This window comes from Shewanella woodyi ATCC 51908 (assembly GCF_000019525.1).
In the GTDB taxonomy this organism is placed as follows: Bacteria; Pseudomonadota; Gammaproteobacteria; order Enterobacterales; family Shewanellaceae; genus Shewanella; species Shewanella woodyi.
Map to the genome: position 1 here is coordinate 3,921,666 of NC_010506.1, position 57,671 is coordinate 3,979,336.

The 57,671-nt window shown below is 44.9% G+C and carries 56 protein-coding genes, 1 pseudogene and 1 riboswitch (2 of these 58 cut by a window edge); of the genes and pseudogenes, 22 read left to right on the forward strand and 35 right to left on the reverse strand.

The annotated features are described in order from the left end of the window. The 13 genes and pseudogenes from SWOO_RS16455 to SWOO_RS16510 all read right to left on the reverse strand — a co-directional run. Positions 1-1,363 carry the 5' portion of a S9 family peptidase gene (locus tag SWOO_RS16455; RefSeq protein ID WP_012325800.1) on the reverse strand. The gene continues 665 nt to the left of window position 1, outside the view, so 1,363 of the gene's 2,028 nt are visible here — the first part of the coding sequence; its start codon is at positions 1,361-1,363; its stop codon lies beyond the left edge, outside the window. A 65-nt stretch (positions 1,364-1,428) separates the two neighbouring features. Next, positions 1,429-1,689, reverse strand: a complete 261-nt coding sequence (locus tag SWOO_RS16460; RefSeq protein ID WP_012325801.1) for a hypothetical protein — start codon at positions 1,687-1,689, stop codon at positions 1,429-1,431. A 293-nt stretch (positions 1,690-1,982) separates the two neighbouring features. After that, a pseudogene (locus SWOO_RS26280) lies at positions 1,983-2,093 on the reverse strand (short chain dehydrogenase); the annotation flags it as partial. Positions 2,094-2,119: 26 nt separating this feature from the next. Continuing rightward, positions 2,120-2,878 carry an SDR family oxidoreductase gene (locus tag SWOO_RS16465; protein ID WP_012325802.1) on the reverse strand — a complete coding sequence of 253 codons (759 nt, stop codon included), beginning with the start codon at positions 2,876-2,878 and terminating at the stop codon, positions 2,120-2,122. Positions 2,879-2,882: 4 nt separating this feature from the next. Continuing rightward, a complete protein-coding gene (gene mmsB / locus SWOO_RS16470; protein WP_012325803.1) occupies positions 2,883-3,800 on the reverse strand; it encodes a 3-hydroxyisobutyrate dehydrogenase in 918 nt (305 codons plus the stop codon). Positions 3,801-3,856: 56 nt separating this feature from the next. Further along, complete coding sequence (locus SWOO_RS16475) at positions 3,857-5,002, reverse strand: enoyl-CoA hydratase/isomerase family protein (protein WP_012325804.1); 1,146 nt, start codon at positions 5,000-5,002, stop codon at positions 3,857-3,859. Between the two features lie 30 nt (positions 5,003-5,032). Beyond that, complete coding sequence (locus tag SWOO_RS16480) at positions 5,033-5,806, reverse strand: enoyl-CoA hydratase (RefSeq protein ID WP_012325805.1); 774 nt, start codon at positions 5,804-5,806, stop codon at positions 5,033-5,035. Positions 5,807-5,896: 90 nt separating this feature from the next. Further along, on the reverse strand, positions 5,897-7,054 hold the full coding sequence (locus SWOO_RS16485) for an acyl-CoA dehydrogenase family protein (RefSeq protein WP_012325806.1): 1,158 nt from the start codon (positions 7,052-7,054) through the stop codon (positions 5,897-5,899). Between the two features lie 140 nt (positions 7,055-7,194). Next, entirely contained in the window at positions 7,195-8,700 is a 1,506-nt protein-coding gene (locus SWOO_RS16490) for a CoA-acylating methylmalonate-semialdehyde dehydrogenase (protein WP_012325807.1), read from the reverse strand. An 85-nt stretch (positions 8,701-8,785) separates the two neighbouring features. Further along, on the reverse strand, positions 8,786-9,976 hold the full coding sequence (locus SWOO_RS16495; protein ID WP_041417725.1) for a thiolase family protein: 1,191 nt from the start codon (positions 9,974-9,976) through the stop codon (positions 8,786-8,788). Positions 9,977-10,449: 473 nt separating this feature from the next. Beyond that, on the reverse strand, positions 10,450-10,779 hold the full coding sequence (locus SWOO_RS16500) for a hypothetical protein (RefSeq protein ID WP_012325809.1): 330 nt from the start codon (positions 10,777-10,779) through the stop codon (positions 10,450-10,452). A 168-nt stretch (positions 10,780-10,947) separates the two neighbouring features. Next, positions 10,948-11,892 (reverse strand): homoserine O-acetyltransferase MetA, encoded by a 945-nt coding sequence (gene metA / locus SWOO_RS16505; RefSeq protein WP_012325810.1) that lies wholly within the window; start codon positions 11,890-11,892, stop codon positions 10,948-10,950. Positions 11,893-11,969: 77 nt separating this feature from the next. Continuing rightward, complete coding sequence (locus SWOO_RS16510) at positions 11,970-12,401, reverse strand: YbaY family lipoprotein (protein ID WP_012325811.1); 432 nt, start codon at positions 12,399-12,401, stop codon at positions 11,970-11,972. A gap of 194 nt (positions 12,402-12,595) precedes the next feature. Here SWOO_RS16510 and SWOO_RS16515 point away from each other — a divergent pair, with 194 nt between their 5' ends. Continuing rightward, complete coding sequence (locus SWOO_RS16515; protein ID WP_012325812.1) at positions 12,596-13,363, forward strand: SDR family NAD(P)-dependent oxidoreductase; 768 nt, start codon at positions 12,596-12,598, stop codon at positions 13,361-13,363. 91 nt (positions 13,364-13,454) lie between these two features. Here the strand turns inward: SWOO_RS16515 and ompW are convergent, their stop codons facing one another. The 5 genes from ompW to SWOO_RS16540 all read right to left on the reverse strand — a co-directional run bounded on the left by ompW (position 13,455) and on the right by SWOO_RS16540 (position 17,469). Further along, positions 13,455-14,099 carry an outer membrane protein OmpW gene (gene ompW / locus SWOO_RS16520; protein ID WP_012325813.1) on the reverse strand — a complete coding sequence of 215 codons (645 nt, stop codon included), beginning with the start codon at positions 14,097-14,099 and terminating at the stop codon, positions 13,455-13,457. A 401-nt stretch (positions 14,100-14,500) separates the two neighbouring features. Next, on the reverse strand, positions 14,501-15,070 hold the full coding sequence (locus SWOO_RS16525) for a nucleotidyltransferase family protein (protein WP_012325814.1): 570 nt from the start codon (positions 15,068-15,070) through the stop codon (positions 14,501-14,503). Between the two features lie 56 nt (positions 15,071-15,126). Further along, positions 15,127-15,522: a YbaY family lipoprotein gene (locus SWOO_RS16530; RefSeq protein WP_012325815.1), complete on the reverse strand. Its 396-nt coding sequence runs from the start codon at positions 15,520-15,522 to the stop codon at positions 15,127-15,129. 41 nt (positions 15,523-15,563) lie between these two features. Further along, positions 15,564-16,430, reverse strand: coding sequence for an acyl-CoA thioesterase II (tesB, locus tag SWOO_RS16535; protein WP_012325816.1), 867 nt, complete (start codon positions 16,428-16,430; stop codon positions 15,564-15,566). A 118-nt stretch (positions 16,431-16,548) separates the two neighbouring features. Beyond that, complete coding sequence (locus tag SWOO_RS16540; RefSeq protein ID WP_012325817.1) at positions 16,549-17,469, reverse strand: SDR family NAD(P)-dependent oxidoreductase; 921 nt, start codon at positions 17,467-17,469, stop codon at positions 16,549-16,551. Between the two features lie 577 nt (positions 17,470-18,046). Between SWOO_RS16540 and SWOO_RS16545 the strand changes: the two genes are divergently transcribed. Together SWOO_RS16545 and SWOO_RS16550 are read left to right on the forward strand one after the other, a co-directional pair. Continuing rightward, positions 18,047-18,919, forward strand: a complete 873-nt coding sequence (locus tag SWOO_RS16545; protein WP_012325818.1) for a 1,4-dihydroxy-2-naphthoate polyprenyltransferase — start codon at positions 18,047-18,049, stop codon at positions 18,917-18,919. 90 nt (positions 18,920-19,009) lie between these two features. Continuing rightward, on the forward strand, positions 19,010-19,261 hold the full coding sequence (locus SWOO_RS16550; RefSeq protein WP_012325819.1) for a DUF3624 domain-containing protein: 252 nt from the start codon (positions 19,010-19,012) through the stop codon (positions 19,259-19,261). Between the two features lie 10 nt (positions 19,262-19,271). Here the strand turns inward: SWOO_RS16550 and SWOO_RS16555 are convergent, their stop codons facing one another. From SWOO_RS16555 to SWOO_RS26450, 4 genes are all read right to left on the reverse strand, one after another. Then, entirely contained in the window at positions 19,272-19,679 is a 408-nt protein-coding gene (locus SWOO_RS16555) for a VOC family protein (protein WP_012325820.1), read from the reverse strand. A 51-nt stretch (positions 19,680-19,730) separates the two neighbouring features. Beyond that, on the reverse strand, positions 19,731-20,567 hold the full coding sequence (locus SWOO_RS16560) for a class I SAM-dependent methyltransferase (RefSeq protein WP_012325821.1): 837 nt from the start codon (positions 20,565-20,567) through the stop codon (positions 19,731-19,733). A gap of 76 nt (positions 20,568-20,643) precedes the next feature. Beyond that, the gene (locus SWOO_RS26025) at positions 20,644-20,814 is read right to left on the reverse strand and encodes a hypothetical protein (protein ID WP_195742806.1); all 171 of its coding nucleotides are present in this window, start codon (positions 20,812-20,814) and stop codon (positions 20,644-20,646) included. Positions 20,815-20,874: 60 nt separating this feature from the next. Next, a complete protein-coding gene (locus tag SWOO_RS26450) occupies positions 20,875-21,201 on the reverse strand; it encodes a type II secretion system protein (protein WP_012325823.1) in 327 nt (108 codons plus the stop codon). Positions 21,202-21,395: 194 nt separating this feature from the next. Here SWOO_RS26450 and SWOO_RS16570 point away from each other — a divergent pair, with 194 nt between their 5' ends. Further along, positions 21,396-23,669, forward strand: a complete 2,274-nt coding sequence (locus SWOO_RS16570; RefSeq protein ID WP_012325824.1) for a peptidase U32 family protein — start codon at positions 21,396-21,398, stop codon at positions 23,667-23,669. A gap of 103 nt (positions 23,670-23,772) precedes the next feature. Next, positions 23,773-24,435 (forward strand): glutathione S-transferase, encoded by a 663-nt coding sequence (locus tag SWOO_RS16575; RefSeq protein ID WP_012325825.1) that lies wholly within the window; start codon positions 23,773-23,775, stop codon positions 24,433-24,435. Positions 24,436-24,489: 54 nt separating this feature from the next. Here the strand turns inward: SWOO_RS16575 and gndA are convergent, their stop codons facing one another. Further along, positions 24,490-26,043 carry an NADP-dependent phosphogluconate dehydrogenase gene (gene gndA / locus SWOO_RS16580; RefSeq protein WP_012325826.1) on the reverse strand — a complete coding sequence of 518 codons (1,554 nt, stop codon included), beginning with the start codon at positions 26,041-26,043 and terminating at the stop codon, positions 24,490-24,492. 339 nt (positions 26,044-26,382) lie between these two features. After that, a complete protein-coding gene (locus SWOO_RS16585; RefSeq protein ID WP_012325827.1) occupies positions 26,383-28,305 on the reverse strand; it encodes a propionyl-CoA synthetase in 1,923 nt (640 codons plus the stop codon). 226 nt (positions 28,306-28,531) lie between these two features. Between SWOO_RS16585 and SWOO_RS16590 the strand changes: the two genes are divergently transcribed. The 9 genes from SWOO_RS16590 to SWOO_RS16630 all read left to right on the forward strand — a co-directional run bounded on the left by SWOO_RS16590 (position 28,532) and on the right by SWOO_RS16630 (position 38,099). Further along, positions 28,532-28,930 carry a MerR family transcriptional regulator gene (locus SWOO_RS16590; RefSeq protein WP_012325828.1) on the forward strand — a complete coding sequence of 133 codons (399 nt, stop codon included), beginning with the start codon at positions 28,532-28,534 and terminating at the stop codon, positions 28,928-28,930. 78 nt (positions 28,931-29,008) lie between these two features. Beyond that, complete coding sequence (locus SWOO_RS16595) at positions 29,009-30,178, forward strand: isovaleryl-CoA dehydrogenase (RefSeq protein ID WP_012325829.1); 1,170 nt, start codon at positions 29,009-29,011, stop codon at positions 30,176-30,178. Between the two features lie 95 nt (positions 30,179-30,273). Further along, a complete protein-coding gene (locus SWOO_RS16600; protein WP_012325830.1) occupies positions 30,274-31,881 on the forward strand; it encodes a carboxyl transferase domain-containing protein in 1,608 nt (535 codons plus the stop codon). A 91-nt stretch (positions 31,882-31,972) separates the two neighbouring features. Continuing rightward, positions 31,973-32,797: an enoyl-CoA hydratase-related protein gene (locus SWOO_RS16605; RefSeq protein WP_041418219.1), complete on the forward strand. Its 825-nt coding sequence runs from the start codon at positions 31,973-31,975 to the stop codon at positions 32,795-32,797. Between the two features lies 1 nt (position 32,798). Continuing rightward, positions 32,799-34,928 (forward strand): acetyl/propionyl/methylcrotonyl-CoA carboxylase subunit alpha, encoded by a 2,130-nt coding sequence (locus SWOO_RS16610; RefSeq protein ID WP_012325832.1) that lies wholly within the window; start codon positions 32,799-32,801, stop codon positions 34,926-34,928. 2 nt (positions 34,929-34,930) lie between these two features. Beyond that, positions 34,931-35,821, forward strand: a complete 891-nt coding sequence (locus SWOO_RS16615; protein ID WP_012325833.1) for a hydroxymethylglutaryl-CoA lyase — start codon at positions 34,931-34,933, stop codon at positions 35,819-35,821. A gap of 77 nt (positions 35,822-35,898) precedes the next feature. Next, positions 35,899-36,603, forward strand: coding sequence for a CoA transferase subunit A (locus SWOO_RS16620; protein ID WP_012325834.1), 705 nt, complete (start codon positions 35,899-35,901; stop codon positions 36,601-36,603). A 13-nt stretch (positions 36,604-36,616) separates the two neighbouring features. Beyond that, positions 36,617-37,273, forward strand: coding sequence for a CoA transferase subunit B (locus SWOO_RS16625; protein WP_012325835.1), 657 nt, complete (start codon positions 36,617-36,619; stop codon positions 37,271-37,273). Positions 37,274-37,535: 262 nt separating this feature from the next. Further along, positions 37,536-38,099, forward strand: coding sequence for a prepilin-type N-terminal cleavage/methylation domain-containing protein (locus SWOO_RS16630; protein ID WP_012325836.1), 564 nt, complete (start codon positions 37,536-37,538; stop codon positions 38,097-38,099). Here SWOO_RS16630 and SWOO_RS16635 read toward each other — a convergent pair. Then, entirely contained in the window at positions 38,096-38,578 is a 483-nt protein-coding gene (locus SWOO_RS16635; RefSeq protein ID WP_012325837.1) for a peroxiredoxin family protein, read from the reverse strand. The two genes, SWOO_RS16630 and SWOO_RS16635, sit on opposite strands and share 4 nt — an antisense overlap. 155 nt (positions 38,579-38,733) lie before the next feature. Here SWOO_RS16635 and SWOO_RS16640 point away from each other — a divergent pair, with 155 nt between their 5' ends. Beyond that, positions 38,734-39,171, forward strand: a complete 438-nt coding sequence (locus SWOO_RS16640; protein WP_012325838.1) for a hypothetical protein — start codon at positions 38,734-38,736, stop codon at positions 39,169-39,171. 140 nt (positions 39,172-39,311) lie between these two features. Here SWOO_RS16640 and SWOO_RS16645 read toward each other — a convergent pair whose 3' ends face one another. From SWOO_RS16645 to SWOO_RS16660, 4 genes are all read right to left on the reverse strand, one after another. Further along, positions 39,312-39,890 carry a thymidine kinase gene (locus tag SWOO_RS16645; RefSeq protein ID WP_012325839.1) on the reverse strand — a complete coding sequence of 193 codons (579 nt, stop codon included), beginning with the start codon at positions 39,888-39,890 and terminating at the stop codon, positions 39,312-39,314. A gap of 113 nt (positions 39,891-40,003) precedes the next feature. Next, complete coding sequence (locus SWOO_RS16650) at positions 40,004-41,578, reverse strand: Na+/H+ antiporter NhaC family protein (protein ID WP_012325840.1); 1,575 nt, start codon at positions 41,576-41,578, stop codon at positions 40,004-40,006. Between the two features lie 106 nt (positions 41,579-41,684). Next, positions 41,685-41,904: riboswitch (Lysine riboswitch) on the reverse strand. A 165-nt stretch (positions 41,905-42,069) separates the two neighbouring features. Beyond that, positions 42,070-42,993 (reverse strand): electron transfer flavoprotein subunit alpha/FixB family protein, encoded by a 924-nt coding sequence (locus tag SWOO_RS16655; protein WP_012325841.1) that lies wholly within the window; start codon positions 42,991-42,993, stop codon positions 42,070-42,072. Further along, positions 42,993-43,742 carry an electron transfer flavoprotein subunit beta/FixA family protein gene (locus SWOO_RS16660; RefSeq protein ID WP_012325842.1) on the reverse strand — a complete coding sequence of 250 codons (750 nt, stop codon included), beginning with the start codon at positions 43,740-43,742 and terminating at the stop codon, positions 42,993-42,995. Before SWOO_RS16660 ends, SWOO_RS16655 begins: the two co-directional genes overlap by 1 nt. 314 nt (positions 43,743-44,056) lie before the next feature. Here SWOO_RS16660 and SWOO_RS16665 point away from each other — a divergent pair, with 314 nt between their 5' ends. The 7 genes from SWOO_RS16665 to SWOO_RS16695 all read left to right on the forward strand — a co-directional run bounded on the left by SWOO_RS16665 (position 44,057) and on the right by SWOO_RS16695 (position 54,158). Further along, on the forward strand, positions 44,057-44,452 hold the full coding sequence (locus tag SWOO_RS16665; protein WP_012325843.1) for an H-NS histone family protein: 396 nt from the start codon (positions 44,057-44,059) through the stop codon (positions 44,450-44,452). Positions 44,453-44,616: 164 nt separating this feature from the next. After that, positions 44,617-47,682, forward strand: a complete 3,066-nt coding sequence (locus SWOO_RS16670; RefSeq protein WP_012325844.1) for an amidohydrolase family protein — start codon at positions 44,617-44,619, stop codon at positions 47,680-47,682. After that, positions 47,682-48,989: an amidohydrolase family protein gene (locus SWOO_RS16675; RefSeq protein ID WP_012325845.1), complete on the forward strand. Its 1,308-nt coding sequence runs from the start codon at positions 47,682-47,684 to the stop codon at positions 48,987-48,989. The genes SWOO_RS16670 and SWOO_RS16675 overlap by 1 nt, the downstream gene beginning before the upstream one ends. A 374-nt stretch (positions 48,990-49,363) precedes the next feature. Next, positions 49,364-49,747: an Rcs stress response system protein RcsF gene (gene rcsF, locus SWOO_RS16680; RefSeq protein ID WP_012325846.1), complete on the forward strand. Its 384-nt coding sequence runs from the start codon at positions 49,364-49,366 to the stop codon at positions 49,745-49,747. Between the two features lie 23 nt (positions 49,748-49,770). Next, positions 49,771-50,493 carry a tRNA (N6-threonylcarbamoyladenosine(37)-N6)-methyltransferase TrmO gene (tsaA, locus tag SWOO_RS16685; RefSeq protein ID WP_012325847.1) on the forward strand — a complete coding sequence of 241 codons (723 nt, stop codon included), beginning with the start codon at positions 49,771-49,773 and terminating at the stop codon, positions 50,491-50,493. A 59-nt stretch (positions 50,494-50,552) separates the two neighbouring features. Next, positions 50,553-51,119 carry an acyltransferase gene (locus SWOO_RS16690; RefSeq protein ID WP_195742978.1) on the forward strand — a complete coding sequence of 189 codons (567 nt, stop codon included), beginning with the start codon at positions 50,553-50,555 and terminating at the stop codon, positions 51,117-51,119. Between the two features lie 564 nt (positions 51,120-51,683). Further along, positions 51,684-54,158 (forward strand): alpha/beta hydrolase family protein, encoded by a 2,475-nt coding sequence (locus SWOO_RS16695; protein ID WP_012325849.1) that lies wholly within the window; start codon positions 51,684-51,686, stop codon positions 54,156-54,158. Positions 54,159-54,381: 223 nt separating this feature from the next. On the opposite strand, the gene SWOO_RS16700 is transcribed toward SWOO_RS16695, so the two are convergent. The 6 genes from SWOO_RS16700 to SWOO_RS16725 form a co-directional block, all read right to left on the reverse strand. Then, a complete protein-coding gene (locus SWOO_RS16700; protein ID WP_012325850.1) occupies positions 54,382-54,819 on the reverse strand; it encodes a hypothetical protein in 438 nt (145 codons plus the stop codon). A 42-nt stretch (positions 54,820-54,861) separates the two neighbouring features. Beyond that, positions 54,862-55,116 carry a hypothetical protein gene (locus tag SWOO_RS16705; RefSeq protein ID WP_012325851.1) on the reverse strand — a complete coding sequence of 85 codons (255 nt, stop codon included), beginning with the start codon at positions 55,114-55,116 and terminating at the stop codon, positions 54,862-54,864. Between the two features lie 95 nt (positions 55,117-55,211). Continuing rightward, a complete protein-coding gene (locus SWOO_RS16710; protein ID WP_012325852.1) occupies positions 55,212-55,694 on the reverse strand; it encodes a L,D-transpeptidase family protein in 483 nt (160 codons plus the stop codon). Between the two features lie 129 nt (positions 55,695-55,823). Next, positions 55,824-56,612 carry a trypsin-like serine protease gene (locus SWOO_RS16715; RefSeq protein ID WP_012325853.1) on the reverse strand — a complete coding sequence of 263 codons (789 nt, stop codon included), beginning with the start codon at positions 56,610-56,612 and terminating at the stop codon, positions 55,824-55,826. A gap of 162 nt (positions 56,613-56,774) precedes the next feature. Beyond that, positions 56,775-57,182: a hypothetical protein gene (locus SWOO_RS16720; RefSeq protein ID WP_041417732.1), complete on the reverse strand. Its 408-nt coding sequence runs from the start codon at positions 57,180-57,182 to the stop codon at positions 56,775-56,777. A gap of 75 nt (positions 57,183-57,257) precedes the next feature. Beyond that, on the reverse strand, positions 57,258-57,671 hold the final stretch of the coding sequence (locus SWOO_RS16725) for a DEAD/DEAH box helicase family protein (protein WP_229377245.1). It continues 2,259 nt past the right edge of the window; only the last 414 of its 2,673 coding nucleotides appear in the window; the start codon falls outside the window, past its right edge — the gene reads right to left on this strand; the stop codon is at positions 57,258-57,260.

Here is a 57,671-nt window from a genome sequence, read left to right on the forward strand (position 1 = left end):
CACGGCGAAATGCCAAGCTGGCCTTGGAAGTTGGGCCACTATGCAGCATGACTAATAGAGGGGGACGAGTATCATTTGGCGCTGTAAAAGCAGGATTTTTAGGTCCATAAAAGTAACCATAAACAAGCTCTCCATTGCCAGAATCAAAACTGATACTCTCGGCCCTTGAGATAAAATTAGGGTTAAATGCGGGTAAATTAGGTGCATAAATAAGCTCGATCCCACGGCCATTTACTTTATATATCCCTTTCTCCGGCGTTATCTTATCACCGACAAAGTAGATCCCATCCTCCCCTGAAACTAATTGAGATATCTCACCAAAATCAACTGCGATGGACTCCTTATTCCCTGTATCTAGATAGATCCGGATCAGTGACACTTCACCATTACGCTGATAACTGGCAATAATTGTATTGGACGTCTCAAAGGCATAATTATGATTTCCAAGCTTCCAGTCTGGCACCGCAAACTCAGCGTCGAGATCCAGTACATGCTCAACTTTACCGTTTGCCCCAACTCGGTATAGGTTCCACCAATTATTAAAGTCGGCAACAAAATAGAGTTGCCCATCGGGGCTATACAGAGGCTGAGTGATCGCCCCCTCCATCTCTGTAATAAGTCGTTTAGGCTGATGGACGCCCCCTTTAGGGTCTAGATTGCCCACCCAAAGCTCAGTATTATCCCATGGCATATTAGGATGTTGCCAGGCAATCCACGCAAGCTGAGTATGATCAGGAGAAACTCGAGGAGAGGAGTAAAAATCAGCGCCTGATATCATCTCCTCACCTTCACCGGCAAAGTTTAAATTAAGCGCAACCAGACTTGTTTTTGGCTCACCACTGCCACGATGATCCTCTCTGACACAGATAATGCGGGAACCTTTAGGGTAAGCGACACAGTCAGCATGGCGTGTCCCCGGAGCCGTAAGCGGCACAGGAGCTTGATTAGGGGCAATTCTATATAACAGTTGATCATCAGCCTTAGAGACAAACAGACTCTGACCAATACCGAGAAAAGGTGAACCTCCATACTCATTCACCTTAGATCTAACATCAAAATCAGCACTGACCACATCGAAAACAGCATGTTCGCCATCTAAGCGTTTGATCCCGACCTTTCCACCAAGGTGAGCTTGAGACTGAATAAAGTAGATCCCGCCGTTAACACTCTGCAGCTCACCAAACTCATCGGAGGGCGTAGAGACATCTTCAGCAGTAATGGGAGAGCGCCAACTAGCATAAACCGCCACCTCACGACCACTTTTTTTGTCGATTTCATGTTTAGGAGCGGGTTGCTCACAACCTGCTATTAACAAAGAGGCAAGCCCGCAGAGAAGGGCAAACATTAACTTAGGGAACTTCATAACTCTCTCCTACTCACCTTCTCTTGCGTTCCACTCTCCCACTGACAACCTATGCAAATAGGATATTATTTCTTTCTGAAGAACTGACGCTTAAACCAATAGATCACAGACACCTGTCTATGCAGAGGTAATCCAAAAAAGATACATATCCAAGGAGACAGTAAGCCGTACCAAGGGATAACCGATGTGTTATGGCCATTAAACAGAAGGAAAAAAAAGCCGCCGTAGATAACTACAACCCCAGAGACACCAACTGATAGTAGTAAAAACTTAGTGATTTTTTCTAGCCAAGCCATCTTTCCCATCACAACAGACTTAAATTCCATTCAAGGTTAATATTAACAAGCCACTTTTGCCATCTATGAGAGGATATGAACGAAAGGCAAAAGCAGAAAACGGGCTATCACAACATCAACTCAATTTAACTGATTAATTTAAGGTATCTAGCTGTTTCAAGGCACATCACACTTTATGTGATCATTATCACCTAAGTGAAGATAAATACCAATCAGTATAGGTAAGTGATCGACTCAGCAGTTTTGAAAAACCAATTCAAAGCGAGGGATTGATAATAAAAAACGGGCCTAAGCCCGCTTTTCTTATCCTCCAAGAGAGTTCCCTAGATGCGGATCCCGCCATCGATCTCAAATACACGACCATTAACATAGTCATTTTCGATGATGAACTTGACCGTCGATGAGATCTCACTCAGCTGACCTAATCTTCCTACTTAAATAGATACCATCTTTTCTCTTGTTAAATACGGATCCCGCCATCGATCTCGAATACGCGGCCATTAACATAGTCATTTTCGATGATGAACTTGACCGTTGATGAGATCTCACGCGGCTGGCCTAAACGACCAACCGGAACCATCTTCTCCATACGCTCAAGAGCTTCAGGCTTCATCGCTGCTGTCATCTCAGTCTCGATAACACCCGGCGCTACAGCTGCGCTGCGAATATTATATCGAGCTAACTCTTTCGCCCAACCTACAGACATCGCAGCCACACCAGCTTTTGAAGCAGAGTAGTTTGTCTGACCTACATTACCTGCTTTAGCAAGGCTGGAGATATTAATGATCACTCCCTCCTGCTCAGATTCAATCATGGCAGCCGCCGCTTCACGGCCACAAAGGAAAGAGCCTGTTAGGTTAACGTTAATCACAGCCTGGAACTGTTCAAATGACATGCGACTCGTCACTTTCCCCTCTTTGGCTTTCACTAACATACCGTCATACAAGATGCCCGCGTTGTTAATCAGCACATTAACTTTGCCGAAATCTTCCATAATGAAACCAAAGCCAGCCATTACGTCCTCTTCATCGGTAATGTCAAAAGCGTAACCTTGGACCTCTGTTCTATCACCGATATCGGCGCAAGCTCGTTCAAGCTTCTCTTGATCCACATCGATAAGCGCCAACTTAGCACCCGCTTCAGCCAAATCCAGCGCCATCGCTAAACCCAGTCCGCCAGCACCACCTGTGATGACAACAACCTTATCTTTTAAATCCATCGAGTTACCCTTTATCTTTAATCTGTTGAGAATTAGTAAACTGCTCAAAAATACTGGAAAAATCTCGTGTACCATTACCTTGTCTGGCATGGTTCACATATAAACTGCGTGCTAAGGCTCCCATAGGTGTACTGGAGTTTGACTGCAGTGCAGCCTCTTGGGAAAGACCTAAATCCTTCACCATCAAATCCACCATAAAGCCGCCTTGATAACCATTAGATGAGGGCACAGTTGGCATCACATCTGGACAGGGATTATATTTATCTAATGTCCAATTGCCCCCGCTGCTGACCTTCATGATCTCAGACAAGACCTTAGGGTCAAGTCCATGATCGATACCCATCTGCAGTGACTCGCTTGTTCCAACCATCAAGACTGAAAGCAGCATATTATTGCATATTTTAGCAATTTGGCCTGCCCCAGCGCCACCAGCATGTAAAATATTGGCGCCCATGTTGCTAAGCACAGCTTTCGCCTGGTCAAACGCTTTATCAGTACCGCCACAGATAAAGGTCAACGTACCCGCAGCAGCTCCCGCCGTGCCACCAGATACTGGCGCATCGACAAAATCTAGCCCCTTCTCAGCTGCCGACTTAGCGACAGTTTGTGCACTCATCGCATCTATGGTTGAGCAGTCTATCAGTAAGCTGCCCTGTGCAACCACATCAATCAAACCTTTATTGGTATCGTCACCAAGGTATAGCGAGCGAACATGCTTGCCCGCTGGTAACATAGTGATCACCACATCAGCTCCCGCTGCCGCACCGCAAGCACTGCTTGATGAGATAGCTCCTAAGTCCGTTAGCGATTTCATCGCTTGAGGGACAAGGTCGAATACACGTACCGTTAATCCAGCTTTAACCAAATTGGCAGCCATGGGGGCTCCCATATGCCCTAACCCAATAAATGCGACACTAGTCATCTCATGTTCCTTATTCTGTACCGTTAACTGTATCTGTTACCCAGCCAATCTTTTATTTACATCTCTTTTAAGGGATGGTTATCCGTCTGCCATGGCGAGCAGGTCATCTTCTCTATCAAATCTTGCGGGACATCAGCCACGCTTTGATAGCGCCAATTTGGCATTCTGTCTTTATCGATAAGTAGCGCCCTGACCCCTTCAGAGAAATCTCCAATGGCGCAGCAATTAACACTCAACCCCAGTTCAAACTTAAATACATCGGTCAAACTCAAATCCGTACCCAGCAGTGCTTGTCGATAGATTAAATGCCAGCTAATAGGACTGCCCGATAGTAAAGTTTTGATGGGGCGAGCCAACCAGGTATCGCTAAAGTCTGAATGACTCACGCGCTCAATAATTTCGCTTAAACTACCAGACATCAGCTCAGCTATCTCAGCCTGTTTTTCGGCAAGTTGCGAACCGGGTATGGATATAGCCACGCGCTGCTCAAGCAGGTTAAGCTCCTGACTCAAAAGCTCGTGGTTCGCATCATTATCACCACTCCATGAAAGCGTCGCCAAATGATCTAACATAGGCTCTTTGTCATCACTGTTGAGATAGTGATTACCTATATTCACAAATTTAGCATCGCCAGCATTCATGTTGTAGGCGGTCAAACCAAGAAACAGTCCTGTATCACCTGGCATACGATTTAAGAAGTAGCTGCCGCCAACATCAGGATATAAGCCGATAGTCACCTCGGGCATTGCAATACGTGAACGCTCAGTTAAGACTCGGTGACTGGCTCCCGCCATCAAACCTAGACCACCGCCCATAACTATGCCATCTCCCCACACCATCACGGGTTTAGGGAAACTGTGCAACAGATAGTCGAGTTGATACTCATTTTCAAAAAACTCCACGGCATCTTGAGTTAACTCGCCAGGAGTCATCATAGAGGCGTGATAGATAGCACGTACATCGCCACCAGCACAAAAGCCTTTATCACCTGCACCATCGAGCATCACAAGGGCAATATCATCATCTTCTCGCCACGCTTTAAGCTGCGCAGTCATGGCATAGACCATCTCAAGATTCAACGAGTTAATAGCCTTTTCAACATTGAGGGTTACCACACCAATCTGCTTACCTGAGACAGTACCTAGCGTCTGAAAAACAACGCTATTATTGTTCGCTATTGGCTTATCAGTTTGAGTCGTCATTGAGTATCCATCCTGTTAACAATCTGCTATTTATCCGTTTTTCCAGTTAGCGCTACGCTTATCTAAGAAAGCGTTCACCCCTTCGGCTTGATCTTCAGTGTCAAACAGCCCCACAAACAGCTCCCGCTCTAAAGGCAAGGCTAAGGTTCTTGGCATGGTGCGGCCAGCTTGAATAAGCTGCTTACAAACAGTGACGCTGCTTGGACTTTGGTTAGCCACTTTTTCAGCCAGTGCAATGGCGGCATCCAGAGACTTGCCAGTTTCCACCACCTCTTCCACTAAGCCTAGAGCCTCAGCTTTGTCAGCTTTAACGCGCTCACCGCATAAGATCATCCGCTTAGCCCAGCCCTCTCCCACCAATGCAGTGAGGTTCTGTGTGCCTCCAGCACATGGAAGCAGGCCCACAGATGCTTCAGGCAGCGCCATCACAGCTTGGGCTTCGGCAATACGAATATCACAAGCCAGTGCCACTTCAAGACCGCCACCCATGGCGTAGCCATTAATAGCTGCTATCGATACACCGCGAAACTGACTTAATGCCTCGAACGCTTCACCAAAGTACTTAGCCATTGAAGCTGCAACGCCTTTGTCACCATCGGCAAACAACTTAAGATCTGCCCCAGCAGAGAAAAACTTCTCCCCTTCGCCAGTAATTACCAGCGCGTAGATATCTTTATTACTGTTAAGCTCAAGCACCTTATGTTTCAAGGCTTGTAAACTCGTATCCGTCCAGGTATTTGCTGGTGGATTACTCATGGTCAGTATTGCAGTGTGACCCTCGATACGCTCAACTATTCCAGTCATCAATTCGTTCCTTGTAAACTTAATTCTTTTAAATCGCTAACGTTCTCTAATGCACTTTTGCTATTAATTAGAGACTCACAACAGATCAATCTAAAGGATTGCACCAGCCTCTTCATTCAATAAACGGCGGGCGATAATAAGACGCATGATCTCATTGGTTCCCTCTAAAATCTGGTGCACGCGCACATCACGTACGTGGCGCTCAAGAGGATACTCACGAATATAACCATAGCCGCCATGAAGCTGCAGGGCCGCATCACAGACCTGAAAACCGATATCGGTCGCGAATCGTTTCGCCATGGCGCAGTAGGCTGTGGCCTCAGGATCTTGCTGATCGAGTTTAAATGCAGCTAAACGCACCAACTGTCTTGCCGCCACAAGCTCAGTCGCCATATCCGCTAGCTTAAACTGCAGCGCCTGAAAAGCCGCAATAGGCTTACCAAACTGTTTACGTTCAGTCATATATTGAGTTGCACGTTCGAGAGCTGCTTGAGCCGTACCGATTGAACAAGTAGCAATATTGATGCGACCGCCATCGAGCCCCTTCATCGCAAACGTAAACCCTTGACCCTCTTCCCCCAGCAGATTAGCGACTGGCACACGCACCTCAGTAAAGGTGATTTCACGTGTTGGCTGTGCATTCCAGCCCATCTTATCTTCCGCTTTACCATAGGTGATGCCATCGGCATCGGCTGGCACGGCAATAGCGGAGATCCCTTTCGGTCCCGCTTCGCCTGTGCGGCACATCACCACGAGTAGCTCAGTAGCGCCTGCTCCAGAGATAAACATCTTGGCGCCAGAGATGACATACTCATCCCCCTCCCTTACGGCTTTAGTTTTTAGCGAAGCGGCATCACTGCCAGCGCCCGCTTCTGTTAAACAGTAAGAAGCAAGCTTTTCGCCAGTCGTCAAAGATTCAGACCATTGAGCTCTTAAGGTTTCAGAGCCAAAACTGGTGAGCATCCAGGTCGCCATGTTGTGAATGGTTAACATGGCAGTGGTGGCTGTACAGCCCATGGAGAGCTGCTCAAAAATAATGGATGAATCGAGACGACTTAGGCCCATTCCACCTTCACTTTCTGGAGAGTAAAGTGAGCAGAAACCAAGTTCACCGGCACGCTGGATCACATCTTTAGGAAAATGATGTTCTTCGTCCCATTTAGCCGCAAACGGGGCTAACTCTTCACTTGAAAACTGCTGAGCTAAATCGGCAAACTGACGTTGGTCGTCATTCAGATTAAAATCCATCTGAGATCTCCTTTGACACTTTATTGGGCACCTTAAGTAACGATAGGTGCCCTTCATTTTTATTGTGTCGTTTGTTTAATAGGGTATGTAGTGTCTGTTTTTTTAACGCTGTTACTTCACAGCTTTTACTTCAAATCTCTTTACTTAAGATCAATGGTCATATTTGGTGCAGCATGCTCAGCTGTAGATATCTGAGACTCAAACCAGCGAGAGGTAATGGTTTTCGTTTCCGTATAGAAGCGCACCGCTTGCTTGCCATAGGCATGTTGATCGCCATAGAAGCTGCCTTTCCAACCGGTAAAGGAGAAAAATGGCAATGGCACAGGAATAGGCACATTGATCCCTACCTGACCCACTTCGATCTCATGTTGGTATTTACGTGCAGCGGCGCCACTGGCAGTGAAAATTGAAGTACCGTTACCATAAGGGCTGTTATTAACCACCTCAATCGCCTCTTCAAGAGTTTCTGACTCCATACAACACAGTACAGGCCCGAAGATCTCCTCTTTATAGATGCTCATCTCAGTGGTGACCTTAGTAAACATGGTTGGCCCAACCCAGTTACCCGCTTCATAACCTTCAACAGTAAAGTCAGAGCCATCGAGTAGGCACTCAGCCCCTTCCGACTTACCTTGCTCAATCAATGATAAGACTCGCGCCTTAGCCGCTGGGCTGATAACTGGGCCATAGGCCGCCTCTTTATCATCCCAAAGTCCAGGCTTAACTTTAGCGATCGCCTCTTTCAGTTCAGGGATCCACTCTTTAGCCGCGCCAACAAAAATAGCCACTGAGAGCGCCATACAGCGTTGACCTGCTGCGCCAACTGACGCGCCAACTAAATTGTTAATCACTTGCTGTTTGTTCGCATCAGGCATAATAACGCAGTGGTTCTTTGCACCAGCAAATGCCTGCACTCGTTTTAAGTTATCAGTACCTGTTTTATAGATATATTGGCCGACACCCACAGAACCAACAAAAGAGATAGCCTTAATATCTTGATGATTAAGCAGCACATCTACCGCAACCTTGTCACCATGAATAAGCTGCAACACGCCTTTAGGTGCTCCCGCCTCTTCAAACAACTCCACAAGACGTTGTGGCGTCATAGGGTCTTGCTCAGAAGGCTTAAGCACAAAGGTGTTACCACAAGCGATAGCCAGCGGGAACATCCACAGCGGGATCATCGCGGGGAAATTAAAGGGGGTAATGCCCGCGCACACACCAAGAGGTTGAGTGTAGCTGTAGGTGTCAATGCTGCGAGCCACATTTTCAACCGTCTCACCCATCATTAAGGTCGCAATATTACAAGCATGCTCAGCGACTTCAATGCCGCGCCATACATCACCTTTGGCATCATCAAATGTCTTACCTGTCTCTTGAGCCAGAATCGTTGCCAACTCATCGTGATGAGCTTTCAGTAGATGTTGGTAATTAAACATCACACGGGCACGCTCCGATACAGGTACCTCTTTCCAGCTTTTAAACGCCAACTTTGCACTGGCAATGGCGGTTTCAACTTCAGAAACTGTCGCCGCATTAACCACTGCAATGCTCTGATTATTTGCCGGATTAGTTACAGATATCTTCTGCTTTCCCTGACCTTCAATAAACTGGCCATCGATATAGTGTTTCACCTGAGTTGTCATATTGCTTCCCATTTGAGCTAGTTGGTACTGAGTAAGGTACGATTTTTGTTATATTATGCTTAGCTCAGTTATCTTGTTGATTTCTTTAAATCTCTATCGCCATTGCCGTCGATTCGCCGCCACCAATACACAGCGATGCAACACCACGCTTTAAACCACGAGCATGGAGTGCATGAATAAGCGTGACTAATACGCGAGCACCAGAGCAACCAATCGGATGACCCAGCGCACAAGCACCACCATTGACATTCACTTTATCTGCATCGATTGAAAGCTCAGAGATGGCAAGCATGGTCACCATGGCAAAGGCTTCGTTGATCTCAAATAGATCTACATCATCGACACTCCAGTTCACCTTCTCAAACAGCTTATTCATCGCGCCCACTGGCGCTGTGGTGAACATGGATGGCTCCTGTGCGTGGGTAGTGTGTCCCTTAATCGTCGCAAGAACAGGTAAGCCAAGCACATTTGCTTGTTGAGCCGTCATCAACATCAGAGCCGCAGCTCCGTCAGAGATTGAGCTTGAGTTGGCCGCAGTGATGGTGCCATCTTTAGTGAAAGCTGGACGTAGAGTTGGAATTTTGTCTGGACGGGCATTGCCTGGCTGCTCATCAATCTCAACGATAGTGTCACCACGGCGACTTTCTACTGTCACAGGGGTTATCTCATCGTTAAAGGCGCCAGTTTCAATCGCTTTATTGGCTTTCTCGAGTGAGCTTAGTGAAAAGGCATCCATCTGTTCACGGGTAAGTTTAAAATCATCAGCCGTCTTTTGAGCAAATGTGCCCATTGCGCCGCCAGTGTAAGCATCTTCTAGGCCATCGAGGAACATATGATCCATCACCTTGCCATGACCCATACGCATACCGCCACGGGCTTTATCTAGCAAGTAAGGTGCTTGACTCATGCTCTCCATACCACCAGCAACAACGATACCAGCACTGCCCGCTTTAATAAGGTCGTGTGCTAGCATCACAGTCTTCATGCCTGAGCCACACACCTTATTGACAGTCGTTGCACCAACTGACAGCGGCAGTCCCGCCCCCAATGTTGCTTGACGAGCTGGCGCTTGACCAAGGCCCGCTGGAAGCACACACCCCATCAACACTTCATCGACAGCATCAACAGAAACACCAGTTTGTGTTATCAAACCTTTAATGGCTGTGGCCGCCAGTTTTGGAGATGGAACCGTCGACAATGCGCCTTGAAAGCCTCCCATAGGGGTTCGCTTGGCGGCTACAATCACGATCTCTTGACTCAATTGCTCAGTACTCATTTTCCACTCCATCTTGGTTGTCTCACCCCAAGCCAATAACCTTAGTCTTGACTAAATTATTTAGCTTGAAATAATAATCTCTATTCAAATAATAGCACTGTGACGTTTACGCGAACGTAAAGCAAGTGTCGTATCTTAAAGATCTACCAAAGTATTAGTGTGCAGATGTCACTCAAGATTTACAGCCTTAGAGTTAAAAGAAGAATAAGCGAGCTAAAAAGCGCCTGGTTCGGTACTAGAAATTGAGTATAAGTAAAGTGACGCTAAATCGAGTTAAGCTAACAGTGGATCAACTCTCATCACTGCACTCGACCTTGGGTAAGGAGCAGAGCTTAAATAATTAAAAGTGGGTAGCTAGATTGGTTTTGATATTAAACTAAATGAAAGGAACCAATCGAGCTTGCTCAACATTGGCCATATAGTTAAAGCTGGGGGCGACTACGCACAGCCTATCCTTAATGAGTTAATGGTTGTTATCGGCCAATAACTATTGGTGCTATGAATACAAAAACTGCTATCAAATGCCCACTAATTAACAGACGCCTTAGCAAGTTACCTTTTCTTGATAGTTTATCACCCTTAAGTAACCTGTAATCAGCCTTTAATATATAAACCATAAACTTATAAGAATTACTGATGGTGTTGTTTTTGACAAGTTGAATATTTCCCAGTTCAAGCCAAATTTGTGGGTGTTCTGACTTCAAGAGGTTTAAAACACTTTTAGCTTCCATCAAATACCATACAGCCAAAGGAAACATCGAAAGACAGAGTATTGGCCAAACTGCGGTAATCAACTCACTCAAACTTTTCCATCCTTAGAAATATAAAGCTAAATCATATCCAATACATATGGAGCTAATTTCAAGCTAAAAAATGAAATCAGCCTTCCAAAGAAGGCTGATAAAAACCACGAATAAACTCACTGAATCACTTACAAAGTGAAAGTAGATGATTTAAGTTGAACACTCAACTTATTGCTTATTCTCCCAGGGAGTGATGCCACTCATGTCATCCAGATTATAGGGGGTTAGCTGGTAAACATAATAGTTGAGCCAGTTACTGACCAATAGGCTGCCGTGGCCATGCCAACGTGCGACAGGCTCCTTCTCAGGGTTATCATCTCTAAAGTAGTTTTGTGGCACATCAGGGTTGAGTCCCTGCTCTAGATCTCTGTGGTACTCATCTTTTAGCGTTGATTTTTGATATTCAGGATGGCCCATCACAAACAGATTACGATTATTCCGGCTCAGCACCATATATGCCCCTGCTGTATCGGATTCAGTGAGCACTTGTAGTTCTGGATGCGCTTTAAGCTGCTCAAGACTCATCTCGGCAAAGCGAGAGTGTGGTGCTAAAAATTCATCATCAAACCCCCTAAGAAGAGGAAAATGCTGAGTGGTACGGCGATGAACAAAAACCCCCGAGCGTTTCTGCTCAAGTAAGTTACGGTTTAAGCCGTAAAGGTGAAACAGCGCAGCATGAGCGGCCCAGCACAGAAACAAGACTGAGGTGACATGCTGCTGTGACCAATCGATGATCTCTCGAATATGATCCCAGTAGCTCACCTCTTCAAACTCAATCTGACCTAAAGGTGCGCCAGTAATGATCAAGCCATCATAATTTTTCTGCCTCACCGCTTCAAAATCACGATAGAAGTTATTCATATGATCAATGGAGGTGTGCTTCGACTCCTTGTCATGGATCCTAAGCAGATCAACATCCACCTGAAGCGGCGTGTTTCCCAATAATCTCAATAACTGAGTTTCTGTCTCAATCTTATTCGGCATCAAGTTCAAGATAAGCACCTTCATAGGACGAATATCTTGATTGGCTGCCCGAGTTTCAGACATCACAAAAATATTTTCAGACTCTAAGATCTCTGCCGCTGGCAGATCGTCGGGAATTTTAACTGGCATACTGCGCCTCTTAAATTCGTTAAACTCTGTCGAATCTTCCATTAACCAAGTTACAAGTTCAGCGCCTATTAAATTCGCTAATGGCCAACTTTCTGAACTAGCACTGACATGGGCTCACTCGACCCTAAATCTATCTGATAAGCTTGCGTGTTGATGAACATCAATTTGCCATTTAGGCTGATATTAGCACCCACAGCATAGGTATTACCCTGTTCAAACTGGTCGCGATTGATCACGAACTGAAATGGCGCGGGTGTCGTGACATTGTCTCGCTCTATTTCGGCAATCACAACAGCAGGAGCATCCATCAGGGATACATCCTTAATCTGCACCGTTAGCACCGCTTCTTGGGGAAGTGCTATTCGCTCTTTAAACCAAACCTCTCCCTGGATCTCGACACCAGCATTAGGTGTTGCACACCCAGTTAGCATCCCAGCAGAGATAACCCCTACCATCATCAATCGCGCTCCTAACGCAATGGATGAAACCGACTTAAACCACTTTTTCATACGCTATACTCCCTCATCATACATCAAGACTTCTGGATGTCTATATGTCCACAGTTAAAATTCAACAAAAATGTTACTTCAGTTTTTCGTTCAAGAAGAAAGCCTAAGCATACTCCACACTTCCAGCCCTTGCTGCTTGTCCTTATTAAGATATCTCCCTATCATAAGCTACCCTTTACAAGTCGAATAGCCTAATGACACAAGCCACAGCCATTATCGTGGGCGCAAGCTCCCTTCTGAGTCGTGAAATTATAAAACAACTCTCAGAACAGGGTGTTGAACTTGCCCTGCTTGCGCAAGATCCTGACTCACTTGAGGAGTTTGCAAAAAGCTTGCCTAGCCCAGTGCAGATTTTTCCGCTCAATATCTCTGAGCCCTCCTCTATTATCTCGACCATAGAAAATGCGTGGCAGGCTGTCGGTGGCGCTCATCTGGTTTTAGTCAATACTGGACTCAACAGCTACAGTGCAGACCTTCCATGGTTGCCGGAACAAGATATCATCACAGTGAATGTTCAGGGCTTTGCCGCTATCTGCAACACCAGCTTTCGTTTATTTAAAACCCAAGGGTATGGCCAACTTGCCGCCATTAACTCCATAGCAGGCTTACGTGGTGGACCGAGTGTCGCTTACCATGCCTCTAAAGCCTTCGCGACCAACTACCTCGAAGGTTTGAGCATGCATGCCCAAAGGTTAAAACTGCCCATTACAATCACAGATCTTCAGTTAGGTTTGCTTGATAAAGCTGCCATGCAGCAAAACAGGTTATGGCTGTCACCACCAAATGAGGTCGCAAGCCAGATAATTAAGGCGATGAAAGCGGGAAAGCGTAAGGTTTATGTCACTAAGCGTTGGCGTTTAGTCGCTTGGCTCACCAAGCTGCTACCTGAGTTTGTCTATAACACTCGCCACTGGCGAACTAAAGCTGAGCGTAAGGCTGCCAAAGCACAAGGGAAAAAATAGTTTCGAGTTTCGAAAAAAGCAAAATAAAAAAGGAGCGATAAGCTCCTTTTTTAGTAATAGTCTATACCTGTAACATCAGTGACACTTTGATTTAGAAAGTGTAACCAACACTCACCATATAAACCCATGGGTCGATATCAGTTTGAATCGTTACTGGTGCATCGCCTAAATTAAATTTCACGTCAGTATCAATCTGTGCATACCAAACCGATGCGTTGACAAGCCAGTTCTTATTAACTTGGTAATCGATACCCACTTGAGCGGCAAGACCCCATGAGTTAGACAAGCTTAAATCCGTTAACGCACCATCCAGGTCATTAGTGAATTCGTTGTCGAAGAAGTTGGTGAAGTTAACACCGGCGCCAATATAGGGACGCAGTTTAGAATTAGCAGAGCCGAAATAGTATTGAGCAACTAAAGTTGGTGGCAGTTGCTTAGTTTCTGCGATCTTACCAACACCAGCTAGAGACACATCGTGGCTAAATGGTGTTGCAGCCAACAGCTCGATACCTATGTTATCAGTTAACATATAACCGAAGTTCAAGCCTAACTGAGTGTTGTTACTCACCTGAAACTCGCCGAAAGTCGCAACCTGCTCGCTTGACTCATTAGGTGCAACCACAACCGCACCAGCACGAACGATAATGTCACCCGCTTGGTGAGCAGCAACAGAAGAGGCAAAACCAGCAGAAAGTAGGGCGGCAACTAGACCAGAAACGATATTTTTTTTCATCATACTACTCCATCAATACAACACGAAATGTCGTTATTATTATCAAATTCCTTACAATTGCGTGCATCCTGCCAGATGGCGGGCGGTAATTTATTGATCCAAATCAATAAATACACTCACTACCCACTTATAGATACCCATACTTGATCGAACTCACACTTTTAAAAGATGCATGTTAGATGTCACTTTATTTTTAGTGAGCGACGTCATAATTTTCAGTATTTTGCCAAATAGCTATCATCAATATTCAAAAAAGCTGAATTAACTTTTTAGCAACATCAGGTACAAGGAATTTATTGGAAGAGACTTGTTGAAAAGGTTTATTAAGGAGTTTTTGAAGAAGGATATTAAAAGAGTTTAGTGGCGGGCTCATTAGGAATCTTTTTAAAGAAAGCTTATTACAATCAACTGATCTCCAATTTAGGGTAATAAGTTAACCACGACTTCTGTGCCACTCGAGCCTCAAACAACTCAAAATCACGTTTAGGATTTGGGGTCAACTTAAGTAAAAATAGAGAATCGAAACCAAAGGCTGAAACGACTGTTAGCTCTTGTTGCAGATAGACGCCGACTGCAGTCTCCTGCTCAGGCCAATAACTCATGGCATCCAGAGAGGATCCATACGAGGGGTCACCATTACGAATGTGCATTCTCGCTTGATTCTTAACTGACCAAGGCAGCTCAGGAGCAAGTGCCTTAAGCTTCATCTCATAGGCTTTATCTGCTTCAACAGAGGTATCATTAGGCTCGAAGTAGATAACATCAATATCTGTTAGCGCTCTCCCCTGCTCATAGCCATGTAGCCTATCCCAAACTAAATTTCTAACAAACCCAGCAGCGATCATCCCTTGAGGCAGGTTTAAGTCTCTAATTAAAGTAAGTGCGCGCATTCTGATGGGATCTTTCATTATCCAGTCAATGAGCGTTAACTCATGGCTAAAAAGGTCTTGTCCATTTTTTCTAGCTTGAGTCACACCAGCTCCTTAAAACGAAAAAAGGAGCTAACGCTCCCTTTTAATCAATAATTTCTTTATCTTGCGGGTACCGCTTTCATCAAGACCTCGGTAGTGAACTTATCGTTATTAATCACAGGGAAGCGATCGTAGGTTTGAAAGATCACCTGCCCCTGATATTGGATCATCGCCACCACACCATAATTCACATCATCTTTAACCGTATCAGCCGGAAGAATAAACTTAAAGGGCACTGGCGCCCTAGCAATATCAAAGCTCTTTTGCGCCATAATAGCACCGGGCGTATCAAGGTCGATAATCGCAATGGTTATAGAGCTACCTTGGGGCAGATTAATTCTCTCAAGATAACCGGCGGCGCCGTTAACGATGACAGGCTGCTCCTCCTGCACTGTGACACACGCAGTTAAAAATAGGCAACAGATCAGTACCGCGCTTTTCATCAATTTAATCATTTCACAATCCTTTTCACTTACTTCAATGCTTCACTTCTAACCTAGTTGTCACTCTTCATTCTGATCAAGCCTTCCTGAGTCGCCGAGGCAACTAACTGGCCTTGTCGATTAAAGAACTGCCCCTTAACAAACCCTCTGCCGCCGCCAGCATTAGGACTCTCATTGCTATAGAGTAACCAATCGTTGAGATCCAATGGCCGATGGAACCACATCGCATGATCTATCGTCGCCATGCGCATTCCAGGTGTTAAAAATGAAACACCATGGGGCTGAGCTGCCGTCACGAGGAAGTTAAAATCCGATGCATAGGCCAGCAGATACTCATTTACCGAGTGATCACTAGGCACACTGCCATTAGCGCGGATCCAGATATGTCGTTTAGCTTCCCTAGCTTTAGGGTTAAATGGATTTTGTGGATCAACTAAGCGCATCTCTATCGGAGAGTCCGCCATAAACTTGTCCAACATCTTAGTCGGCACTTTATCCCTTAAGGTCATCGCCAACTCTTGCTGGTTCAGCAAACCATCTGGACCAGGCACATCCGGCATCAATGCTTGATGCTCAAAACCCTCTTCATGCTCCTGAAAGGAACAGGTCATATAGAAAATAGGGCGGCCTTTCTGAATAGCCTTAACTCGTCTGGCACTAAAACTGCCGCCGTCTCGCATGATCTCAACATCATAGACGATAGGTTGCTTCTCATCGCCAGCACGTAAAAAATAGGAGTGAAAGGAGTGGACCTGACGTGTGGGTGCAACCGTCTGTTTCGCTGCACTTAAGGCTTGGCCCATCACTTGCCCGCCAAAGACATGGCCAAAACCCAAGTCTTGGCTTTGACCACGAAATAAACCAACCTCTATCTGCTCCAATGAGAGTAACGCTAATAGATCATCCAGTACTTGACTCATTCGACCTCTAAATCCCCAATTAATCGGCCCAATAGCTTAACTCAGATAACCTATTTTAGGCTAGGATTTTACGGGTGCGCCTTTGATTCAAATCCTTTGGGTGAAAGGGTATAAGTCACTATTCGATACTAATATGATGTTCAGATGCCCCTCGCCTTGCCCAAGCTAATACCTGATCTTCACCGCTATTATGCAGATTAACAGGCTGAGCGTGATGAAGTTGCTCCCAACCAGAGAGCAAAGTTTCAGGCTTACAGGAATCGGAGTCAAGATACATAGGCTTAAACTCAGTAAATTGCCCATGACTAACACTGCCAGCAGCAGTTAACAGATGTTGTCCTGAGGGAGCACCAGGACTACAGAGAAATAGCATTGCAGCAGTGATCGATGAGGTTGAAAATAGGGGCTTAACCGATGATGCTAACCTGTCCTTAGTCATTGAGGTCAACGCATGGGGTGTCAGACTGTTGACCTTAATGTCATGCTCCGCCCCCTCCATATGCAAGCTATTAACTAGGCCTATCAAAGCCATCTTACTTGCGCTATAGGAGGCTTCGTACATGTCACCGTAAAGCGCGCTGACACCACAACTCATCATCACCCTACCATAGCCTTGGTGTTTCATTTGGCTCCACACCGCTTTTGTCATGTAGAAACTGCCGTTAAGATCGACATCCAACTGTTCTTGCCACATCTCTACAGTTAGATTATCAAAGGGGCAGGAGCGGTGTACGCCCGCATTATTGATCAAAATATCGATATGACCCCAGAGCTCAACAATCTCATCAATAACACATTTCACTCCTTGATTGTCCCTCACATCAAGCTGAAACATGCACGCCGTAGCCCCCAGCTCCTCAATCGCTTTATGGCAGGATAAAAGGTTAGGAGAATCGATTCTGCCTCGTTTTTCACTTATTGAAACAGAGGTATCAATAAGCGCAACTTTAGCGCCTCTCTCAGCTAAGGCAAGTGCATAAGCTCTCCCTAAACCTGTTCCGGCTCCTGTAATAACGGCAACCTGATCATCAAAACGCATCGATACCTTTCCTCATTGAATAGTTCAATACCTAACCCAGAGCGCTGCTGAGAACAGACTCAGCCCAGCAAACCTACTAACCAATATAATAAGACCATACGCCAATAAAATTTTCTTTGAGCGAGATAACAAAACCGCGCACAATTTCAACAATATAGCCAGCATGACTTAGGTCTATTGAAAAGGTATAATGTGCAACTTATACCAATCAGTATAAAGATTTGATCGCTCAGCGAGAATTTAGCGGTTCTGAGGCAAGGTCCTTAATTGCTCCTGCATTAATGACATTCACCACATCCATGTGGCTTGCAACGAGTGAAGAGCATAGTTATTCTACGGTCAAGCTCGTTAACACGGCATCAGAACCGCTAAAACTCGCCTGTAAGGAGTGTTTTTGGCTGCCTACTTCTGCGTTGAATGAACTCATAAGGGAACAACCATTATGTCATCCATTCGCCTTGAATTAGGTTGCCAAAAAACACTCTGAGTAGATCAACTTCTTATACTGATTGGTATTATATTGCCTAGTAACTAATTACGGCTAGGCTCATCTCAACCTATTAAATCGATTAATTAAATGAATCCTTGGATACTGGCCATAAGGCCTCGCACCTTGCCAGCGGCAATTGGTCCGCTCTTAGTTGGCAACATACTAGCGCTGCAGTTAACCCAATTTAGCCTACTTATCGCCTGTGTCTCTATGCTATGTGCTGTGTTGCTGCAGATAGCCGTTAACTTGGCCAATGACTACTTTGACTTTAAGAGTGGTGTCGATACAGAGGAGCGATTAGGCCCAGTTCGTGTGACTCAAAGCGGGCTCCTCTCCCCCACTAAAGTGCGTAATGCTATGTCTCTATGCCTATTGCTTGCGCTTTTGGTTGGCTCCTACCTCATTTGGCATGGTGGTTGGCCTATTGCCGTACTGGCTACAGCCGCGATATTAGGCGCCCTATGTTATAGCGGTGGTCCCTATCCATTGGCCTCTCACGGACTGGGTGAGCTTGCTGCGTTTGTTTTCTTTGGCTTAGTAGCGGTGGTAGGAAGTTATTATCTACAAGCGGGAGAGACTAGCATTCAAGCGTGGATTTTAGGAGCGGCGATCGGCTTTCTTAATGCTGCCATCATGTTGGTCAATAATACCCGGGACATGGTCACAGACACTAAAGCAGGCAAACAGACATTGGCTGTTCGTCTCGGTTTAGGCCAAGCAAGAGTGCTTTATCAAGCTTTTGTCTACCTGCCTTTTGCACTTATCATCGCGGGGTTCTTTCTTGGATTCCTTCCAGGGTTACCGGTTTTACTAGCGGGACTGTCGCTTATCATCGCCCGTAAACTTAACACTGACTTTAGTCAGAGCTCTGGAGCTGAACTCAACCCGCTACTGGGAAGAACAGCTAAGCTGACCATGATATTCAGCGCACTTTTTAGTATTGGCTTGGTATTTGTTTAACGCAGGCTTCGTATTGGTTTAAGCTAAAAAGATAAGCTTGAGATTGGAGCACCATAGACTGGATGCTCCATTTAGATCTACAGAGAGATTATGACCTGTAAAAACTGTAATAGCTCACTGTTTCAACAAAAGATAGGCAGGTGTAAAAGCTGCATGTGGCAGTTAACCTTACTATCACTTATCAGCTGGCCACTGTGGTGGTACTTTTACGCCGATGCTCCCAAACAGATAAACTCAATCGCCCTACTGTTTTTTTGCACCGCTTTTACCGGTTTGCTCTCCCTGCACCTACTGGTGCTGGGTTATCGCACCCTCATTGACTGGTTTAATTCAAAGCGCTAAACAGAAAATACTAGTTAGCGAGTTTAGCTGGTAAGTGGAACTCAATCACATTGTCATCTGGATCTCTTATAAAGAGAAACATGGCGCCACTTGGAACAGTGATAGGCCCTTCGGTAACAGGGAACTCCAGTTCAGCCAGTTTTTCCTGCACAGCTTTAATATCATTTATCTCAAGTGCAATATGGGTGAAGCCAGTATGCTTGTTTGGCACATCCATCAACACATTGAGCACCTCATCTTCAGAGCCATTGAGAATAAAGTTAATATTGATCCCACAAGGGTGTTCCATTACAGCAACGGGTTCAGGTCCAATCGGCCCCTCAATAAACTCAAAACCTAGTTTTTCGTAAAATGCTCGTGAAATGGCTAAGCTCTTCACTCTCAACCCTACATGATTAATTCTAACAATCTCTTTCATCTCACCCTCTTATTATTCTTAATTTATTCGCTACAACACACAGTTTCCTCTTTAATCTGTACTTTTATAAGCGATTAATTCAACAGGAGCAATATATCCGCCACGAATATTCTTGAGCATATTGTCTACCTTCACTGCTGTATGAGCCCCCATTAAAGTGTGTAACCCCAGTGGAGGTGGGCCACCTTGGGCCTGATTACGCTCCTTCATCTTGCTGAAAAATTCGAGCCCAAATTCACGCCTTTCATTAATATCTCCCACAATAAATCCAGCCTGAATCAATGCAGCTTGATATTCATCTACAGTACTTAAATGGCTGTAACTGGCCTCTGTCGCCCAAGGGACTGGATAAGCTAAAGCGCCGCTCTCCATTCTCATGATGTCATACAGAGCAAACGTACTTCCAGGCTTAAGCACTCGATAGATTTCACGAAATAGGGTCTGTTTATCCTTAATATTCATGCCAACATGAAATTGGGTGGCACCATGAAATTGACTATCTTCAAAGGGCATAGAGAGGGCGCTGCCATGATATAAGCTGACACGTTCATCGAGCCCAACCCATTGAGACAGTACATTTCCGGTTTCAATATACTCGGCGGTCAGATCGATCCCAGTAACTTGGTTGTTAAAGTGATTAGCGATAAAACGAGCCGCGCCACCTAAACCACAGCCCACATCAAGAATATCTTGCTCTGCAGAGAAGTTAACTTGAGACAGAAGATGTTCGGTGGCCAATCGACCACCAATGTGGAATTCATCGACGGGAGCAATATCCGCTAAAGTGAGCTTATCAATGCTATTACCCTGCTTACTCAACGCAGCTTGAATTGCGCTGAGGAGCTCACCATGGGTGTAATGTTGTGAAACTAAGTTATCCGTAGCCATATGGGATCCTCAAGCCAATCTAATTCATCTGTTTAGACTAGATTTGCAGCCCCATGAGGTCAAGTGCCACTAGAGGTTACTGAACAGTACCATCGGCATTATAGAAAGCAGGTTTAACCACCACCTCACCTGTTGTGAAGGTATAGTCCATCACTTGAGTCGTCTCACCGCGCTGAATAAAATAGAGATCGCGATAGATGCACTTGTCTGTGCTATAGGTGTAAGCAATATCCACATCTGATGTCATCAGCTCATCATCATTCACATGGGCAATGGTGAAATCTGTATTTGTAATACCATGCTATAGCTATTCACAAGCTTCGAAGGTTTTACCATTTGTGCCATTGCTGATCCCCGATGTCGAGTAAGGATAACCTGCTGGGCTAGATGCAACATTACCCTCACCAAAGCTTGCCAGCTTATCTATTGCGCCAGTATTTCCCTCGGCTAACCAGCCACTGTGATAGAGCTTTACTGCGTTTTCAAATGCTGCAAACTGCCCGTCCATTGCCGCTCTTCTAGCATCCCCCTGTAGGTCGATAAACTTTGGCAGCGCCACAACTGCCAAGAGCCCTAAGATGATAATCACGACCACTAACTCAATTAAGGTAAATCCGCTAATACGACGTTTCATCTCTTTCCTCGACTAAGATTCAATACAAATACAATCGGTGCAGTGCGCCTAAGCGCAAAAATTCGACGCGCAAGTGTACTCTTAGACTTTGGGCTTTTATTTGACCTATGCCTAATAAATGGCAATGAATCATAGATGCAGGTAAGATCCCCCCTCAAAAAATGTTACCGAACGAAAGAGTGAGTTAGTCTGAGATGAGTAGAAAAATTGAGTTGTTAGCGCCTGGCGGCGATGTTGAAGCAATTAAGGCCGCCATTGTTGCCGGTGCAAACGCAGTCTATTGTGGATTAGATACCTTTAATGCCCGTAATCGCGCTGCAAACCTCTCATTTGACGATCTCTGTGGCATCCTCAGGCTTGCTCATCAGTTTGACTGTGAAGTGTTTCTAACAATTAATGTGGTGATATTAGAGCAGGAACTTCCGGCACTCTTTAAGCTACTCAATCAATTAGTCAATACCAGCTTAGATGGCATAATCGTTCAAGATTTAGGCCTATTTAACCTAGTAAAGAAATATTTCCCAACACTGGATATCCACGCATCGACTCAGCTAACCACCCATAATGAAGGTCAGATCCTATTTCTAAATAAGATAGGAGCCTCTCGCGTTAACCTGTCACGGGAGTTAAATTTACCCGAGATAGCCTCATTAACAGCCCTTGCCCACCAGCACGATATGCTCACCGAAGTCTTTGTTCATGGTTCACTGTGTATCGCTTTCTCCGGCCAGTGTTACTCCAGTTCAGTCAGTGTTGGAAACTCAGGGAACCGTGGCCGCTGCAGTCAGGCCTGTCGCGATGAATATGAAGAGACAGCCGCAGGTAATAAATACCCACTGAATTTAAAAGACAATTCAGCCTATTTCGACCTCCCAGAGTTGGTTGAGGCTCAGGTTGACTCGCTTAAGATTGAGGGACGAATTAAAGGCGCTCATTATGTCTACACCGTTGTTGATAGCTGGCGTAAACAGATAAATCAGTTTGTCGAAACAGGTAAGTTGCTCGATGATGACTCAAACCTCTACAAGGTATTCAATCGCGACTTTACCAACTCCTTTCTCAAAGGCAATCTGACCAAAGGGATGTTTATCGATAACCCTCGCGATAACAGTGTTAATCACGCCATCGAGCAGAAAAATGCGATCTCAGTGGTACAGATCCAAGAGGTGAGACAGAACCTCAGAGCCGATAAAAATGAGCTAGGCGCCTCCCTTGAGCAGAAGATCCAACATCTCAACATCGATAAGATGCCATTAACCCTGACCTTTTCAGGAACAGAAGGCTCGCCGTTAACCATCAAGGCAGGTGTGACAGCGAAATCAAATCGACTGACAGAGAACACAGAGTCTAATGAATTTACCCTACACTCCGACACTAAACTGCGAAAGTCAGACAAGCCACTTTGTGCCGATGTGCTAGAAAAACGCTTTAGAAGCTTCAACGATTCAAACTATATTATCCAAGAATATGACTTTAATCAGCTAGCAGAGAGTTTAAGTATTCCCTTTAAAGAGCTAACCGCCCTTAAAAACAGGCTGGCATTTTTACTCAATGACTCAGTTGAAGTGATTGCTCCTGTCGAGCCACCTAAACTTATTCAAGCTGAAAAAGTAGAAGATTCACCTAAGCTATCTCTGCTTATCAGTGATGAGAAAGATGCTCACCTGTGTGATGTTACTAAGGCTGATATCTACTTTAAACTGCCTGAGAGCTTTAAAAAGGGCTGTAATAAATATATCGAGCTGCTACAACGTAACCCAAGGTTCATCCCTTGGTTTCCAGCTGTACTTATCGGCAAAGATTACATTGAAGCGGTGCGGATCCTTGAGCAGGTCAAACCTAAACGTATCGTCAGCAATAACACAGGTGTCGCCTACAAAGCCTTTGAGATGGGCATTGACTGGATAGCAGGGCCTTTTCTCAACACCACTAACTCCTATGCTCTACTAACGATGCAGGAGGAGCTAAACTGCTCCGGCGCGTTTATCTCCAACGAGATAAACCGGATGCAGATCCGCAATATCAAGCGTCCAGCAGGATTTAAACTGCTCTACAGCATCTATCACCCTATATTGATGATGACAAGCAGACAGTGCTTCTTCCAGCAAACCGTTGGTTGTAATAAGCCAAGCATTGAGGATGGCTGTATGCTTAAATGTGAAAAAGCCACCACGATTACAAACGTCAAAGGGATCTCCTTTGCCGTTGATAAACAAAAAGGCGGTTACCCAAGCATCTATAATGATGAGCAGTTCCTCAACCTTGATGCCATTAAGGATTTCTCAGATCTCTTTGATGAGTTCTTTATCGATCTGACCGATATCGGTGCTGGCTCTAAAGCTAAGCTCGATAAAATCCAGTTGATTGAACATTTTGAAAACCTGCTTAAGGGTGACGAAGATGCGGTTTCACTACTAAACACTATGGTGACACTCTCAACTAACGCCCAATACCAGCAAGGATTGTGATCAGCAAAAGTGGTGATCGATAAGTAGAATAGAGATAAAGTCCATATACTCGCTCTTATGAGGCTTTATCTCTACTAACAACAAATAACCTACGAGAGCACCTATGCCGCTTCCCATACTCTACTCACTTCAACACTGTCCCTACGCCATGCGCGCAAGAATGGGGTTGTTACTGGCAAATCAGAGGGTATTACTGCTAGCCATAGTGATGAAAAACAAACCTCAGGCCATGCTAGAGATCTCGCCTAAGGGAACGGTTCCAGTGCTGATTGTTGAAGATAGCAATACTACTGAAGTGATCGATGAGAGTCTGGATATTATGCTTTGGGCACTGAAAAGAGATGACCCTCACGAGCTACTCTATCCTCAAACACCCGAAACCCTGCCTCAAATGCTCGAACTGATTGAGTATAATGACAAGGTATTTAAACCATTATTGGAGCAGTACAAAAGCGCCAAGCGGTACCACAAAGACTCAGAACTCTATGATAGATCTCAATGTGAAGTGTTTATCAAGCAACTGGAGTTAAAACTAAACCAGCATCAATTTATTATGGGCGATACGCTCAGCTTGGCAGACTACGCGCTACTTCCTTTTGTGCGTCAATTTGCCCGAGCAGACCGCCACAAGTACCTAGCCGCCCCCTACCCAAAACTGCAACACTGGCTAAAGGCCCATCTAGACAGCCCACTCTTCTCAAAAGCCATGGCCAAATACTCCCTCTGGCTTGATAGTGGTGAAGAGCACCTGTTTGGTGAAAAATAGGTATAAAAAAGCCGAACATTAACACTAATGTTCGGCTTTTTCATTCTACACGATTCAGACTTTATCTAACTCTCGCTTCACGCTGCTCCAGTTTAGGTGATACTTCTCACCTGCTGGCTTATCGGTACGCTCAAAGGTATGGGCACCAAAGTAATCACGCTGACCTTGTAGCAAGTTTGCTGGCAGAGTCTCACTGCGGTAGCTGTCATAATAGGCCAAAGCGGAGCTGATACAGGGAGCGGGAATGCCTTTGAGTACCGCGGTAGATACAGCTTTGCGCCAATCAAGCTGTTTGGTTGAAAGTGCTTGGCTGAAGGTCTCTGCCATCAACAAGTTTTCAAGCTCAACGCCTGAGCGCTCGGCAGACTGATAAGCTTGCGTGATCGATTGCAGGAAAGTGGCGCGGATGATACAGCCTGCACGCCAGATCTTAGCAATTTCGGCGAACTCGAGTGTCCAGTTACGCTCTTTAGCGTTCATCGCCATCAACTGGAAACCTTGAGCATAGCTGGCAACTTTGGCGCAGTAGAGTGCACTTTCTAGTTGCTCAATAAAGACCTCACGCTCCTCATCACTTGGCTTAACCGCTTGCGGCCCGCTGAGTAACTGGCTCAGTTGTACTCGTTGAGATTTTTGAGTACTCACGGCCCGGGCATAAACCGCTTCAGCAATGGTTGGTGCTGGGCAGCCTATCTGTAAACTGCTCACAGCAGTCCAAAGTCCAGTGCCTTTTTGGCCAGCTTTATCCAAAATCATCTCAACTAATGGCTTACCTGAAAACGGATCGGCTTGCTTTAGTACCTCGGCACTTATCTCCATCAGGTAGCTGTTTAGGCTACCTTTATTCCAGCGCTCAAATAAGTTTGCTATCTCATCGGCGGACATACCAAAACCATCGCTCAAGAGTTGATAAGCTTCGCAGATAAGTTGCATATCGGCATATTCGATACCGTTATGAACCATTTTAACGTAATGACCAGCACCTGCAGGACCGATATAGGTGGTACAAGGCTCGCCTTCAGTGACAGGGTTACCAGGCTCTTGACGCTCAATAGGCAACCCAGTTTTGGCATCAACTTTAGCCGCTATCGCTTCCCAGATAGGCTTAATTCTATCCCACGCCTTTTTATTGCCGCTTGGCATCAAAGATGGCCCAAAACGCGCGCCCATCTCACCGCCAGACACAGCTGAGCTGAAAAAGGTGAAGTTATCTGCATAACGACCTTCGCGCTCTAAGGTATCTGTCCATAGGCTATTGCCTGTGTCGATAACGATATCATCAAGCTCAATGCCCGCTTCGATTAAGCTACTGCATACGCCATCCACAGGCGCACCAGCGGGGACAGAAAGCACAATCACTCGAGGTTTCTCGAGGCTAGATAACATTTCAGAAAGATTATTACAGCCATGCACCCGCAGTGGTTGCTCAGATTGTTTACTATTTACTCGGTCGGCTTTCTCCTGTGCGAGCACGCCCTCAACCTTCACGCTATCTAAATCAAAAGCAGCGACACTGTATCGGTTATCGGCAATATTTAAAGCGAGGTTTTTTCCCATGACGCCTAGGCCGATGACGCCAACATCATATAATTTGGTGTGGTTTTCCATTGATATCTTTTCCGCAGGTAACAGAAGATGACATACCCTGTCTATTATTGGCTAGTTAACCAACCTAACTCTTAGCGAGTTAGGTTATATACACAAACCACTTCAAAATGCAGGATTCAGCATCTTGAGGTCGCTTGGAGATATTAGCCTTCTCTTTATCATAGAGAGCCCTACATTGGGGCATAGATGAGAGGTATTATTTGTGCGGGATTATACATACTTTGGTAAGTTAATTACTAGGATTTGCCAGATTAGTTTACAAAATAGCGCTTGTTAATCTGTAAAGTTAACAATAAAAGATCTCTGGGGCTAAGTGTTATGCCCCGGATAATCAAGCCATTATTTAACTAGCAGGGCATCGGCATAACCCATACGGGTTAACGCGTTACGAACCAGTTCTAAGGTTTGAGGGTCTTCTATCGTCGCAGGGACTTTATACTCTTGGTTATCGGCAATTTTACGCATGGTTCCCCGTAGAATCTTACCGGAACGTGTTTTAGGTAGTTTTTGCACCGCACTCACTAACCTAAATGAAGCAACCGGCCCAATATGCTCACGCACTAAGCTTATCAGCTCTTTATAAAGGGCTTCATCACTTAACGTTACCCCTTTTTTCAGCACCACTAAACCTAGAGGAACCTGACCTTTAAGTTTATCCTCCACACCAATTACGGCTACTTCAGCCACTGCATTATGCTGACATAATACCTCTTCGAAACGCCCAGTGGATAAACGGTGCCCTGCCACATTGATGATGTCATCAATTCGGCTCATGATATAGAGATAACCATCGTCATCCATATAGCCTGCATCACCGGAGAGATAATAGCCTGGATACATCGACAGGTAACTCTCTAGGTACCTCTGTTCATTTTGCCATAGGGTCGTCAAGGTTCCTGGCGGCAATGGCAGCTTAATCACCACGTTACCTGAGATGTTAGCCTCTACTTTATCGCCCATCTCATCGACCACTTCCACCTGATAACCAGGAACAGATAGAGCTGGAGATCCCGCCTTTACCTCTACAGGGGCTGTGCCCATCAAATTTGCCGCTACGGGCCAACCCGTTTCTGTTTGCCACCAGTGATCGATAACTGGCTTGTTAAGTCGCTCCTCGGCCCAATGCAGGGTGTCAGGATCACAGCGCTCTCCTGCTAGAAAAAGAGTATTAAGGCAAGAGAGATCGACATCTTTCAAAAAGTCACCATCGGGATCATCACGCTTTATCGCCCGTATCGCCGTGGGCGCAGTGAAAAAGCTCTTCACTTGATATTTTGCGATAGTGCGCCAGAAAATCCCCGGATCTGGCGTGCCAACAGGCTTGCCCTCAAACATCAAGGTCGTTGCCCCCACCAGTAAAGGCCCATACACAATATAGGAGTGACCAACAACCCAGCCAACATCGGACGCTGCCCAAAAAGCATCACCTGCATCAATGCCATAAATATGCTTCATCGACCAAGCCAGCGCGACACCGTGGCCGCCATTATCACGCACCACGCCTTTTGGCTGACCAGTCGTTCCTGAGGTATAAAGGATATAAAGAGGGTCAGTTGCTGCAACACTCAAACAACCAATATCTGGCGCATCAGCCACTGCGTTCTGCCAGTCCACATCACGGTTTGGGGTCAACTCAGCTTGGAGCTGACTGCGATTAAGAATGATGCACTGCTCTACTTTGTGGCTCGATTGAGCAATTGCATCATCTAGCAGCGGCTTATAGGCTACAACCCCTGATGGCTCGATACCACAAGAGGCAGATAAAATCAGTTTAGGTTTAGCATCATCGATTCGACTGGCCAGTTCATTGCCAGCAAAACCGCCAAACACCACAGAATGAATAGCGCCAATACGCGCACAGGCCAGCATGGCATAAGCGGTTTCTGGCACCATAGGCATATAGATAATCACTCTATCGCCCTTTTTCACCCCGATGGAGTCCATGTAGCCCGCAAGTCTACTCACCTGAGCCTGAAGCTCATTGTAGCTGATACCATACTCAGTCTCAGTGACGGGACTGACATATTGAATCGCCACTTGTGCGCCACGTCCCGCTTCAACGTGCCTGTCCACTGCGTTATAGCAGGTGTTAAGCTCACCACCTGCAAACCAAGCGTAAAGCGGCATATTGCTCTCATCGAGCACTCTATCCCAAGGCTTATCCCAAGTTAGTGCCTGTGCAGCATCGGCCCAGAACTGCTCAGGCTGTGACACCGAAGCTTGGTGCATCTGTTGATGCAGCTTATTATTCCCACTTTTCATTACCCTCTCCCCAGAACATAATCCAGCTACTCACATTATGCTCACAGAGTGTGTATTCCCATTAGACCTTATGACTAGAGGGGAGAATCACAATAAACTGGAAAACTTACTTGCCATAAATCTCACCGAGAACGGAATAAAATCGATTCTCAACCAAACCTCTAGCTTTACCTTTACGTAAACTTCACGTATTGTTCTTTTAAAGTTAAATCTTATGGTGTTTTTAATGAGTGATAAACAGATCACACAAACAACTTACTCAATTAGCGACCTCTCCAAAGAGTTTGATATTACCACTCGGAGTATTCGTTTCTATGAAGATCAGGGCCTGCTAAAGCCTAAGCGTCGTGGTCAAACTCGGATCTATAACTTAAAAGACAGAGTACGTCTCAAGCTTATCCTACGTGGTAAACGCCTTGGGTTCTCACTCGCTGAAACCCGTCGCTTATTTGAGCTTTACGATGCCGATAAAAACAGCGTTTCACAGCTACACACTATGCTTGAACTGGTTGAGGAGAAGAAAACTTCTCTGCAACAGCAGATGGATGACATCAAGGTCGTTCTCATGGAGCTCAACTCCGCTGAGCAACAGTGTCGAGCAGCGCTGGAGAACAGTAGCGAATAAACAAACGATTAAACAAAACATCCATAAAAAAATAATTATAAAAATCGATCTCTGAATCAATTTGATAGGACACAAGCAATGACTCAACTCTACTCATCTCTCAACTTTGGCCTAGGCGAAGATGTCGATATGCTCCGCGATGCAGTGCAAAGCTTTGCCGCCAATGAAATTGCCCCGATAGCAGAAAAAACCGACCGAGATAACGCCTTTCCCAACGAGTTATGGCCAGTACTTGGCGATATGGGCCTATTAGGCGTTACAGTCTCTGAAGAGTATGGCGGAGCCAATATGGGCTACCTAGCCCACGTTGTTGCCATGGAAGAGATCTCCCGTGCATCGGCCTCTATCGGACTCAGTTACGGTGCTCATTCAAACTTGTGTGTTAACCAGATTAATCGCAACGGTAATGCTGAGCAAAAAGCAAAGTATCTACCAAAGCTTGTTAGTGGTGAACATATTGGTGCATTGGCCATGAGTGAGCCTAATGCAGGTTCCGATGTGGTTTCCATGAAGCTTCATGCCCGTAAAGAGGGTGATCGCTATATCCTTAACGGTAATAAGATGTGGATCACCAACGGTCCCGATGCCAACACCTATGTGATCTACGCCAAAACCGATCTGGATAAAGGCGCTCACGGCATTACCGCCTTTATCGTTGATCGTGATTCAAAAGGTTTCAGTACGGCGCAAAAGCTCGACAAACTGGGCATGCGTGGATCCAATACTTGTGAACTCGTATTTGAAGATTGTGAAGTCCCTGAAGAGAACATTCTTGGTGGGCTCAATAACGGCGTAAAAGTGTTAATGAGTGGCCTAGATTACGAGCGTGTGGTTCTCTCTGGTGGCCCACTAGGGATCATGACCGCCTGTATGGATATCGTCGTTCCTTATATCCATGAACGTGAGCAGTTTGGTAAGTCCATCGGCCAGTTCCAACTGGTTCAGGGAAAGCTTGCCGATATGTACACAGGCATGAATGCCGCTAAATCCTATATCTACAACGTGGCAAAATCTTGCGATCGCGGCGAAACCACACGTAAAGATGCAGCAGGAGCCATCCTATATTCAGCTGAACTAGCAACGAAAATGGCTCTGGATGCGATTCAGCTTCTAGGCGGCAACGGTTACGTCAATGAATATGCAACGGGTCGACTCCTACGTGATGCCAAACTCTATGAAATTGGCGCAGGCACCTCAGAGATCCGCCGTATGTTAATCGGTCGTGAGCTATTTAACGAATCTAAATAATCCTAAATTAGGCAGTTAGTTCACAACTCTCTAAGTTCAACTGCCTAATCTAAGAACATAAATATCTATTTAGTAGCATCAAAAGGATTGAAACCGTGACTCAACTCAGCAGTCGTATTAACCCGCGCAGTGATGAATTCAAGACCAAACATGATGACATGGCTAACTTAGTCCATGATCTACAACAAAAACTCAATGTCATTGAACAGGGCGGCGGTGATGTTGCCCGTGAGCGTCATCTATCACGAGGAAAGCTACTTCCGAGACAACGTGTAGAGAAGTTACTCGATCCCGGTTCCCCTTTCCTCGAGCTGTCACAGTTTGCAGCCTATGAACTCTACGAAGATATAGTCCCTGCAGCGGGGATTATTGCAGGAGTTGGTCGTGTCAGCGGCGTCGAATGTATGATCATCGCCAATGATGCCACCGTCAAAGGCGGCACTTACTATCCAGTCACAGTAAAAAAACATCTTCGAGCTCAAGATATTGCTAGTCGTTGTCACCTTCCCTGTATCTACCTTGTTGACTCAGGCGGCGCTAACCTGCCACGCCAAGATGAAGTCTTTCCAGACAGAGATCATTTCGGACGCATCTTCTATAACCAAGCGCAGATGTCAGCCAAAGGGATCCCGCAGATAGCCGTAGTGATGGGTCTTTGTACCGCAGGTGGCGCTTATGTGCCAGCCATGGCTGATGAGTCTATTATCGTTAAAGAGCAAGGCACTATCTTCCTCGCAGGCCCACCGTTGGTAAAAGCGGCCACTGGAGAGGAGGTCACCGCAGAGGAGCTTGGCGGCGCAGAGGTGCACACTAAGATATCTGGCGTGGCCGATCATATGGCCCAAAGCGATGAACATGCGCTAGAGCTGGCACGCAAAGCGGTCACGCGTCTGAACAATCAAAAAACCATAGAGTCTGAGCTTAGCCCAGTTAAACCGCCAAAATTCGATATTAACGAGCTTTACGGCATCGTAGGGACAGATCTTAAAAAGCCATACGATGTTAAAGAGGTGATAGCGCGTGTAGTCGATGACTCAGATTTTGATGAGTTTAAAGCAGGCTACGGCCCTACTTTAGTCTGTGGCTTTGCTCGCATTCATGGCTACCCAGTGGGTATTGTCGCCAATAATGGCATCCTCTTCTCTGAATCCGCTCAGAAAGGGGCGCACTTTATCGAGCTATGTTGTCAGCGAAAAATCCCCCTCCTCTTCTTGCAAAATATCACCGGCTTTATGGTGGGTAAGAAATATGAGCATGAAGGGATCGCAAAACATGGTGCCAAGATGGTGACCGCTGTTTCCTGTGCAAACGTGCCTAAATTTACCGTTATTATCGGTGGCAGTTACGGCGCTGGTAATTATGGTATGTGCGGACGAGCATTCGAGCCAACCATGATGTGGATGTGGCCAAATGCCCGTATCTCAGTGATGGGTGGCGAACAAGCCGCAGGGGTATTGGCCACCGTTCGTCGTGATGGTCTTGCCCGCAAAGGTGTTGAATGGTCCGATACTGATGAGCAAAAATTCCGTGCACCGATAGTCGAGCAGTATGACAAAGAGGGTCACCCTTATCATGCCAGTGCCCGCCTTTGGGATGATGGCATTATTGACCCTGCTCAAACCCGAGATGTGGTTGGCTTAGCCTTGTCGGCAGCCCTTAACGCACCGATAGAAGACACCAAGTTTGGTGTGTTCCGTATGTAATTTAACCTCTAGGTTAAGGGTTAAGTTGAACACATCTTAAGTTAAGAACTGGGCAAGATAATCGGGCTAATAGACAATGGATAACCAAGCCATGACAAGTGAATTTTCAAACAGGTTAAATTTCGTAAACTGCACCCTAGAAAATGGGGTTGGAGAACTGATCCTCGACCGAGCAGACAAACATAATGCTTTTGATGAGGTGATGATCAACGAGATGATCCAATCTCTTGAGCATTTTGCTAACAACAGCAACTGCCAAGTGCTTATCCTTAAAGCAAACGGCAAGAACTTTAGTGCTGGCGCCGATCTCAACTGGATGCGCAATCAGGCAAAGATGGATTTTGAGCAGAACTTGGCTGATGCTAACGAACTGGCGAAGCTGATGTCGATGCTAGATAAGTTCCCTAAGCCAACTATCGCATTGGTTCAAGGCGCAGCCTTTGGTGGTGCTTTAGGGCTTATCTGCTGCTGCGATATTGCCATCGCTAATGCCCGTGCCAGCTTCTGCTTAAGCGAAGTCAAATTGGGATTAATTCCAGCAGTCATTAGCCCTTACGTCACTCGCGCTATGGGACAACGAGCCGCTCGTCGCTATATGCTCACCGCGGAGCGCTTTAACGCGCAAACCGCGCAGTCTCTCAATGTCGTTCATGAGATAGATGATGATCTTGATGCACACGCCAAACCCATTATCGATGCACTGCTTGCCAATAGCCCTCAAGGCATGGCTTGGGTAAAAACCTTACTCTCAACCCTTGAAAACGGCGTGATAGATCAAAACACATTAGATTATACCAGCGAGCGCATTGCTCGAATTCGCGTGTCAGATGAAGGCCAAGAGGGACTCAATGCCTTCTTCGAAAAACGTAGCCCTAACTGGAAACTAGACTCTGACACGGCCCAAGGAGCTCAATAACATGGTTGCCCAAACGTCAAAAAATAATAACACAGGCAAAACCTTGCTGATTAAGAAGCTGTTAATAGCCAACCGAGGCGAAATAGCCTGTCGCATCATAAAAACCGCCAAAGCCATGGGGATCCGTACCGTCGCCCTCTACTCTGACGCCGATATTGATGCCCGTCATGTGGCTATGGCCGATGAGTCTTTCTACCTTGGTGGCAGTGCACCGGCAGACTCCTACCTCAAAGGCGATTTTATCGTCGAAATAGCCAAAAAATCTGGCGCACAAGCTATCCATCCTGGCTACGGTTTCCTATCAGAGAATGCCGATTTTGCGCGTTTATGTGAGCAATCAGATATCGCTTTTGTTGGACCAAGCGCAGCTGCTATCGACTCTATGGGCAGCAAGAGTGCGGCTAAAGAGATCATGGGCGCCGCCAAGGTCCCACTGGTTCCCGGTTATCACGGTGATGAGCAAGAGGATGCGTTATTAGTTAGCGAAGCAAAGAAAATGGGCTTCCCACTACTTATCAAAGCGGCCTTTGGCGGTGGCGGTAAAGGAATGCGTATCGTTGAGAACGAAACTGAAGTTCTGGACGCCATCCACTCAGCTCGTCGTGAAGCTATCTCCTCTTTTGGCAACGACAAGCTACTGATGGAGCGTTATCTTCGCCAACCTCGCCACGTCGAAGTGCAGGTCTTTGCCGATAATCATGGCAACTGTATCTATCTTTCAGACAGAGACTGCTCTATCCAGCGACGCCACCAAAAAGTTGTCGAGGAAGCACCGGCGCCAGGATTAAGTGATGAGTTAAGAGTCAAGATGGGAGAAGCGGCCGTTGCAGCGGCAAAAGCCATCGACTATCAAGGTGCAGGCACAGTTGAATTTTTGCTTGATACTGACAACAGCTTCTACTTTATGGAGATGAACACCCGTCTGCAGGTTGAGCACCCAGTAACCGAGCTGGTAACAGGCCAAGATCTCGTCAAGTGGCAGCTGATGGTTGCCAGTGGTCATCCACTGCCACTAGCCCAAGATGAAGTCAGAATACATGGCCACTCTTTTGAGGTGCGTATCTACGCAGAAGACCCGCAAAATGAGTTTCTTCCTGCCAGCGGTAAACTCAACTTCCTGCGCGAACCAGAGCAAAGCAGATTTGTACGTATCGACTCTGGGATCCGTGAAAATGATGTGATCAGTAACTTTTACGATCCCATGATCTCTAAATTAATTGTTTGGGATGAATCCCGCCCAAGAGCGCTACAACGTCTGGTGCACTCATTAGAGTCATATCAGATAAGTGGCCTAAAACATAATATCGAGTTTCTTGCTAATATCGCCGAGCATCAAGCATTTCGTGATGCTAACTTCAGCACAGACTTTATCGACCGTTACGGTGATGGCCTTATCGGACGTGGCCTAAGTGGCAATGCCATTAAGGATGAGCAAACAGCATTGGCACTAGCCGCTCTGTATCAAGTCTGTGCCCGAAGAGTGGCAGCAAAAGCCTGTGCCATTAACAGCAATGACCCATACTCACCTTGGGGGACAGTCAGCGGCTTTAGACTCAATAGCGCCAGTCAGCATCAGGTCTCTCTGCTCGATGATAATCATGAGCTGCAACATCTTGAGCTTATTGAAACCTCTGTTGGCGGCAAATCTATCTTCCAGATGCAGCAAGGGGACAACCTCTATGTGCTCAATGGTGAGCTGCACGGTGAACTGCTCCATGCAGAGATCTCACTGAGCCAAGCAGATAAAAACCGTGATCCACTGACAGATAAAAACCAAGCACACAAATTCAAGGTGCCTGTGAGTCAGGTCGATGATGACTTTACCCTTTTTATTAACTCTAGTAGTTACCATTTCCGTGCGATCCAAACTGAGCTAACTGAGGAGCAGGAGTGCCTTGCCGATAAGCTTAAAGCGCCGATGAATGGCACAGTGGTCACTCATCTGGTGAATGCTGGCGACACAGTGACCGCAGGACAAGGCTTAATGGTGATGGAAGCCATGAAAATGGAATATACAATAGAATCTCCCTTTGATGGCATTGTCAGTGCATTCTTCTTCGACATAGGTGAGCTAGTCAGTGATGGCGCAGTTTTAGTTGATGTTGAACCTGCTAAAAAAGAAGAGGGATAAAGATGACCCCTAACAAGGTTAGCATTTTTGAGGTGGGTGCCCGTGATGGTCTGCAAAACGAGCTGCCAGTCACCACCCAAGATAAAATTGCCTTAGTTGAAGCATTAGGCCGAGCAGGTGTTAAGCGAATAGAAGCCGCCAGCTTTGTATCACCCAAATGGGTACCACAGATGGCCGACTCTGGCGATGTTCTGCGCAATATTAGTCGCCAAGATGGCGTCACCTACAGCGCGCTCACACCTAACTTGAAGGGGCTGGAACTTGCACTTGACGCTGGTGCCGATGAAGTTGCCATTTTTGGCGCCGCCTCCCAGAGCTTTAGTCAGCGTAATATCAACTGCTCAATAGAGGAATCTATTGAGCGCTTCGCCCCTGTAATGGAGCGGGCTATTGCCGCAAATATCCCTGTCCGAGGATATGTCTCTTGCGTGCTAGGTTGCCCCTATGAAGGTGATATTGCCATCAGTGAAGTCGCACGAGTGTCTGAGATCCTTTACAAGATGGGCTGTTATGAAATATCCCTTGGTGACACCATAGGTGTTGGCACGCCAGCCAATGCCCGTAGAATGGTTGAAGCGGTCAGCCAGAAAGTACCCGTTGATAAGCTGGCACTGCATTTTCATGATACCTACGGCCAAGCACTCGCAAATATCTTAGCCTGCTTAGAAACAGGGGTAAGCGTGATCGATTCATCGGTTGCAGGCCTTGGAGGCTGCCCCTACGCCAAAGGTGCATCGGGTAATTTAGCAACTGAGGATCTTGTTTATATGCTCAATGGATTAGGTATCGAAACAGGCATCGATCTTCATTTGCTGGCTAAAGCGGGTAATACAATAAGCCAAGCCTTAGGCAAAAGTACTGGCTCTAAAGTAGCAAGAGCCATCAGCGGATAAAAAATTAGCTAGCGCTTAATACCGAACGAATACAGAAATGATCACATAAATGATTATTGTGGATGGAGATAAGAATAATGGCAGGACTCAATAAAGTCGTAGCAAGTTATGAAGAAGCCCTCGCAGGTCTAAGCAACGATATGACTGTGATGGTGGGAGGTTTCGGCCTTTGTGGTATTCCTGAAGGCTTAATTGCACAAATGGTAAAAACCGGAGCCACAGGACTGACTGCCATCTCAAACAATGCAGGCGTGGATGATTTTGGTTTAGGCTTGCTGCTTAAAACCCGTCAGATAAGTACCATGATCGCCTCCTATGTCGGTGAAAATGCCACCTTTGAGCAGCAGATGCTCTCAGGCGAGCTAAACGTCATACTCACACCTCAGGGGACACTTGCTGAGAAAATTCGAGCTGGTGGTGCTGGCATTCCCGCTTTCTTTACCGCTACCGGCTACGGCACCCCCGTTGCTGACGGTAAGGAGACTCGCGAGATTGATGGCCGTCACTATGTCCTTGAACCATCATTAACCGCTGATTTTGCCTTAATTCGCGCTTGGAAAGCCGATACCATGGGAAATTTGGTGTTCCGCAAAACCGCCGCTAACTTTAACCCTATGATGGCAACCGCTGGCAAGATCACCGTGGTAGAAGCTGAGCATATTGTTGAGGCTGGCGAGTTAGATCCAGATCATATTCATACACCTGGCATCTACGTAAACCGCGTGATCCAAGGAACGTTCGAAAAGCGTATCGAACAGCGCACAGTAAAAGCATCAGCATAAGGAGGGCAACACCATGGCACTATCAAGAGAACAACTCGCGCAACGTGTGGCCCAAGAGCTTAAAGATGGTTACTACGTTAACCTCGGCATCGGTATTCCAACCTTAGTCGCAAACTACATTCCCGACGGCATGGACGTGATGCTGCAATCAGAAAATGGCCTACTCGGCATGGGAGAATTCCCAACCGAGGAGACCATAGATGCAGACTTAATCAATGCCGGCAAGCAAACTGTTACCGCCGTTGACGGTGCGTCATTTTTCTCATCGGCGGAGAGCTTCGCGATGATCCGTGGCGGCCATGTGGATCTAACGGTACTCGGTGCATTTGAAGTCGATGAACAAGGTTCTATCGCCTCTTGGATGATCCCAGGCAAATTGATTAAAGGCATGGGCGGCGCAATGGATCTCGTGGCTGGCGCGGATAACATTATCGTCACCATGATGCATGCAGACAAGCGCGGTAACTCTAAACTACTGCCAAAGTGTGAACTGCCATTAACTGGCTTTGGGTGCATTAAACGTGTACTGACAGACTTAGCTTTTATGGAGATAAAAGATGGCGCGTTTCATCTGCTAGAGCGTGCTCCAGGCGTTACAGTTGAAGAGATAGTAGCAAAGACAGCTGGTAAACTGATTGTTCCTGACAATGTGCCAGAGATGAGTTTTTAATCTCACATCAATCTATATTGATTAGTTTCTGAATAAAAACGCCCACAAGATTCATCTTGCTGGGCGTTTTTTATATGACATTTTCGTCGTGAAAAATCGCAAGCCATTAACAATGAACAATGGAAAACAAATACATTAAAACAAAATAATTACAATCCAAATGAAAATGTATGCACAGCTCCCACTTTACTCAAGTCGGCTTGTTTCATCTGCTTACCAAAGGTACCGTGCGCGCATCATTTGTGACCAATATATTTAGATTGTGAAATTAAATAGAAAGCAGCAAGGTTTTACCTTAATCGAGTTAGTCATCGTCATCATCATACTGGGAGTGTTAAGTGTGATTGCTACGCCAAAGCTTCTTTCACTCTCAAGTGAAGCTCAAGCATCTAGCTTACAAGGCATTACAGGGGCAATCGCGTCGGTCAATAAACTGGTCCACTCCCAAACCCAAATTATTGGCATTGCAGATAAGAATGAATGTTTAGGTACCTGTAACAATCACCCAAATTGGGATAACGAAATAGCTTACTTCTACATAAACATATCAGGAACTCGTCTCTATGTGTATAACGGTTACCCCTTATCCCCCCTAACCGCGCCATCCGACTCAATGGCTGCGAATAACTATAAAGAAGTAATGGGGCTATCTGATGATGACTTCGTATATGGAATGGGCTCAAACTCCTCATTTGCCATTGTACCTAAAAAGTATGAGAGCAAATTAGCACAAATACTAGCAGGAACTTTCAAATGTCATGTTGAATATCGTAGCCCTACAAGATCCTTTAACTACTCAATTCAAGCCCTTACCGACAACTGCTAATTTTTGAGAATAAACTCAGTGGCGGCGTTAAGATTTGGGTCATTAGGATCTGAAATATTGGTAACCCAAACTATCTCTCCGCCGCGGTTGATAAATACTGTGGTTGGGGTCCCTGGGACGCCGTAACTTTTGGCTGCACTCTCACCATTAATGAGCGTTGGAAAACCTATACCACGCTTTTTAAGAGTCTCAGCTGGCATCGCTCCCTCATCTTCATTAAAGCTAATCCCTAATATCTGTAGATCAGTGTTAGCGTACTCTTTTCTTAATGACTCAAGTCCTGGCTGCAGCTTCTTACAATAGGGACACCAGGTCGCCCAGAAGTGTATTATCATCGGCTTGCCCTTGTACTCAGCCAAAGTGTGCATCTTGCCCTGTGGATCGGCTAAATTGAAATTTGGCGCAACATTTAGAACCTCAGCTGCTTGTAAATTTCCAGCGAACAAAATAAACAGTAATGCACTTTTCAATAATCTCATTCTTATATTCCCTACCCTTTATTTTTAAGAAAAAATCCCTTAATAATAAAAATAGACCGAAAAAGTTGAGTTTATAATTCAATTAGCACGGTCTAGGATAAATAATAGTTAACGACTCCAAAACAGAAATTGGTAAATAAGCCAGAGGAGCGCCAATGAGATTCAGCATCAAGGGTGATCAACCCATCACCGTTTTTCAGGTAACAGCCGTCTTTAGTATGATTTTCGCCCTGATAGGCTTTAGTTATAATGTCTGGCGCATGGAGATCACTGAATACAACAGCAATATGCGTTCAGCAAGCTTCGAGTTATTGCTACAGCTATCTGAACTTGAAGGCATTGTTTATGCAGCCCACTATGATCAAGATAAGTTTGAGGGCAATCCCAGAAAGGGCTGGATAAAGGTGAATTTAATTGCCGATTTAAGCATGATAGCCGAGCCAGAAGTGAAGCTTTCGGCCAATGCACTCAAACAGAGTTGGCAGGAAAACTGGCAAGAGCTTGCACAATCAGAGGAGAGTGCCCAAAACGTCATTGAGGCGATAGATAGCACACGAAACTCGGTAAGAGATCTTATATCTCAACTGAATTAATATTGGTTTCAACGTCAGACTGAAAATACAGATCCAAGACAGTCACGAGTTGCGAGTCAAAGCACTAAACTTGTAACTCGAAACTCGAAACTCGAAACTCGAAACTCGAAACTCGAAGAATTTTAATCTAATCCCACACCTTAATCCCACAAGAATTCGCGGAAATGTTTACGGCACACGGACTCATAACTCTCATTACCACCGATAGCAACCTGCTCACCGTCACGCATAGGTTTACCACTGCCATCCAATCTGAGTACCATATTGGCTTTACGACCACAGTGACAGATGGTTTTAAGCTCAACCAACTTATCAGCCCATGCTAGCAAGTACTGACTGCCGCTAAATAGCTCGCCTTGAAAGTCTGTTTTCAAACCGTAGCAGAGCACCGGAATATCTAAGTTATCCACCACGTGGGTCAGCTGCTTAACCTGCTCTTTGCTTAAAAACTGAGATTCATCTATCAAGATACAGTGCAGTTGTTTTTCATTGTGCGCACTAGTTATCATGGCCGCAAGGTTATCATCGCTACCAAATACCTGTGCATCGGTTTCAATACCTATTCTCGATGCCACTTTCCCCACGCCATACCTATCATCGATAGATGCTGTCATCACTAAGGTATTCATACCGCGTTCACGGTAGTTATAGGATGATTGCAGTAGAGAGGTCGACTTACCCGCATTCATGGCCGAGTAGTAAAAATAAAGTTGCGCCAAACCGATATTCCTTAATTTGATAGTGCCCGCTAGTTTACCAGTTTACTGAATAATTGATATCAGCTTGAAATGAAAAAGCCGCTCATTGAGCGGCTTCTCTATCTACATTTACTTTAGTTTGGTGTTACTCTGCGATTCACTTTAATCTTAAGCCCTATCACAGTAAGCACAAACAGCACACTACAGGTGATAAACCCAGCTAATATAGACTCAGTGAATCCCAATACCGTGTAACCAACCAAGCTGATCACAGCCACGATTAGGGCATAAGGGAGCTGTGTCACCACATGATCCATATGGTGACAGTTTGCCCCTGTAGAGGACAAAATTGTCGTATCCGATATCGGTGAGCAATGGTCACCAAATACCGCACCAGCAAGTACAGATGCCAACATAGGTAACATCATATTGGTGTGAGTGCCCATCGCCATGTCAGCCGCGATTGGTAGCATGATCCCGAAGGTTCCCCAACTGGTCCCCGTTGAGAATGCAGTAAAGCCTGCCAATATAAATAGCACTGCTGGAAGCAGCGCAAATGGAATATTACCAGTCGCAAGGCTTGCCATATACTTGCCCGTTTCCATCTGACCAATCACACCCGCAATGGTCCAAGCGAACAACAGGATATAGATAGCTGGCAACATAGAGCGAGCACCAGTCACTAAACCTTTAAACATGTATGAACGATCTAGACCTTGGCTAATCACTAAGATAAGCGTTGAAGCAAGACCAATAAGGGCGCCAAAGAAGAGTGAGGAAGCGACCTCTGTATTTTCAAATGCACCTAAAATACTAAACTCAAGACCTTTAGCACTCAGCGCATCACTGCCGCTGCTGACCATAAAGTAGAACGTCGCCACCACTAGCACTGTGATAGGCAGGAACAAGCCTAAAATTTTGCCATTGTCAGCTTCAGGCAGATCTGAATTGGCTCCTGGAGGTAAGCCTTTTGACTCATCATAGAGATTGCCTTTTTGCGCATTCAACTCATGCTGACGCATTGGGCCAACATCGAGTCCCATAAAAGCCACACAAAGAAGCAGCAACAGAGCAAAAACAGCATAGAAGTTCATCGGGATCATCTGTACAAACACACTCAGGTGACCAGAATCAGCAAAACCATGGGCAGTCAAAATACCACCGATCAGTGCGATAATGTATGCCCCCCAGCTTGAAACAGGGGAGATCACACAGATGGGCGCCGCAGTTGAGTCCAGCAAGTAAGCCAGCTTACTGCGCGAGATGTAATATCTGTCGGTTAAAGGTCTTGCGACACTGCCCACGACCAAGCTATTGAAGTAATCATCGATAAAGACAACACAACCTAAGAACATGGTGAGAAGCTTTGCATCGCGTTTATTACGAATTTTGGTTCTTGCCCAATCGGCAAATGCTTTAGCCGCACCACTGACCGTGATAAGTGCAGTGATCATCCCCAGTAGGATCAGAAAACCTAACAGATAAAGGTTCCAGCTATTGAGGCTGCCATCATCCCAAAACAGACCTGTTACCTGTTGAGCTAGGTATTTGCCAGAACCGCCAACAGAAAAATCTGAGATCAGCACAGCTCCGAGCAATATCCCTACACCTAAAGAGAGCAAGACGCGACGAGTCACAATTGCCAGCAGAATCGCAACCACAGGAGGTAGCAATGAAAGCGCCGAATCGGCGTAACTTAAAGTTGTCATTAATTATTATCTTCGTTTAAGTACGAATGGAGGGCGACTGAACTGGTGGGATATGAGATATACACTCAAGTCTTCGCTTGAATATATACCGATCGGATGCACCTGTCCTATCAGTAGCGCTCCATAGTAATACCAGTAATTAAAAGGTATAAAATCTTCTTATCTTCCGGATAAGAAATACTATGGCAGTGCTGCACCTATTCGATTGCAGCCCCAGCAGTAAACCGTGATATGTATTACTACTTCGGCATTAAATCCTTTCATGATAGATAAGCGGAATCACCCTGATTATCACTACTAATATTTAATGCACCTCTACTTCTCAGGACGTCATTTGAAGTGTCTTCAAAAAACGTGAAGCTCATAAAAACATAAGCGGCTTTGAGGATTCTACCCCAAAGCCGCTTATCGTGACCAACATCACATTAATATAATGCAAATTAAAACCGATTTTACTTTTAAATCACATTAATATTACAGCTGATGAAGATTTAAACTGACTCGATTAACTGAGGAACGACCTCAAATAGATCGGCTTCAAGTCCATAGTCAGCAATTTGGAAAATAGGAGCCTCTGGATCTTTGTTAATCGCCACAATGACCTTAGAGTCTTTCATTCCGGCCAGATGTTGAATTGCCCCAGAGATACCCACGGCAATATAAAGATCCGGTGCAACTATTTTACCCGTTTGACCAACTTGAAGGTCGTTTGGTACAAAACCAGCATCCACTGCGGCGCGAGAAGCACCAAGAGCGCCGCCAAGTTTGTCGGCAAGCTGTTCTAAGATAGAGAAGTTCTCACCACTTCCCATTCCACGTCCACCAGATACAACAACTGAAGCGGCACCAAGCTCAGGGCGCTCAGACTCAGTTAATGTTTGAGAGACAAACTGTGAAAGTGAATCAAATACTTTATCGATAGCAACCGCGGCAGCGGCCCCATCAGCCCCTACAGCATCAAAAGCGCTGGTACGAACTGTCATCACCTTCTTATCATCCAAGCTCTGTACTGTAGCCAACGCGCTACCGGCATAAACAGGACGAACGAAAGTATCTGAGCTGACGACTTCAACAACTTCAGAGAGCTGAGCAACATCCAGCAAGGCTGAAACACGAGGAAAGGCATCTTTACCATGGCTAGATGCAGCAGCAAGGATATGTTCATAATCTGAGGCAAGGTTCACAATCAACTCAGCGATGTTCTCAGCCAAGCTGTGGGTATATGCACCATTATCTGCAACCAGTACCTGTCTAACGCCAGAAAGCTTCTGCGCGGCTTCAACCACAGCACCACATTCGTGACCAGCCACTAAAATATCGATGTCGCCACCAATCGCGCTAGCGCAGGCAACCACTTTGGCTGTATCCAGCTTTAAACTGGCATTATCATGTTCTGCTAATACTAAAATTGCCATTAGATCACCTTCGCTTCATTTTTTAACTTTTCAACCAGCTCTGCAACAGAGGAGACCATAACACCTGCTTGGCGCTCTGAAGGAGGTGATACTTTCAAGGTTTTTTGATGTGACTTTAAGCTAACGCCCAAATCATCAATAGAGACAGTCTCAAGGGGCTTACGTTTAGCCTTCATGATGTTAGGCAGCTTGGCATAGCGTGGCTCATTCAGACGTAAGTCAACAGTCACAACCGCAGGTAGTGGCATAGTAACAGTTTGCAAACCGCCATCAATCTCACGAGTCACAGCCAGTGACTCTCCCTCCAACTTAACTTCCGACGCAAACGTTGCCTGTGGCATCTTTGCCAGCGCCGCTAGCATCTGTCCAGTTTGGTTGTTATCGCCATCAATGGATTGCTTTCCAAGTAAAATAAGCTCTGCTTGCTCTTTTTCCTGAACACTAAGCAGCAACTTAGCAATAGAAAGTGGTACCAGCTCTTCATCGGTTTCAATATGAATACCACGATCAGCGCCTAATGCCATAGCCGTTCTTAGTTGCTCTTGTGCAGCTTTTGGCCCCACAGTGACCACAACGATCTCAGATGCAGTTCCAGCCTCTTTTAAACGAACGGCTTCCTCTACTGCGATCTCACAAAAAGGGTTAATCGCCATCTTCAAGTTTGCGGTATCAACGCCAGTATTGTCAGCATTTACCCTGACTTTTACGTTTGCATCGACGACGCGCTTAACAGGCACCAATACTTTCATAGGGCTTCCTTCTTACGTCTTATTTTAGCGGAATTGAATATAGGCAATCACCCATATCTAGATAGGCTCACTTTACGTGCTGTTAACGTTAACGTCAACACAGTTTCAAACGCCCGTTTGTATTATTTTAGATACAAGTCGTCTAAATCACATTTTTTTTCATCTTAATAAAGAAAAATACATATTTATGGCATATATGAGTACATTCACAAATTAATATAAAATTTTATTTGATCCTTGTTGTATAAATTCCTATTATTAGCTATCGAATATATATTTTTACCTCAACTCAAATTAATTGGACCAATATTATTATGAGCGATTTTCTTGAAATACTAACTCACGGCCGTCGTTTTAAAGCGGCAGTAAAAGAATTATCTATTGATGATTTAAATGAATTAGCTGGTAAGCTTGAAAAGATTATCTCTGAAAGAGTTTCTCAAGCTGAAGCTGAAACAGCAGCGATGGCTGAGCGTAATGCTAAAATTGATGAGATCCGTAAGCAGATGGAAGCAGTTGGCTTATCTGTTGATGATCTAGGTGCTACAGCAGTAAAATCTGCACCTAAAAAGCGTGCTCCACGCCCGGCTAAATACACTATTGTTGATGTGAATGGTGAAACCATCACATGGACTGGCCAGGGACGTATGCCGACAGTATTTAAAAATGAGTTAGATAAAGGTCGCAGCATGGACGACTTCCTAATCTAACTATCTATAGTTTTATATACTAATTAAAAACCGGCTTATGCCGGTTTTTTTGTAGTTGAAAGATATCTAAATAGTAATCAAATGAAACATTTTCCATTTGATGTTCACATTAACTTTAAGATAATCTCTATTTACGGCCTGAACAGTATATTTTCTCCCTATAAATGCATAACAAAATAACAAGCATAACAATAATTACTGCATTGACTTTTTCTTACATAAAAAACAGCAGTGCAAATGACCAACTCACTGATAATACACCAAAACTCACAGCTTTAACTCATGCTAATTTAATGATTGAGCCTGGAGAGATGCTTGAAAATGCCACACTGATAATCAAGAATAATAAAATCATTGAGATTATAAAAGATAATAAAGTTCCTCAACATGCCTTTGTCATCGACTTGAGTGGTTACACTATTTATCCAGGCTTTATCGATCCATTTACCAACTACGCCATTGATTTTAAATATCCCAAAATTGAGACTGCTCCCCCAGTTTATGAAATAAAACGCATTGGAGGAAATGCTGAAAATGGTGCTATTCATTCAGAAAAAGAGTGGTTTAACTTTGTTTATCCCAACAATGAGAAAGCCCTTGATTGGGTAAATAATGGCTTTACTAGCGTTCAATCAAGTAGTCTAGATGGGATATTTAGGGGGCGTGGAGTCACTCTGTCACTGGCTGATAAACGCGCTAACGATATTATATATCATGCCAGAGCAAACCATTTTATGGCATTCGATAAAGGCAGTTCACCTCAAGATTATCCCTCTTCATTAATGGGAAGTATCGCCCTTATCCGACAAACCCTCTCCGATGCTAAATGGTATAAAGAGAATAAACATAAATCTTTCGCTAAAACTCAAAACACCTTAGTTGAATTTAATGCCGCATTAGCGGGTTTAGAAACAATTGAAAACGACCCTCTTCTATTTGATACCCGCAACTTGAATAACCAACTCAGGGCTGCAAAATTAATCAAAGAGCATAAATTAGATGCTAGTTTACTTGGAAATGGCAAAGAGTATGCTCGCATAGATGAATTAAAAACCTTCCCTTTTGAATTAATTCTGCCATTAAATTTTCCCGAAGCACCAAAAGTAGGTGATAGTGATAATGAAAGAGAGGTAAGTTTAGCCACGATGCGTCACTGGGAGCGAGCCCCAGGAAACCTCAAAGCAGTATCAGATGCAGAAATCCCCTTTGCCCTAACCCAACACGGCATCAAACCAGAGAGATTTTGGCCTAGATTAAGGCAAGCGATAGATTATGGTCTCACTGAAGAATCAGCCCTAGCGGCACTCACCACAGATGCCGCTGCAATAGCAGGAATAGATGAGATAAGTGGCCGACTAAAACCAGGCTTTATGGCAGATCTTGTCATCACTAAAGGAAACATATTCCAAGATGGACAGATCCACAGTGTCTGGTTACAGGGCGAAGAGACCCAACTAATTAACCGCAATATCTCGCTACTAAACCAAAACATTCAACTGCAAATTGGCGCATTAACCTTAGACCTTGAACTCGACAATACGAGTCAAAAGAGCTTAAACGGCGTACTCTCAAGTGGTGAACAGCAACTGCCACTTTCAAACCTTAACTACCAAGATCGCAGATTAACCTTCAGCGCCGATATGACGCCTGCAGGTTTAGATGGGATCAATCGCTTTACCTTATGGTTTGACCAACAGGGCGTGCACGGTCGCATGCTGGATAAACAGGGAGCTGTCACCCCACTGGCGGGGATTGCTACCGATAATCTCCCGTCAGAAGTCCAAGCAACAACTAAGCAAACACCTAACTATATCTCAACGCTTACCTCCCCTAATGTCGCTTATGGCAGAGAGATAGGTGCTCAAGCAGAAAATCTGCATATCAGTAATGCCACCATATGGACATCAGATAAACAGGGAGTCCTAATCAATAGCGATCTTATCGTCTCCAGAGGAGAGATTAAGCGTATTGGACAAAACCTTTCAACGCCTTCGGGCTACACCTTTATTGATGCCACAGGTAAACACCTTACAGCGGGCATCGTCGATGAGCACTCTCATATCGCAATCAATGGCGGCATCAATGAGGGCACTGATGCGATCACCTCGGAGGTCAGAGTGGGTGACATCATTAATCCAGACGATATTGGCATCTATCGCGCCCTTTCTGGTGGTGTCACAACCGCCCAGATCCTCCATGGCAGCGCCAACCCCATTGGCGGACAAGCTCAAGTTATTCAGATGAAATGGGGAGAAAGCGCATCATCGCTGAAGTATCAGCAAGCCAAACCCAGCATCAAGTTTGCTCTCGGTGAAAACGTCAAACAGAGTAACTGGGGCGATAAATTTAATCGACGTTTCCCGCAAAGTAGAATGGGGGTTAAATCTCTCTTTAATGAGGCCTTTAATGAGGCGCAGGCTTACCAAGGTGAACTGGACAACTACCAAGATCTAAGAGGAAGTGAAAAGCGTCGCCGAGTCGCCCCGCAACCTAATTACCGCTTAGAGGCGATAGCCGAAGTATTAGCACAAGAGCGAGAGGTGCATATTCACTCTTACGTTCAATCGGAGATCTTGATGTTTTTACGCCTGGCTGAAGCATACCAATTTAAAGTTGGCACTTTCACTCATATTCTTGAAGGCTATAAAGTCGCCGATGAGATGGCCGCTCACGGTGCATCGGCTTCAACCTTTTCAGACTGGTGGGCTTACAAGTTTGAGGTCTATGATGCAATCCCGCAAAACACCTGTTTGATGCAAAATAAAGGGGTATTAACTAGCATCAACTCTGATGACTTTGAGATGCAAAGACGCCTCAATCAAGAAGCGGCAAAGTCCATCATGTATTGCGACATGTCGCCAGAAGACGCTTGGAACATGATCACAATAAACCCCGCCATCCAACTGGGAGTCGATGAATACTTAGGTTCTATCACAGAAGGAAAGCAGGCAGACATCGTGTTATGGGATCACTCGCCCCTCTCTGTTTATGCCCAAGTACAAGCTACTTGGATTGAAGGTAAACGCTATTTTGATCGTAAAACCGATAGAGAGACGCAGCGCAAAGTCAGTGTAGAAAGAGCCGCATTAATTCAAAAAATACTCGCGGAGCAAAATAGTGATAAGTCACTTCCCCCCGGTGAAGTGATTGATGAGATAGATGAGCCAGAGTGGCACTGTGATACCCATTATGATGTATGGCGTCAGGCTCGTCAGGGAGGAGCTATATAATGAAAAAGCTAACTGTTCTTAACCAAGTTGTCTCATCTAACACTTTGACTCTGTCAGTCCTGGTTTGCTCAGCTCTCTCGAGTACCGTTTTTGCACACGATATCGTGCCCGCCACGGCACAAAGTAACAGTATTATATTTAAAAACGCCACTGTACATACGGTCATTGATGGCGTTAAGCACAATACTAATCTATTTATTCAAGATGGGTTCATTAAAGCAATAGGCCCCGAAATCAGCGCACCAGAAGCACTGATATTCGACGCCAGCAACAAACATATCTATCCCGGCCTTATCGCACTAGACACGAGCATGGGCTTAGTTGAAGTGGAGATGATGCGTCCCAGTAACGACAGTTACGACATAGGCTTAAGCAACCCTCAACTGGAGGCTATCACGGCCTTTAATCCAGATTCTGAGATAATTCCAACCGTTAGAGTCAACGGCATTACCCATGCTCAGGTAGTTCCTCAAGGAGAACGACTAGCAGGACAATCTGCACTGGTGTCCATGGACAGCTGGACAATAGAAGATGCTCTCGTGCCATCGACAATGGGATTTCATCTCTACTGGCCTAAACAGGGAGCGCTTCCTCAAGATGAAAAGAAGCGTGAAAAACAACTTAAACAGCACCGCAAAGATCTTAAACAACTGGCTACCATCTTTGAGGAGGGCTATCGTTACTCCCTTGCCAGCAAGGCTAAAAAGCTGTCAAAACAAGATATTCGCTGGCAGTCGATGCTACCACTATACCAAGGCGATGCTCAGCTATTTGTCCATGCCAACAGGCAAAAGCAGATTGAGGAAGCGGTCTCTTTAGCCAAACAGTATGGTTTTAAGTTGGTGATCGTCGGTGGGTATGATGCATGGCGCCTCTGTGAGTTACTCAATGAGATAGAAGCTAAGGTTATCTATACAAAAACCTTAAGTCTTCCAATGAGAAAAGATGAGCCACTAGAGATGAGCTTTAAGATCCCAGCCCTGCTCAAACAAGCTAATATCCCCTTTGCTCTGGGCTTTACTTCAGACTGGAACAGCCGAAATCTCCCCCTTGCAGCAGGACAAACCGTTGCTTATGGTTTAAGTAAAGAGGAGGCTCTACAAAGCATCACACTCGATGCAGCCAAGATACTCGGCGCCGAGTCTATGGGAGCTTTGGCACCGGGCTACGCTGCAAACTTAGTGATTTCGGGCGGTGATATATTGGACCCTATGATGACCAAGATTGAAAAGGTCTATATAGACGGCAGAGAGGTGGATCTAAATAATCGGCAACAACAGCTTTATCAAAAGTACCTAAAGCGATAGAATCGCTTTGTTTATACCCAAACAACTTCAAGATGCAGGATTCAGCATGTCGAGAAGTGACAGAGTTCAAGGCATGAAATAGTAGGACTAGTTTTTCTAATTCAATATTTCATAACACAGAAAAATGTTGCTTCTCGCCATGCCCTTCGGGAGTTCCCGTAGAATCGCTGCACAGCGTTAGTGATATCAACAAGGGAATAACCATTATCCTCAATCACTGCCTTGTTCAGCTATCCTACGGGGGCTCTGAAACGAGCATCTTGAGGTCGCTTGGGTATAATTGCACCATAAAAACAGCATTTTATGGTGCAATAAAGCCTTAATAACGGCTCCTATATCTCTTACCTAAATATGTACAAACACAGGCCTAAATCATGAAAAAATTGTTATTTCCCGCTCTGGTTATATTCCTAAGCGGATGTGCAGGCGAATACACCTTTAACAGTAACCTTAATGGTGAAGCGATTGATGATTACTTCAAGGCGTCCGATGTCGCTGTATATGAAAATGGTCTGCCCAAAGGCCAATTTGAGCCTATAGGTTTAGTCGAGGGAGAATCTTGCCAAATAGGCGAAAATGATGCCCCTGCTAGCATAGTTGAAGCACGAACAATCGCCAGACGTAAAGCTGCCGATAAAGGCGCAAATGGTCTTATAATCAAAACCTGTTTTGTCTCCCCAGAGCAGACGCAGCAATGTGTCAGCAGTGCTATCTGCATCGGACAAGCCGTTAACATTGCCAACACCCAAGTTCAATAATCAGATTGAAGAAGTAAAACTTGATGACATTTACCAGTCAAATTCAGGCTGTTGCCCTGTGCCGTACTCCCTATAAGCAAAAGTTCGGGATCCCAAGACAACCGGGACTCGTCAGTGCAGCACGAGGGTTTGTAGAGTTACAACCCCCTTTCAACCATATAGATGCAGTGAGAGGGTTGGAGCAATACTCACATCTTTGGCTACTGTTTAGCTTTCATGAGAATCTGTCACAGGGCTGGAAAACCACCGTTAGACCTCCCCGCCTTGGCGGCAATGAGAAACTGGGCGTCTTCGCCACCCGCTCCACTTTCAGGCCTAATGGTATCGGGCAATCCGTCGTAAAACTCCATAAGGTTCACCATAAAAACGGTGTTGTTTCACTGGAGATCTCTGGCATGGATCTCCTCGATGGCACTCCAGTTATCGACATTAAGCCCTATATCCCCTTCTCCGATGCCATTGAAGCCGCTCAAGGTGGCATCGCACATGAAGCACCAATTTTGGCTGAAGTGAAGTTTACCGAGCAAGCTCATCAACAGGTGAAGGCCTATGAAAAACTTGAGCAGTACCCTAGATTTGAAGAGCTGATCATCGGCGTACTGGCACAAGATCCTCGCCCAGCCTATAAGAAGTCCAAAGCTGATCTTAAAGAGTACCAAGTTGCCCTCTATGACTTAGACATACTCTGGCATATGCAAGATGACGTCATCGTCGTAACAGAGCTACGTGCAGGCGCCCAAAGGTAAAGGAATATGCTGTGACAGTTCCCGATTATCAAGCTCAACACAAAAAGCGCCTCTCCTATATGCCATGGCTCTACTTCAGCCTCAAGCCTAAGCTGCTTAGTTGGGCCCAGCCTTGGCAAAAGCAGGTGCAAGCAGAGTTTATGGCGCTAGAAACGGTCACATTTGGAGATAACTGTTTTATTGCACCTGAGGTGAAACTATTCGCTGAACCAGGTAGAGATATCGCCATAGGCTCCCACTGCATGATAGCCGCAGACAGCTTCCTTCACGGCCCTATCAGCCTAGGTGATGAGGTCGCAATTAACCATGGTTGCTCACTCGATGGTGGTCGAAACGGCATTAAGATAGGCAAGCAGACCCGCATCGCGAATAACGTCACTATCTACGCCTTTAATCATGGTATGGCTCCCGACACACCTATCTATCAGCAAGCCTCAAACTCTAAAGGCGTCACTATAGGCAAAGATGTTTGGATAGGAGCGCAAGCTGGAATCGTCGATGGCGTGAGCATAGGCGACCACGCCGTCATAGGTATGGGCTGTATCGTCACCAAAGATGTAGCAGATTTTGCAATTGTAGCCGGTAATCCAGCAAAAGTGATAGGGGATAGACGAGATAAACGCTAACCCATAACTACCTATTGATGTCAGCGTGACATAGATAAAAGGCGAGTAAAAATAGCCCCTACTCTTTTAAAACCATTATTAACCGTTCTTTTTTTCCCCAATATATGTAACTCAACTCTTTATAGAACAAGTTTATACCCAAGCTACCTCAAGGTGCTCGTTTCAGAGCCCCCGTAGGATAGCTGAACAAGGCAGTGATTGAGGATAATGGTTATTCCCTTGTTGAAATCACTAAAGCAGTGCAGCCATTCTACGGGAACTCCCGTAGGGCACGGCGAGAAGCAACATTTTTCTGTGTTATGAAATATTGAATTACGACTGCATGGATGCAGAAGGTAGGGCGAAGCAGGATGCCAGAACCGAGAATAACTAGTCCTACTATTTCATGCCTTGAACTCTGTCACTTCTCGACATGCTGAATCCTGCATCTTGAAGTCGTTTGGGTATATAACCATTAACAAAATCAGGTGCATTCCTTTACAAGATTTGACACACTGTAGCGCTCAAATTGGGTTTAAATTCAATCAAAGAAAAAAAACAAAGAATAAATAACAAGGATACCCCATGAAAGTAATGTCTCTGGTTTGTGCCAGTATCACATTGGCATTTTCAGGATTAAGCGTCAGCGCCGAAATAGACAAAGCCAATATTCAACAATTTGGCCCCGTTGCTTCAGTCACTGCGCAAGCGTTATCAGCAAGTAGTCACAACGATGCACTAAGGGCTAACCTGGCTCAGTCTTTGTCACTTAATGATGAAATAGACATTTTAGGTGAAAGTTACCGTTGGGACAAAGCCAAAAATAGTACTGATAAAGGCTGGATTGGCTATAAATTACAGCTCAGCGCAGAGCGATTCACTCAAGGCACATTGACCATTAATGGTGTTAATCAACCGCAGGTCTATCTTAATGGTGCGCTGTATAAAGCTGACGCCAAAGTTGAGCTGGCATTGCAAAGTGGTGATTACCAATTAATGATACTCGCCGATGGTATCGATGAAGAGGTGCCGTTTAGCTTAGATTGGCAGGGTAAATCTGACATTGATAATCCAAGCTTTACGACGACCAAAACTCATAGAGTCTCGCCCGCACAACTTTTTGATTCAGAAGTGATCACTAGCCTCAGCTTATCGCCAAATGGTAAATACTTACTGCAAACCAAACGTCATTACCCAGCAAATAACGATGACAAGCCTGTTGCCGTTACTGAGTTACTAAATGTCTCTGATAAACAAGTGATGTATCGTTGGCAAGATAGTGCACCTGCAAGTGCGACTTGGTCCGATAACAGTAAGCAGCTCGCATTTGTCGCAGATAAGCAGATTCAGTTGCTTACCGTATCTAATATCAGCATTGATGTTGCAGCGACTCAAATGGAAAATGTTTCAGCCCTTAAGTGGTATGGAGATAGCCTTTTATTCCAATGGGAAAAGCCCTTCAAAGCCGATGAAAAAGCGACCAATAAACGTTTTCAAGCATTAGAAGATAGATGGAGCTATTGGCGCAACAACAGCCAAATATACCAACTTGATATTACTTCAGGTTTTATCCGTCAATTGACTGATGGCAAACTCAGCAGCAACCTACTTGATAGCCATCCAGATGACGATAAGTTATTACTGACTCGCTTCCCAGTCGATTATAAAGAACCTGCACATGGGCTCACTCAGCTGGTCGAACTTGATGTTAATACATTAACTGAAACTCTGATTGGTGAATATCGAACTTTTAATTCAGCAGTCTACACTGATGACGGCATGTACATCATGGCGGGCCCAGACTTTATGAAGGGCCTAGGCGTGCAAGACCCTTCTGTGGTGGTGAATAATTACGATGGCCAATTATACTGGCGCGACGCCAGCGGCAAAGTCATTCCATTAAGCAAAGACTTTGACCCCGCAATAGGCGGCGCAGGAAAACTCAGTAATGATGATTTAATTCTTCGTGTTGGCGAAGGTGATCGTGGTCAGCTCTACCTGTTCGATTTAAGCCGTAAAAGCTTTAAAAAGATCAATACCAGCATGGACATGGTTAACCACTTCAGTGTTGCCAGCGATTTATCAAAACCCGTTATCGCTTATGCCGGGACGTCAGCCACTGTGCCGCAAAAAGCGTACCTTATAAAATCTGGTAAAAAGGCATTACTGTTTGATAGCCAAGCGGCAAGCTATGCAGACACCCGTATTGGTGGTATTCAAGACTTTGATTTTACCAACTCCCACGGTCATAACATTGATGGGCGGGTTTACTTCCCTGTGGATTTTGATGCAAATAAACAATACCCAGCACTGGTGTATTATTATGGTGGAACCGCACCAGTGACCCGTAACTTTACCGGTCGTTGGCCATTTAACTTATGGGCAGCTAAAGGTTATGTGGTTTATGTACTACAACCTAATGGTGCTACAGGTTACGGCCAAGCATTCAGTGGCCGTCATGTAAACGCATGGGGCGATTACAGCGCTGACGATATTATCGAAGGCACACAAGCCTTCTTAAAAGAACACAAGTTTGTCGATCCTAAACGCGTGGGTAACATGGGCGCCTCTTACGGTGGTTTCATGACCATGTATTTAGCCACTAAAACCGATATCTTTGCGGCATCCATGGCACATGCAGGGATTAGTAATTTATCAGCTTACTGGGGACACGGTTGGTGGGGATATGGCTATTCAGGCGTAGCGAGTAAAGGCAGCTTCCCATGGAATAATCGCGACTTATATGTTGAACACAGCCCGCTATACAATGCAGACAAAATCAACACGCCGTTGCTATTACTCCATGGTAATGCCGACACCAATGTCCCTGTAGGTGAAAGTCATTACATGTATAGTGCATTGAAAATGTTAGATAAGCCTGTGGAGCTAATAGAGTTTAACGGCCAAGATCATCACATCAATGGTCGCCAAGCTCGCTTTGATTGGTGGGATGCTACCCTTGCATGGTTCGACTTACACCTAAAAGATGAACCACAATGGTGGAACAAACTCTACCCTGAAACAAGCACTGAGAATAATGCAGAAGCAGCGGTAAAGTAGGCTAATATTGCATTTGTTAAAGCCCTGTACTCGAAAAAGTACGGGGCTTTATTATTTTGGTTTACTGATGCGATTTCACTCTGGTATCAATTAGAATCAATAATAGCTAGCCATTGCTAATCAATAGATATCGAGCTCCGCCATAAATCCATTTGGTTTTGCTTGACCCACTAACAACTCCTTCTAATCTAGCTAACAATCACAAGTTTAATTTCATAGCTGGTTATACTTTTATTTTCCCCATAGCTCGAAAACCAAAGAAGTAAAGCAACCCTGTCAACAGCCAAACTAAACCAACATAAAGTACAAGTTCACTAACTTTATCTGGTTGACGGAGCCATAACTGCAAGGGGAGTACTCCTCTTATAATGCAAAGAAAAGCGATACTATAAATACCAAGTTTAAGTAAGGGTAACTTTCGAACGACATCTGCAGCAGATAATGCATAGCAACCTAAAATAATAAATATGGTGGATACAAAAACAGTCCCTAACGGAGCTAATAACGTCCCCTCTTTAGCTGATTCAACAATTACAGAAGGAGCCATCTGACTTGAAAAACACTCAGGCCCAAAATAAATACAAGATAGATGCGCAAATGCAGTAAATATAGTAATGAACGCTGCAATAACTAAGAAAACAACACCATAATTAAGCTTCATCCTCCCTCCAGCACACATCCCCAAAAACTTAAAAGTAAATAACTATAATAAGCGCAGTATATTGCCCAACATCAGAACAAACCCTGTAATAAGAAAAAGATGTTTAACCTTATTTGGTAGTTTAAATACAACACCTTGATGCTTGCCATACACATTACCAGTCAACCCAATCACTAAACACACAGGGTAAACAAAGCAAAAGGTTAAGATTAAAAACCATCGCCAGCGATACCACTTTATCTCCTCTATAGCGATATCGGGCTCCTCCATAAATCCATTTGTTTTTTCTTGTCCCATTAACAACTCCTTTTATCACTCAGTCTTAACACTCTTTAGTGCCTTTAATCAGTAACTTTTATTGGTGCCTTTTAACAGACAGGTAATTAAAGTGCTCACCACTCAATTTGAATTTCAGTTCCAAGACTCACCAAATCCATAAACTCATCCATCTCAGAATTAGAGAGTGCTATACATCCATTTGTCCAATTAAACGATTGAGTAATTGGAGCAAACCAGCCAAGCCAATTTCGTTGGCCATGCACCATAATAAAACCGCCAGGTGAAACTCCCCGCTTTGCTGCGTTCTCTATATCTTGCTTGTTGGGATATGAGATGTGCATTGCACGATAAAAAGACGAGTCCTCTTTTTTGTAATCGAGTGTATATGTTCCTTCAGGAGTTTTCTCATCACCTTCCTGTACCTTATGTCCCTTAGGGTTGGCACCGAAAGCAACATCGTACTCTTTTACTATTTGCCCGCTGTCCAGTAAATACATTTTACTTTCAGACTTATCAACTTTCACAAGGTCAACACCTGCAAAAGAAAAGTGAGCAACGAATAAACATATTAAAGCAATGTATTTACTGGCATTCATAACTTATCTTCCTTTCCATGTTATAGCATGTTTCTCAAGACAATTGAGACATTCAGGGGACGAGGCAGGCACCGTTACAGGATTTCCTGAAAAACGAGTGACTCCCCTCACTAGTAAGCTAAAAAGTTGTTAACGCCCTAATACACTTGATATCCAACCTTGATAATTTGACACCCTAACTTGGTAAGCTGTAGTGCCATACAAACCACCTTGAAAAGAAGCTATGTCGCCATGCCCGAGTTGCCAACTTGATAACCCAATAAGATAAGGGACTCCTTGTTGAAATATAACCGCAGCTCCACCGCTATCTCCCGAACCATGCATACCTTCAAGTGGTAATGCGTTTGCTGGCTCGTCAAATTTAAATACTAACCAGTTACCTTCCGCGCTCTCAACAATATTTTGAAACTGGTTCATCACACGAAGTGATTTGGTATCTGGGTCTTCACCAGTTAATCCGTTCCCAGTAGCCCCTCTACCATAGACTGTAATTGTTTTACCTTTCTCGCTTGAACCCGCATACATATTGATTGGTTCTACATCATTACCCCTTGAAGTTAATTTAATTAAAGCAATATCACTTCTAGATTTAAAGAAACTCATTAAGGGCGCTAAATCGCCTTTAAGTAAACCTTTATGAGGTTGAGTGTAATCTGGGTGTATATGAACGCTTTCAATTTCATAACCTTTTGAACCAACTATTAATTTTTTACCGATATAATCATAAAAAATAGTATGTGCTACGGTCACAACCCATTGCGAATTGATGAGTACGCCATGACCTTCGTGGGGCATATCAATTAGGTATGCAGGTATTTTATTTAAAACATAATCTTCTGGGGGAATATCATGCCTTTTCACAACGGCATTGCCAGCGAGAGAGTAGAAACAAAAGAATAAAAAAAGCCAAAATTTCATATCACGTCCATGTCAATTGGTAACCAGTTAATTATCCAATCTTATTGAAATCACAAAATTTAAGTAATTATAATTAATAACTGAACTGTAGATTATCAATACTCTAGAAGCTAATTCAACAAGTGTGTTATAGGGCAACATTGATGCGTTTTTTAACAGTGCCTACAATACAATAATACGGCCAGATTGAGTGATACCCAATGGCCATTTACCCGACTCATAAATAGATGCTAATTCTACCCACTTTCCAGGAGTCTTGTTGAAAAGCTCACGAGCGGCCATTTTGAATGTGTACAATGCAGCCCCCTTAAAGGCGTTTGTATAATCATTAGGGCCATCTACTAGGTTTGGTATTGACTCACCTAGTCTGCGTAGCGACTTCAAAGTCGCTTTATATACATCAGATTCTTTAGGACTGCGCGCAAATTGGCAACAGAAAGGATCAATGCTATCTCGTGATGTAGGCAGCCACTCCCACTCATCATCTTGCTTAAGTAAATCTGATATGACTCCAGAATGACTAAGCCATGACATATTGCAGATAGTCCCGATTAGTTCGTCAGAGTACATAGGCTGTTGCCAAAGGTCGGTTACCTGACATTGTTAGGTCTATTTTACCTATCAATATTAATGATGATACATGCACTATTGCCACCTATCTTGCCTTTTTACTTTATCTTTGAATATCGATGAGAAAGATTTCATTTTTGCTTTTAACAATCTCCTGCGGCCTTCTTCAGTTCGTGTGTAAATAAGCTCTGATAAACTCACATTCTTTTGCCAAGAGTTATAAAATATTTGTGCCCGCTCTTTTTTAGCTGCAAATTTCATAGGGACAGCATGATAGTCGTCTCTTGAGGTACCTAAAAACTCTCCTTCTCGAAGAATTAAATATCGTGGATTTTCAATTGGAGCGAGTATTTCAGCTAAGCAATCAGCAAAGACAGATGATTCATAAAAGGTACATCCTGATAGCGACAGGTAAAAAGTTCCATCTTGAAGATTGGTAACATTCACTTTCATCTGTCGGATAGATGTTTCGATATAACCAGCTTGGCA

Coding starts and splice junctions, on each gene's coding strand:
- SWOO_RS16655 (WP_012325841.1), bottom strand. CDS start 42,993: ATGGCAATTTTAGTATTAGCAGAACATGATAATGCCAGTTTAAAGCTG.
- SWOO_RS16495 (WP_041417725.1), bottom strand. CDS start 9,976: ATGAGTACTGAGCAATTGAGTCAAGAGATCGTGATTGTAGCCGCCAAG.
- SWOO_RS16545 (WP_012325818.1), top strand. CDS start 18,047: ATGAATCCTTGGATACTGGCCATAAGGCCTCGCACCTTGCCAGCGGCA.
- SWOO_RS26450 (WP_012325823.1), bottom strand. CDS start 21,201: ATGAAACGTCGTATTAGCGGATTTACCTTAATTGAGTTAGTGGTCGTG.
- SWOO_RS16615 (WP_012325833.1), top strand. CDS start 34,931: ATGACCCCTAACAAGGTTAGCATTTTTGAGGTGGGTGCCCGTGATGGT.
- SWOO_RS16510 (WP_012325811.1), bottom strand. CDS start 12,401: ATGAAAAAGTGGTTTAAGTCGGTTTCATCCATTGCGTTAGGAGCGCGA.
- SWOO_RS16635 (WP_012325837.1), bottom strand. CDS start 38,578: ATGAGATTATTGAAAAGTGCATTACTGTTTATTTTGTTCGCTGGAAAT.
- SWOO_RS16530 (WP_012325815.1), bottom strand. CDS start 15,522: ATGATTAAATTGATGAAAAGCGCGGTACTGATCTGTTGCCTATTTTTA.
- gndA (WP_012325826.1), bottom strand. CDS start 26,043: ATGGAAAACCACACCAAATTATATGATGTTGGCGTCATCGGCCTAGGC.
- SWOO_RS16715 (WP_012325853.1), bottom strand. CDS start 56,612: ATGAAATTTTGGCTTTTTTTATTCTTTTGTTTCTACTCTCTCGCTGGC.
- SWOO_RS16620 (WP_012325834.1), top strand. CDS start 35,899: ATGGCAGGACTCAATAAAGTCGTAGCAAGTTATGAAGAAGCCCTCGCA.
- SWOO_RS16605 (WP_041418219.1), top strand. CDS start 31,973: ATGACAAGTGAATTTTCAAACAGGTTAAATTTCGTAAACTGCACCCTA.
- metA (WP_012325810.1), bottom strand. CDS start 11,892: ATGCCAGTTAAAATTCCCGACGATCTGCCAGCGGCAGAGATCTTAGAG.
- SWOO_RS16515 (WP_012325812.1), top strand. CDS start 12,596: ATGACACAAGCCACAGCCATTATCGTGGGCGCAAGCTCCCTTCTGAGT.
- SWOO_RS16710 (WP_012325852.1), bottom strand. CDS start 55,694: ATGAATGCCAGTAAATACATTGCTTTAATATGTTTATTCGTTGCTCAC.
- SWOO_RS16640 (WP_012325838.1), top strand. CDS start 38,734: ATGAGATTCAGCATCAAGGGTGATCAACCCATCACCGTTTTTCAGGTA.
- SWOO_RS16570 (WP_012325824.1), top strand. CDS start 21,396: ATGAGTAGAAAAATTGAGTTGTTAGCGCCTGGCGGCGATGTTGAAGCA.
- SWOO_RS16540 (WP_012325817.1), bottom strand. CDS start 17,469: ATGCGTTTTGATGATCAGGTTGCCGTTATTACAGGAGCCGGAACAGGT.
- SWOO_RS16610 (WP_012325832.1), top strand. CDS start 32,799: ATGGTTGCCCAAACGTCAAAAAATAATAACACAGGCAAAACCTTGCTG.
- SWOO_RS16700 (WP_012325850.1), bottom strand. CDS start 54,819: ATGAAGCTTAATTATGGTGTTGTTTTCTTAGTTATTGCAGCGTTCATT.
- SWOO_RS16705 (WP_012325851.1), bottom strand. CDS start 55,116: ATGGGACAAGAAAAAACAAATGGATTTATGGAGGAGCCCGATATCGCT.
- SWOO_RS16670 (WP_012325844.1), top strand. CDS start 44,617: ATGCATAACAAAATAACAAGCATAACAATAATTACTGCATTGACTTTT.
- SWOO_RS16475 (WP_012325804.1), bottom strand. CDS start 5,002: ATGACGACTCAAACTGATAAGCCAATAGCGAACAATAATAGCGTTGTT.
- SWOO_RS16550 (WP_012325819.1), top strand. CDS start 19,010: ATGACCTGTAAAAACTGTAATAGCTCACTGTTTCAACAAAAGATAGGC.
- SWOO_RS16665 (WP_012325843.1), top strand. CDS start 44,057: ATGAGCGATTTTCTTGAAATACTAACTCACGGCCGTCGTTTTAAAGCG.
- SWOO_RS26025 (WP_195742806.1), bottom strand. CDS start 20,814: ATGACATCAGATGTGGATATTGCTTACACCTATAGCACAGACAAGTGC.
- SWOO_RS16720 (WP_041417732.1), bottom strand. CDS start 57,182: ATGTACTCTGACGAACTAATCGGGACTATCTGCAATATGTCATGGCTT.
- tsaA (WP_012325847.1), top strand. CDS start 49,771: ATGACATTTACCAGTCAAATTCAGGCTGTTGCCCTGTGCCGTACTCCC.
- SWOO_RS16480 (WP_012325805.1), bottom strand. CDS start 5,806: ATGACTGGAATAGTTGAGCGTATCGAGGGTCACACTGCAATACTGACC.
- SWOO_RS16695 (WP_012325849.1), top strand. CDS start 51,684: ATGAAAGTAATGTCTCTGGTTTGTGCCAGTATCACATTGGCATTTTCA.
- rcsF (WP_012325846.1), top strand. CDS start 49,364: ATGAAAAAATTGTTATTTCCCGCTCTGGTTATATTCCTAAGCGGATGT.
- SWOO_RS16560 (WP_012325821.1), bottom strand. CDS start 20,567: ATGGCTACGGATAACTTAGTTTCACAACATTACACCCATGGTGAGCTC.
- mmsB (WP_012325803.1), bottom strand. CDS start 3,800: ATGACTAGTGTCGCATTTATTGGGTTAGGGCATATGGGAGCCCCCATG.
- tesB (WP_012325816.1), bottom strand. CDS start 16,430: ATGAGTCAAGTACTGGATGATCTATTAGCGTTACTCTCATTGGAGCAG.
- SWOO_RS16625 (WP_012325835.1), top strand. CDS start 36,617: ATGGCACTATCAAGAGAACAACTCGCGCAACGTGTGGCCCAAGAGCTT.
- SWOO_RS16675 (WP_012325845.1), top strand. CDS start 47,682: ATGAAAAAGCTAACTGTTCTTAACCAAGTTGTCTCATCTAACACTTTG.
- SWOO_RS16460 (WP_012325801.1), bottom strand. CDS start 1,689: ATGGAATTTAAGTCTGTTGTGATGGGAAAGATGGCTTGGCTAGAAAAA.
- SWOO_RS16660 (WP_012325842.1), bottom strand. CDS start 43,742: ATGAAAGTATTGGTGCCTGTTAAGCGCGTCGTCGATGCAAACGTAAAA.
- SWOO_RS16650 (WP_012325840.1), bottom strand. CDS start 41,578: ATGACAACTTTAAGTTACGCCGATTCGGCGCTTTCATTGCTACCTCCT.
- SWOO_RS16555 (WP_012325820.1), bottom strand. CDS start 19,679: ATGAAAGAGATTGTTAGAATTAATCATGTAGGGTTGAGAGTGAAGAGC.
- SWOO_RS16485 (WP_012325806.1), bottom strand. CDS start 7,054: ATGGATTTTAATCTGAATGACGACCAACGTCAGTTTGCCGATTTAGCT.
- SWOO_RS16575 (WP_012325825.1), top strand. CDS start 23,773: ATGCCGCTTCCCATACTCTACTCACTTCAACACTGTCCCTACGCCATG.
- SWOO_RS16590 (WP_012325828.1), top strand. CDS start 28,532: ATGAGTGATAAACAGATCACACAAACAACTTACTCAATTAGCGACCTC.
- SWOO_RS16490 (WP_012325807.1), bottom strand. CDS start 8,700: ATGACAACTCAGGTGAAACACTATATCGATGGCCAGTTTATTGAAGGT.
- ompW (WP_012325813.1), bottom strand. CDS start 14,099: ATGATGAAAAAAAATATCGTTTCTGGTCTAGTTGCCGCCCTACTTTCT.
- SWOO_RS16465 (WP_012325802.1), bottom strand. CDS start 2,878: ATGGATTTAAAAGATAAGGTTGTTGTCATCACAGGTGGTGCTGGCGGA.
- SWOO_RS16585 (WP_012325827.1), bottom strand. CDS start 28,305: ATGAAAAGTGGGAATAATAAGCTGCATCAACAGATGCACCAAGCTTCG.
- SWOO_RS16690 (WP_195742978.1), top strand. CDS start 50,553: ATGCCATGGCTCTACTTCAGCCTCAAGCCTAAGCTGCTTAGTTGGGCC.
- SWOO_RS16595 (WP_012325829.1), top strand. CDS start 29,009: ATGACTCAACTCTACTCATCTCTCAACTTTGGCCTAGGCGAAGATGTC.